This window comes from Pseudoalteromonas sp., assembly GCF_041629635.1.
GTDB lineage: Bacteria > Pseudomonadota > Gammaproteobacteria > Enterobacterales > Alteromonadaceae > Pseudoalteromonas.
Genome location: NZ_JBFKMX010000014.1, coordinates 1 through 49,416, shown reverse-complemented (window position 1 = coordinate 49,416; position 49,416 = coordinate 1). Strand labels below are relative to the sequence as shown.

Here is a 49,416-nt window from a genome sequence, read left to right as displayed (position 1 = left end):
CCAAATGAATTAAAAATTGACGACGTAAAAGTACATGGATGTGAAAGCAACGTATGGTTATATATCGATTTTGATGAAAGTGAAGAACGTTTAGTTGTCAGTGCCGATTCAGATACGCGTATTGTTAAAGGGCTTATATTTATTATTTGCTCAATGGTTAATGGACTGACAATTGATGAATTTAAACGAATAAATATTCAATCTGAGTTTGAATCTCTTGGGCTTATTCAACATTTAAGCCCAAGTAGAGGTAATGGAATTCTAGCAATTGCTCAAAAAATTTCTGATTTTGCAATACAAAATAGTTAGTGTTACCAAGTAAACTAAATATATTGTATGCAATTGTTATAATTTAAATGTATAGCTAACAATCAAAGTTTCTATACTTGATTGTTACGCTCACATTTCTCTAGGTATTTTTTCACACTTCTTGCAGCAGCAAAGAACGCAAAACTGCCAGTTACCATGGTAAGTGAGCCAAAGCCCGTCTGGCAATCCATATTCATATTACCGTCAGCGCCCGCTTTTGCATGGCAAACTGAGCCATCAGTGGATGGATACACAAGTTGTTCTTCTGAATAGATACAATCAACACTGAACTTTCGTTTTGGGTTATTTGAAAAGTTATATTGTTTACGCAATAAATAACGTACTTTTGCAAGCAAAGGATCTTGCTTGGTTTTAGCTACGTCCCCTATTCTGATTTGACTTGGGTCGATTTGACCACCTGCGCCACCAATAGTAATTATAGGTAATTTATTTCGCTTACAATGAGCAATGAGTGCCGCTTTTACTTTCACTTGATCAATACAATCAATTACATAATCGAAGTTTTGAATATGCTCTTTGATATTTTCAAGCGTCAGGAAATCATCAACAATACTTACCTTACAGTCTGGATTAATTTCACTAATTCTACTCGCCATTGCATCGACTTTTGCATCTCCAATTGTTGAAGATAGCGCATGAATTTGTCTATTTACATTGGTAACACAGATATCATCTAAATCAATTAACGTTATATTACCAATGCCAGTACGTGCTAAGCTTTCTGCAACCCAACTGCCAACACCACCGATACCAATAACGCAAAAATGTGCGTTTAAAAGTAGCGCTTGTTGTTTAACGCCATATAAACGTGCGATGCCGCCAAAGCGATTCTGATATGACTCTGTCATAAGTGTTCCATTTATCTTAATTAAAAACGTGCCATGGCTGTTGCCATTGTTGAATCAGGGAAATTACTTCAGGCTGTTGATATAACCCAGTTTTTGGCATATTTAAAAACGAATAATCAGTGCCTTTAAAATTAAACTTTAGTGCAAATGCATGAAGGTAACCGCGCTCACTTGCATCTGCTCCATAGCGTTCATCACCTAATATCGGCACTGCTAAACTTTTATGAACTACACGCAATTGATGCGTTTTACCTGTGATTGGTTGTAATAAATACAAACGTAGTCCAGGTGAAATTAAACATGAAACAAAACGCGTAATTGATGGGTTTTCTGTGGTTTTTTGTAACTTATAGCAACCGCGACGTGATTTAACTAAGTCTCCTTTTACCCAACCTTGTTTTTTTGTCGGTTTACCTTTGGCAATCGAAACATAGTATTTACTAATATTACCTTGCTGCTTTTGACTAAACATCTCACCAAATTCAGTGGCTGCTTTTTTATTTCGCGCCATTAAAACAAGGCCTGATGTCATTTTATCAAGGCGGTGAACGGGAAAAAGAGATTCGTTTACTTGCTGTTCAAAGCTTGCAAAAAACCCTACTCCCTCTTCACTATGAAAACTAACGTTATGCGGTTTTTCAACAACATAAAAATCTTCACAGCTGTAAATTATATTAAGTACCATTGCTTACTTAGCTAGAAACGCATTCACTTTTGCTAAATCTTCTGGCGTATCAACACCTGGTTGCGGTGCGATTACAGCTGTTTGTACTTTAATTTTTTTGCCATGATAAAGTACGCGTAATTGCTCAAGTGATTCAATTTGCTCAAGAGGAGACACCTCAAGTGAAATATATTCTTTTATAAACCCAGCACGGTAAGCATAAATACCAATGTGACGTTGATAAAAATCCCCTATTTCAGAAATTGCATCTTTACCAAGAAAACGATTTCGGTCATATGGAATGGTTGCACGTGAAAAGTAAATTGCGTTATTTTGATTATCTGCAACCACTTTAACTGCATTCGGGTTTAAGGCTTCTTCTACATCCGTAATTGCGACACTTAATGTCGCCATCGGTGCACTATCTGATGCTAATAGCCTCGCTACTTGTGAAATATTTTCAGGTGGAATTAATGGCTCATCACCTTGTACATTTACAACAATGGTATCTTCTGAAAGTGCTAATTTTTCGACTACTTCAGCTAAACGTTCTGTACCTGAATCATGGTCTTCTCGAGTCATCAAAGCCTCACCACCAAACTTGGTTACAACATCGAATATCGCTGGGTGATCTGTTGCCACAATAACGCGCTGAGCGCCTGAGGCTAGTGCTTTTTTATAAACGTGTTGTACCATAGGTTTACCTTGAATATCCGCAAGGGGTTTAGCAGGCAAACGACTCGATGCATAACGCGCGGGAATAACGACTACGAATTCCACTTTTCAACCTCTTCAAGTGTTAATTCACGCGCTTCTTCTTCTAATAACACCGGAATATCATCGCGTACTGGATAAGCAAGCTTTGCTTGAGTACTAATAAGTTCTAGATTTTCTTTATCAAACTTAAGATGACCTTTAGTTACTGGGCAGGCAATAATTTCAAGTAATTTAGTATCAAATGCCATGGTTATGGATCCCTTTGTCGTTTAATAACTGCCCAAGTTTGTTGAGCAATTGTTGTGTTGGTTGTGCTGATACTTTTAAGTAGTACCAATTTGATTTTGCAAATGCCTGACATTTTACAGCGTCTTTTTCAGTCATTAACAATGGACCTGTTAGCATTGCAAAGTCAGTATCTTGATAATTATGATGATCTTTAAATATATGATGACCGAGCACCTTAATATTCATTTCATCAACTGTTTTCTCAAAGCGCGATGGGTTACCAATGGCACTAATCAAGGTTAACGGCTCGTTGAAATCGGTAATTTCTTTTTGATCTTTCACTCGGTATACACCATCAACAACGAGGGTATACCCAATATTGCACGTATCACCGTTATATATTGTTAGGTCAACATGTTTTAGCCTGGAACATGGCTCTCTTAAAGGGCCCACAGGTAAAACTAATTTGTTACCAAAGCGTCTACTAGCATCAACAATACATAACTCAATAGCTCTTGGCATTTGGTAATGTTGTAAACCATCATCGGCAATAATGACATCTAATGAATACTTGTTGTTTAAAAATGCAATACTTTCATTTCTTTTTGGATAAACCACAACGGGTACTTTACACCTAAGGGCAATCAGTTTTGGTTCATCGCCACATTGCTCTGCGCTAACATTCTCATCAACTAACAAGGGTTTAGATTGAACTTCACCACCATAGCCTCGTGAAATTACCGCAACACGCAGGCCCAGCTTTTTTAAATGTTCAACAAGAAACACTGTGAAAGGTGTTTTACCCGTACCGCCAACTGCAATGTTGCCAACAACTATCACTTTGGGCTTATCACTTTGGTTTTGTAGTTTACGCTGAGTATAAAAACGGTATTTAGCAACCAAGTAAAACAGCGCGCTAAGAGGAAATAGCAACCATGTAATGCCGAATTTGCTGTACCAACTGCGTTCAACTAGCTTCATTAATCATTTGCCTGCATTTTTTGAAGCGCTAAATAAGCTCCTTGCTTCTCAAGTAACTCAGTATGCGAGCCCGACTCGATTATTTGGCCTTTATCCAAAACATAAATAACATCAGAATTCTCTATCGTTGATAAACGATGCGCAATAACAATCGAAGTGCGGCCTTTCATTAAGTCGTTTAACGCATGTTGAATTAATTTTTCTGACTCAGTATCAAGTGCTGATGTAGCTTCGTCTAAAATTAAAATTGGCGCATTTTTAAGAAGTGCACGTGCAATTGCAATGCGTTGACGTTGACCACCTGATAGCATTACGCCATCTTCGCCGACAATGGTTTGTAAACCTTCTGGTAAATCTTTAACAAATTCCCAAACATGTGATTGATCAACAATTTTTTGTAGTTTTTCCGAAGTGATCTCACCTTTAAAACCGTAAGTAATGTTGTTCTCAATCGTATCGTTGAATAACACAACTTGTTGCGACACGATGGCAAATTGTTCGCGCAACCAAGTTAAATCAAAGCTATTTAGCGATAGACCATCAAGTTTAATATCACCACTCGTATAGGTATCGTAAAAACGAGGTAATAAGTTAGAAAGTGTTGATTTACCAGAACCCGAGCGGCCAACTAATGCAACGGATTGCCCAGGTTTAATATCCATCGACAGTTCGTTTAGAATATTGCGCTCTGTATTTGGGTAGGCAAACGACAAATTCTCAATGGTGATATGACCATCACATTTTTCCAGCGTTTTTGAGCCTGTATCTATTTCGTTATCTAAATCTAAAATATCAAAAATACTTTTTGCTGCAGCGATACCGCGCTGCAATTCTACATTTACGTTTGATAGCTGTTTTAAAGGGCGCAACATCATCATCATTGCAGTTAACAAGCTAACAAACGCACCTGTAGAAATTGGTTCAACAAGGTTGAAGCCAATTGCGGCCAACACCATTGCTATTGCTGATGCTGCAATAATTTGAATACTGGCAACACTCAGTGCTTTTGTCGCATCCATCTTTACACGTTGTTGACGGTTACGGTTATTTACATCAGCAAAACGTTGCTGTTCAATTTCTTGACCACCAAATGAATGAATAACTTTATGCCCTTTTACCATTTGCTCAGACGCGCGGGTTACGCCACCCATTGCATCTTGAATGCGTTTTGCAATAACGCGAAACCGCTTAGAAACAACTGATACAATAACAGCTACAACCGGTACAACTAGAATAAATAACAATGATAATTGCCAGCTTGCCACTAACATATTAATTACCAAGAAAACAACAAATGCGCCTTCTCTTACTATGGTGATTAAGGCTTTTGTTATCGCTGTTTGTACTTGCTCTGCATCAAAAGTGATCTTTGAGATTAGCTCTCCAGTTGAATGCTGATCGTGAAATGACACCGGTAAATGAAGTAATTTAGCAAATAATTCTTTGCGAATGGCCATCACCACGTGTGAGCCCACATTTGCTAAGCAATAGCTTGAGACAAAGTTAAATAGCCCACGGAAAAGTACCAACAGAATAACGACTACTGGTGCCCATTTCATGACTTCTTGATTCTTAGCGGTTAACCCTTGTTCAATAAATGGATCCATCAAATATACAAAAAGACCATCCATTGCGGCATAGCCCAGCATACCTATTATGGCAAAAGTAGCAGCAAGTTTATGGGGCTTTACATAGGTTAATAAGCGTTTGTAATATTCTGATGAGGTCGACATGAGTGAAACTTAAGTTGATTTGTGCTTATTGTATAGCGCCTATTGGTAAAACCCAAGTCGAACCGAGTGTTAATCGACTAGAAACCAATAATTTTTTAGCTGTTTTTGCGAACTAACTGCGTAGTTTGTATCTGTTACACTTACTTTGATTGCACCATGGTATGTGGCTAACTGTTTTATATTATTTGAAGCATAACGCTCAACCACTTTTAGCGAAGGGAATTTCCAACGATTATATGCATTTACTGAATGTAACACCCAGGACGGATTAGTATGCTTTATAAACGCGTCAGTTGACGAGCTGTTACTTCCATGATGTGGTGAAATAAGCACATCAATATCAGCAATTCTTCTATCATTTAAAAGAGCCTGTTCTCTTTTCTTCTCTATATCCCCTGTTAACAACAACTTAAAATGTTTATAAGTAACTAAAACTACACAGGAATTATTATTGTCAGATTTAAACATTGAGTTTTTCGAAATTGATTCAAATGTGATATTACTTAACCAGTTAGCCTTAAAGCTACATGCTTTGCCATAGCCACTGATGGTAGATAATTTGCCATTTTCAATAATATGGGTTAAACCGCCACTGTGATCATTATCATCATGGCTTATCACTGTACGCATCAATCTAAGATTATTGATTCTTAATGTTGGCAAAATCACACTTTTTACATAACTATAATCACTGTATTTTGCGCCGACATCATATAAAACAGCTTGGTTATTGTAACTTAACAGCACTGCCAATCCATGACCTACATCTAATACCCTGATCACCAATTGCTCTTGGTTAAAACTTGCTTGTGATAAGTAAAACACCATTAATGGCAGTGTTAAATAAAGTGAATAACTGGTGTAAAGCAAAAGTAGACTACTTATCAGCAGCAAAACTGTTAGTTGCCAACTGATACTCGGCAAATTTAGCCAAGAGCCAATATCATTAAATTCATTAATGCTAGCCACAATCAGAGCAAGTAGTGGTTCAAGTAAGAGTATAAATAAATCTGTTTGCAATAGTGCTGATAGTAACGAAACCAATAAGATGCCCGGCATGAGCACAACAGAGAAAAAAGGAATGGCAATTAAATTTACAAACAAACTATAAATGCTAAAACCATTAAAAAAAAACACCGTAACTGGTATTAACGTTATTGTAATAGCAACTTGAACAACGAAAAATTTAGCTAAGTAAGACCTAATTTTAAATTTTTTGATTAAATCGAGCGAAAGAAGAATACTTAACACCGCAGCAAACGAAAAATAAAAACCAACAGTTAACGGCACAAATGGGTTAAAAATAAATACACAAAGTAACGCAAACATAAGCGCTCGATAGCCAATGTATGCTCGATTTATTTGCCAGCAGATGCAAAAAGCACAAAGCATTATAAAGGCACGTTGCGCTGAAGTGGCATAATTAGAAAAGTGTAAATATAAAGCACAAGATAGAATACCTACTAAAAGTGGTAATACCTTTAAACGATTAAATTTATTAAAAAGCAGACAGCAAACCCTAATAATCCAATAACTAAAAGCAAACACAATCGTCATATGTAACCCTGAAACGGCAAATAAGTGTGAAATGCCTAACTGTCTTGATATATGTTTAAAGTCTCTTGGCATTTTGCTGGTATCGCCAAATAAAACAGCTGAGTAAAGCCAAGAATATTCTGAGAAGTTTAAAAATCGCGCTCTTTGCTTGTTATCTTCGCGAGTTACTTTAAATAGACTGTTATTGCTAATGCTGCCTTTATATTTTATGCCGTGATAAAAATTATAAAGACGGCGATCAAAAATTCCCTCATTTACGACGGGCACAATGGGTTTTAATTTAGCACGTGTTGTAATTGTATCCCCTATTCTCACAGTGTTTTTATCGAAACTCTGTTTGGTTAAATAAAGTTGTAGTGTAAGTTTTTTGTATTTAGCTATTTTTTCTGTGCCTAAAACAGCTGGTTTGACACTCAGCCGATAGGTATATAAATAGTCATCAATACGCTCAACTTTACCTTTAATTAGCTGTTTTTGCTGTAATTCGATGTAACTCAAGTGAGTATCATATGCGCAGTGGTAGTAGATAATTGGATATGCCAAACCGAATAAAAGCGCACTTATAACAACAATCTTTGTCTTAAGATTAGATATTGTTAATACACCCACTAGTACAACCAGTGTAATTGTTAAAAAAAAGACTGGCGTATTGAGTAAAAATAGCGACAATATGCAGCCTAGAACAAAGCATGCAATGCTTTGCCAAAAAGGAAGATGTATACCGCGATGCCAAAAAAGACGATCCAAAAGTTGTTACCAGATCACAACAAGATTAAGCAAAACAAAACGCTTAGTATTTTTGGTGACGTATTACATGATGCAAATTTATGGCATTTAAATAGACGTTCTGCACGTGGTGCATTCGCTGTGGGCTTATTTTGGGCATTTATTCCGGTTCCTTTTCAAATGCTGCTTAGTGCTGCAATTGCAATTCCATTTCGCGTTAATTTGCCGCTCTCGGTTGCTTTAGTGTGGATCACTAACCCTTTAACTATGGCACCAATTTTTTATTTTAACTATTTAGTTGGTTATTTGGTGCTAGGTCAGCAAAAACAAGATTTTACTTTTGAAGCCAATTGGCAATGGTTTATCGACAGTTTATCCAGTATTGGACCTGCATTTATGGTAGGCAGTTTGGTATGTGCCGCTGCTGCATCTGCTATCGGGTATTTCGGTATTGATTACCTTTGGCGCTATTCAGTGCTAAAACAATGGAAAGCTCGTAATAATAAAAAATAAATTTTTAGTACTTTTAAAATCAAAAAAAACCTCACAAATTTGTGAGGTTTTTTTATGCTATTTGAAAAATCGTCTTCTTATTGCCACAAGCGGAAGAAGTAATAAGCCAATCAAGCCTGTAGAAGCGCCTTGACGCTCATAGGTTTCTTTTTCTTTTGGTGGACATGGTTCTGCTACACCATTTGGGTTATAAGTAAGTTTTACAGCAACAACAATACTTTCTTGTTTAACTTTACCAGTGCTATCTACTACCACATTACCTTGTGCATCACGTTTATCTACAGTTTTAGTAGCTGTTCCAAAAATAGTGCCATCATTGTTGATCCCCATTGCTTCTGCCACTACATACGGATATGTTGTTTCTCCATCACTGGCATAACAAGGCAGTAAATCATTTAGATTAGTAAATGATTCTGTATTAATGTTGTAAATAAAGCCTTCACGACGACGTCTTGCTGATGATGTTGTTTCAACTTCAGCTTGACCGACAATTAAACCATTGTCATTGATATCATTTGCTACTGCGGAACTACTTTTGAAGAAATCTTTTGGAAAACGAGTTTCTCCAGAGGATATATCATGATAGAAAAATTTACTGCGATCTGTACCTTCTATTCGTTCAATTGCATAACCAGTGATAATATTTGAGTTATTAATGGCTAAAGCACGACCACCAGGACGATAGTTTTCTTCATCAATAAATTCGATAACACTTCCATCTTTGTAATACACTGGATAAAGCGTAATGTTATCGCCATCACGATAACGCACTACAGAGTAACCCACCGCAATATCATTTGAATTAACAGCAAGCGCAGAGCTTACCCAAGCATCTTTTTGCTCATCTTCATCAGGAATAATACCTATACCTAAATCAATGGTATCTATAACATTAAAGTCATTATCAAGGACCCATTTCGTAGCGTGACGATTATATAGGGCAGAACTCGAGGATGTCACGTAGCTTTCATAGCAAATCTCAAGGGGAAGTTGCTTACCATCACAGCGTTCCTCTAACCTATCTAATGCATCAGATGCAATACTTACTGAAGATTCACCGACTACTTCATAGCCACTCGCAACCTTTTGAATGGCTGTTGCGATAGAAATCCCCCCGTACATTTGCTCAATTGGCATAAGATCTACACGTCCACCTTCAGCAGTAATTACAAATGCGCGGCGAGTAAAATCTCGTTGGTAATGGATTTCAGTTTGTGTCTGCCCGTCAGGGGTAAACTCTACTTTCGTATAAGGGGCAGAGCCCCAACCTACTTTGACGCCATCTTCGGAAATTGCAGTGTATATATTTTCAACAGATCGGGTTAAACCATCATAATCAGTATGCTCAACATCAAAAAATACATTTTCTGTTGTGGGATTATTAAATTCAATAGCAACATTATATTCTAAGCTTTGATTCGCCGAAATTTTCTGAAGTTGACTATCTGTGTAATATTCTTTCAGGAAATCTTGTAAAAACTGCTGTGCATCCCCATTAATCGTGCCATTTTGGATATCTTCTAAAGTAAAAGTGATCTCCTGATCTATGTTTTCAAAATCGCGCTTGCGTGCATCGTAATAATTTTTTATGCGCGAATCATCAAAATCCAGTTCAGCAATATCAATTGTAATATCAAACACTCCTTGGGCCATACCAATTGCTTGACCGGCTTCATTCATATCAGTTACAAATGCGTGCTTTGCGTAACTAAGGTTACCAAGTTCTTCTAAAACATATGGAGTAGCGCCTTGAACCTGAGGCGTGATTGCAGCAAAAACTGCCGCTGCAAGTAATTTATATTTCATTTTTATTCCTACTACTGATCCTGTAACTGTTCCAATTCTTCCCAACGCATAAAAGCGGTTTCAAGCTTCGACTCTGCTTGTTGTAATTGGTTCAAGGTTTTCTGAGTTTGCTCACTATCTTGCTTAAAAAAATCTGGAGAATTAACAACTTCCTGAAGTTCTTCAACTTCTTGTTCAAGCGATTCTAATAAAGCCGGTAGCTCTTCGAGTTCTCGTTTTAATTTGTATGATAACTTGCCTGATTTTTTTGCTAAAGGCTTATCGCTGATTTTTTTGTCGTTTTCTGTGTCATTTTGTTTTTGTTCAGTTGCATTTCTTTCAGCAAGTAACGCAGCATAATTTTGAAAGTCTTGATAACCACCAACAACTTCAACTACTTTACCGTCACCCAAAAAGCCCCAAACAGTGCTACATGTATTATCAATAAATTCACGGTCGTGACTCACAACCAATACAGTACCTTGATAATTCGCTAAAATTTCTTCGAGAAGCTCAAGCGTTTCAACATCAAGGTCATTGGTTGGTTCATCGAGCACTAATATGTTACTAGGCTTTAAGAACAGTTTGGCAAGTAAAAGACGGTTCTTCTCACCACCAGACAGAGATTTAACCGGCGAGCGAGCGCGTGCAGGTGGAAATAGGAAGTCTTGTAAATATCCAAGCACATGTCGGCTACGACCACCAATATTGACTTCTTGCTTACCGTCAGCAACGTTGTCTTGCACGCTTGCTTCTTCATCAAGTACGGCACGATATTGATCAAAGTAAGCAACTTCCAGGTTAACACCTTGTTTTACTTTGCCTGAATCTAGTGACAATTCACCAAATAAAATTTTAAGCAAGGTAGTTTTACCTACGCCATTTGGCCCTACTAAACCAATACGATCGCCTCTCATAACTAATGTTGAGAAGTCTTTCACAATTGGTTTGTTTGTAAATCCTTGGCTAATACCCTTAGCTTCAAATACTAGCTTGCCTGAACGCTGTGCACTTTCAATGTTAAAGTCTGCTTTTCCTTGACGTTCTACCCTTGCTTTTCGCTCAACACGGAGCTGTTTAAGTGCACGCACTCGACCTTCATTACGCGTTCGACGGGCTTTAATGCCCTGACGGATCCACGCTTCTTCTTCAGCGAGTTTTTTATCAAACAAAGCATTTTGGCTTTCTTCAACCTTTAATGCATGCTCTTTTTGTTCTAAGTACTTTTCATAATTGCCAGGGTAAGAAACTAGCTTACCGCGGTCTAAATCAAGAATACGTGTCGCCATAGAACGAATAAAGGCACGATCGTGAGAAATAAATACAATTGCGCCACTAAATTCTCTTAGAAACTTTTCTAACCATTCAATGCTGGCAACATCTAAGTGGTTGGTAGGCTCATCAAGTAATAATAAATCAGGTTCACCTACTAATGCTTTAGCAAGTGCCACTTTACGAAGCCAACCACCTGAAAGCGATGTTAAATCGCTATTAGGGTCAAGTTCTAGTTGACTTAATACTTGATTAATTTGCGTTTCAAAACGCCAGCCGTCGTTAGCTTCTAACTGCGAAGACAAACGTTCAAACTGTTTTAGCACTTTCTCGCTATTGTCATGACTTAACTTGGCACTTACTTCATGGTATTCAATCAGTAACGATGCAATATGAGGTAAACCATTGGCAACATAATCAAAAACAGTGCCGTTTGCACCTTTAGGTGGGTCTTGCTCAAGGCGCGCTATTTTCAATCCACTTAAACGGTTAATTTCTCCGTCATCAAGTTGAATTTGGCTATCAAGTACTTTAAGCAAACTTGATTTACCCGCACCATTTCGACCTACGATACATACTCGCTCACCACTTTCGATGAGCATGTCGGCGTTATTGAGTAAAGGATGAGTGCCGAACGCCAGCTGGGCACCTGTAATTCTTATTAAATCCATGCTTACTTATTATTTAAAATGTCTTCAAGAGTAAACGGCCAAAATAATTTAGTTCCTGTGTTAAATTGTGCAACAGGAATGTTTGTTTGGTATTCAGCCATCAGCGCTTCGCTTTCTACAATGTCAATCAAGTTAACATTTTCTTCAAGGCCTGCTTGTATTAATAAATCAAAGGCCTGCTCACATAAATGACAGCCATCAGTATGATAAAGCGTGATGTTAGGCATTACGAATTAACCATGCATTATGAATTTGTTTATTGCGTTTAAAGTCAGGAGAAAGTGTTTTTTCACTAATATTTTCAGCAATAAGACCTAAATCGAGTAAACCTTCTTCATTCATCGTAAAACTGCGCTTATTATTCGAAAATAACAAAGTACCATTTGGTGCAAGTATACGTTTTACCCAGGTGAACAATTTAATGTGATCGCGCTGAACATCAAATTCTTTTTTCATTCGTTTTGAATTTGAAAACGTTGGCGGATCCAAAAAGATAAAATCAAATTGACCTTTTGCTTGTTCAAGCCACGCTAAGCAATCCGCTTGTTCAAAGTGATAACGTGGACTGTTTAAATTATTTAAAGCAAAGTTTTCACGTCCCCACTTTAAGTAGGTATTGCTCATATCAACACTGGTAACTGACTTTGCGCCACCAACTGCAGCGTGTGTTGATGCGCTGCAGGTATATGCGAATAAATTTAGTACACGTAAGTCTTTGCAATTTTGTTGAATATAACGTCTTGCCAAACGGTGATCTAAAAATAAACCTGTATCTAAGTAATCGTGTAAATTAACTTTAAATTTCACACCATACTCTTCAACTGTCATATTATTTTTAGATTTATCGGTACGCTGTGCTTTTTGATACTGCGCGCTACCCTTTTGCTGTTTACGCTGCTTGACCACAATATTACTTGGTGCAATATCAAGCGTTTGTGCACTTAAATATATTACATCTTGTAAGCGTTTTTCCGCGGTTACTTCATCAATGGTTTTAGGCGGTGCATATTCATAAATAACTAAGTATTCGTTATACACATCAACTGCAACATTGTATTCAGGAATATCTGCATCATACAAACGGTAACAACTAACCCCCTCTTTTTTAAGCCATGATTTTAGGCCTTGTTTGTTTTTCTTAAGGCGGTTTGCAAAAGCCATTGAACCATCATAGTTAAGCTTTGTTTCGCGCGATTGTTCGGTGTTTTTCTCATCTAAATCATAAAGATTTAATACACAATCTAACGGACCGTTTTTAAGTTTGTATTGCTTTTTCTTTGCAAGTTTCAGAAGCGCTAATAGACTAATATCGGTAGCAAAAAGCGCTAAATGCCAATATTTAAAATGCTTTTTAAAGGCATCGCCTAAATGGCGATATAAATTTACCAGCTCAGCTTTTTCACCTAAACGTTCACCATAAGGTAGGTTTGATAAAACCACACCTGGCTGTTTTGCTACCGCCGTTAATTTATTAGCATCCGCTTGTTTTAGCTGAATAAATTTTGCAAACGGCAAATGTTCAATATTTTGGCGTGCTTTATCTAACACACGTCCATCAATGTCATTACCAATTAGGTAAAGCTTTTGGGTGGTTTGTTTATCTTTTAATTGTTGTTTCAATTCTTTAAATTTTAATGGGCGAAATCCAGGAAGTGATTGAAATGCAAACTCTTTTCGATAAAGACCCGGTGCAATATTCCACGCCATCATTGCCGCTTCAATTAAAAGCGTTGCAGAACCACAACAGGGATCAAACAGTGGGCGTGATGTATCTTCTAACCAACCAGAGCGGTTAACCAAAGCCGCTGCTAAGTGCTCTTTAATAGGGGCTTCACCTTGATATGGACGGTATCCGCGACGAGAAAGACCTGGTCCCGAGTAATCTATATAAAGGGCACATTTTTCTTTATTTAAACGCCCTACTACTCGCACATCAGGAGATGTTTTCGAAATATTTGGTCTTTGTTGATGACTGGCAAAAAAACTATCTACAATTGCGTCTTTCACTACTAAAGTTGAAAACTGCGTATTTTTTAATTCGCGATTTGTACCATTAAAGTCAATTGCAAGTGTTTGGCTAGGGCCAAAATATTCTTGCCAATCAAATTGTTTTGCAAAACCATACAGGTCATCTTTAGTATTAATCTGATCAGATTCACATAGCAACATCATTACACGGGTTGCGTAACGGCTAACAAGACACAATGTTTGAGCTTGTAAATTTGACGCATTAAAACGAATCGAACCAACCGTTTGTTTGGTTATTTCGGCGCCTATGTCTTGAATTTCAGTAGCGAGTAAGTTTTCAACACCAATCGACGTTAGTGCAATAAAAGATAGTGAATTGCTCAAAGCAAAAACCCTGTTAAAAAATCTGGCTGAAGTATAACAGTTTTAAAACAAGGGTGCGATAAAGCCTATGCGCGTTTTAACTGTGATTGATTGATTAAAATAGGGTTTACTCTATCGTTAAGCACTTTTATCGTCTCAAAGCGATTTAATGAAAAGTTTTCATCCAATTGCATATGATGCTCTAAACACATACAAAGTGCACTTTCACCATCGCATTCAATGATTAGAAATTGCCCTGATTGCTGATGTGAATTAAGCGTGATTATGGCTTCTGTACTTGGGATATGACCTTGGTAAGGTTTGAAAAACCAACTTTTGGCGAGTACTGGTTTTAGATGTAATTTTGCAGCGGTAGCATGAAGTGAAATTACAGCAACTTCACCTTCAGTCCAAAGGTTAAATGCAGCAAGATAATGGCAAATTTGCTCATACAATGCAGCATCTTCCAGGCTGAAACAACCGCCTACTATAGCTGATTGTGTTAACTGGCGAGATTTATATGGCATTACAAGCTCTTCCTGTGTCGATTCTACGAATAACACAAGGCGGTTACGGTTTTCACATGTAAACCATCGCCAATCTTTCCCTGCTTGTAACATAAAAAACCCCCAAAACATGACATTCTGAGGATTATAGAGCTATCGCTTTAAAAATAAACTATTTTTTAGATTATTTTCAATTGGATCAAAATGTTAAATAACCGATCCTTATAAGCCATCAATGATCTTTTTGATCATTGGTGGTCCTTGATAAATAAAACCGGTATAGACTTGTATTAAGTCAGCCCCTGCGGATAGCTTTTCTTTTGCCGATTCTGCTGAATCAATACCACCAACACCAATAATTGGCAACTCTCCATTAGTTAAGCGTTTAATTTCTTTAATAATTTCTGTCGACTTTTGACGCACTGGGTGACCTGATAGGCCACCTGCTTCATCGGCATGTTTCATACCCTGAACAGCTGTACGGTCAAGCGTTGTATTGGTTGCTATCACGCCATCAATTTTATTATTGATCAATGATTCTGAAACTTGCTGAACTTGAATATGATCCAGATCTGGCGCAATTTTTACAAGCATAGGTACTTCTTTGCCATGTTTAGCTGCCAAATCAAGCTGTTCGTTTTTAAGTGAGCTTAATAAATCATCTAGCGCTTCACCATATTGTAAATCACGTAATCCAGGGGTATTTGGTGAAGAGATATTTACAGTGATGTAAGATGCACTCGTAAATACTTTACGCATACAATGAATGTAGTCGTCTTTGCCTTGTTCGTTTGGTGTATCTTTGTTTTTACCAATATTGATACCTAAGATGCCATTGAAACGTGCGTTTTTAACATTTTCCAATAAGTAATCAACACCCTTGTTATTAAATCCCATACGGTTAATAACGGCATTGGCTTCAGGTAAACGGAAAATACGTGGTTTGTCATTACCCGCTTGAGGACGAGGTGTCACGGTACCGACTTCAATAAAGCCAAAACCCATTTGAGAAAAGGCATCAATGCATTCAGCGTTCTTATCAAGGCCTGCAGCAAGGCCTACTGGGTTTGGTAATTCTAATCCTAAAAAGGTAGTTGGTTTATTTGCAACCGATTGAGACCAGCACATCGATAACGGTGTATTGGCAAATCGCTTTAGGTTTGATAAAGCAAAGTCATGCGACCATTCAGCATCTTTACTAAACATAAAACGACGCGCTATATCATAAAACATAATTGTGTTGACCTCTTAATAAAAAAATACCCCGGAAAATTCCGGGGTATTGTATCTAAATTTTTGTTATTGCGCAGTATCGCAATTATGGCTTAATAGCATTAATTCACGTAATGCAACTGAGAACTTCGCAAAATCATGAGTTTGTGAGGTTTTAAACTCAGCAAGCATATGTTGCCAACGCTCTAGCAACACTTGATGTTCATCCATCCAGCCTTCAATAATAGTATCAACGTCACATTCTGTCGTCTTACAATTATTAAGAACCACGTGTGAAAGTGAACGTTGTTGCCAGTCAAGTTCTTCACGATAAGAAGCACGTGCCAGTGCTTGCCAATGGTTGGCAACTGGTTGCTGTGTAATTTGGTCAAGGAACCAGTGTAGACCCATGCCTGCACCCAACTTGAAGTATGTTTCAGATACTTGTGAAATTGGTTTGTTTGCAGCTTCTGCAACCTGAGCTAGGTCCATTACTGAGAACAAGCTAGACAGCTGAGCAATACGTTTTGCAAGAGCTTCTGGAACACCTTCTTTAGCAAGCATATTAATTTCTGAATTTAACTTTTCAGCTTCCTCAGTAACCATATAACTAGTGATGTTTTTGCTTAAATCAGCAAATGCTGGTGCAAAGAATTCGATCGTTTGTTCGATATTCAGTGACTTGTTACGATGACGTAAGAACCAACGCGTTGCACGGCGGACAGTGCGACGTAACTGATATAGCATTTCAGTTTGCACAATTGACGGGATTTTATTATCAAGTTCTGAAATCTCTTGCCATGCCTGACCAAGCTCAAATATCGCTTTGGCCATTGAATAGCAAAGTACAATTTCACTCACTGGTGCACCCGTTTCTTCGCTCATGCGCACAACAAAGTTAAGGCCCATATCGTTAACAATTTCATTAGCAAGTTTAGTTGCAATGATTTCAGCACGTAATGGGTGGTTGTCCATTGCGTCATTAAAGCGTTCACGCAGTGGCACAGGGAATGCCTCAACAAGTAAGTGACGGTAGAACGGATTGTCAGTGATTTCTTCAACCACTAACTGCTCTTTTAACACCATTTTTGCATAAGATACAAGCACTGAAAGCTCAGGACGTGTTAGGCCAACACCAGCAGCTTGTCGTTCTGCCAACTCTTCATCAGACGGTAAAAACTCAATATCACGATTTAACTTGCCTTCTTTTTCAAGCGCATGAATAAAACGGATCTGCTCTTTTAACGTTTGCGGACCTTTAAGCTGAGTTACTGAAATCGTATGTGTTTGACGGTAACAGTCTATAATTACCATACGGCCAACTTCATCTGTCATAGAATAAAGAAGCTCGTCGCGCTGTTTCTTAGTTAAATCACCTTCAGAAACGAGAACATTAAGTAAGATCTTAATGTTTACTTCGTTATCTGAACACGCAACACCACCTACGTTATCGATGAAATCGGTATTCATACGGCCACCGTTAGACGTAAACTCAATACGACCTAACTGAGTAGCACCTAAGTTACCACCTTCACCAAATATCTTAGCGTTAAGCTCTTCACCATTTACACGTAGCGCGTCGTTAGCACGATCACCTACATCTGCGTGTGACTCTTTCTTAGCTTTAACGTAAGTACCGATACCACCATTCCAAATTAAATCTACTGGCATCATTAAGATTGCACGTAGTAATTCATTAGGTGTCATAGTTGCCTTTTTCGTGCCTAACATTTTCTTAATTTCTGGTGTAAGCGTAATTGATTTCGCACTACGTGAGAAAATGCCACCACCTTGTGAAATTAAGTCTTTATTGTAATCTTCCCAAGATGAGCGCGGTAATTCAAACATACGCTTACGCTCAACAAAAGAAGATGCTGCATCTGGGTTAGGATCAATAAAAATGTGCATATGGTTAAATGCCGCTTGTAAGCGAATATGCTCTGATAGCAACATACCATTACCAAATACGTCACCTGCCATATCACCAATGGCTACACAGGTGAAATCAGTTGTTTGGCAATCAATACCAATTTCGCGGAAGTGACGTTTAACAGATTCCCAACCACCTTTAGCAGTGATACCCATTGCTTTGTGGTCGTAACCAATAGAGCCGCCTGATGCAAAAGCATCACCAAGCCAGAATCCGTATTCTTCAGAGATACCATTCGCAATATCAGAGAACGTCGCTGTGCCTTTATCAGCCGCAACAACTAGGTACGGGTCATCTTCATCATGACGAACTACATCAACTGGTGGCACAATTTCACCATGGCGAATGTTATCAGTGATATCTAATAGACCACGGATAAATAGCTTGTAACACTCTTGTCCTTCTTTAAAGAAAGCATCGCGATCAGATGGCAACTGTTTGCAAACAAAACCACCTTTTGAACCAACCGGTACAATTACTGTGTTTTTAACTTGCTGCGCTTTAACAAGGCCTAGAACTTCTGTACGGAAGTCTTCACGACGATCTGACCAACGTAGACCACCACGAGCAACTTTACCACCACGTAAGTGAACACCTTCCACGCGTGGCGAGTATACGAAAATCTCAAACGCAGGCAGTGGTAATGGCATTTCAGGAATTAGGCTTGGCTGAACCTTGAACGAAATGTATGACTTGTTAACACCATCTTTATCTTTTTGATAGAAGTTAGTACGAAGTGTTGCATTAATCATATCAACATATAAACGAATGATACGGTCATCATCTAAGTTAGCAACGTTATCTAATTCAGCAATGATATCATTAACGATTTTCTCATAACCTTTCTCAGTGAATTTAGATTTCGGCGAAAACTTCTTATCGAATAGTTTTACAAGTAACTGCGCAATATGTGGGTAGTTTTCAAACGTACTTTCAATGTAGCTTTGTGAGAAAGTAACGCCAATTTGACGCATATACTTAGCGTAAGCACGAATAATTGATGCTTCACGACCTTTTAAGCTTGCTGCTAGTACAAGCTTGTTGAAGCCATCGTCTTCAAGCTTATTGTTCCAAACATTAAGTAACGCAAGCTGGAATCGCTCTGATACTTTTTCAAAATCACCAAGACCATCTTTACTGATCAGCATGCTGAAATCCATGATCCAGTTGACTTGACCGTCTTCGGTCTTAACTGAATAAGGAGTTTCACCAATAACACGTAAACCAAAGTTTTCAATGATTGGCATTACATCTGATAAATGAATTGGTTCATTTTTGTGATAAAGACTTAAACGAACTTCATTGGTGTTTGCACTTTCTTGTGGACGATAGAAAAGCATCGCAAGCTTGTTATCGTCTGATAAGCTCTCTAGCTTTTCAATATCAACAACAGCAGCACTTGGTAATACCTGTTCACGGTATGCACTTGCAAATGCCTTAGCATATTTACGGGTTAATTCATTACCACGTGATTCGCCTGCTCTTTCAAGTAGTGCTGTGTGAAGTTTGTCTTCCCAAGTACGTGCTGCTTCAATAAGATTTCTTTCGATTTGTTTCACTGTGTATTCAACATTTTGGTCGCAGCCACGTACCGTATAATGCGTACGTGCTAGCATTGATTCTGAGAAAAACGTTGTAAAATCAACTTTTTCATTTGAGCCAAAAGCATTGGCTAAGATTTTTTGGGTCTCACGACGTAGTGCCGTGTTGTAGCGCTCTCTTGGTACATAAACCATACAAGAGAAGAAACGGCCATATGTATCCTGACGTACAAAAACACGAGACATGTCGCGCTCTTGCATATGGTGCACACCTAATGCGACTTCTAGCAATTCACGTTCACGTGCTTGTAATAGCTCATCGCGAGGGTAGGTTTCTAGAATATTTAATACTGCTTTGTAAGCATGCGTGCCTGGCGCAAAATCTGTCATATCAAGAACACGTTTGATTTTGCTCTTTAATACTGGCACATCTGCAGCACTGTTATTGTAGAAGCTTGAAGAGAATAAACCAATAAAGCGGTCTTCACCAATAACATTGCCTTTGTCGTCAAAACGTTTAATACCGATATAGTCAATGTATGCTGGTCTGTGAACGCGTGATAACGAATTTGTTTTAGTTAAGATTAATAAATTATCACTTTGTGCTTCTTTACGTGCAATTTCAGGTAGTTCAGATAAAAGACGTGCTTTTGACTCATCAGAGTTTTTCATCATACCTAAACTGGTACCAGCAACCCCTGTCAACCTATAGTCACCTTTAATCGGTGATAAGTCATACTGACGGTAACCCATTAAAGTGAAGTTATCTTTTGCAAGCCAATCTAAAAACTCAACAGTTTCTTTTACTTCACTCTTGTTTTTATAGCCTTTACGCTTTGGTAATTCTTTGCTGATAGAAACGAGCTTGTCTTTAATCGCTAACCAGTCTTCTACTGCTACAGAAACATCTGCTAAAACTGACTCTAACTCTTGTTTAATAGCTGCAATTACCGACTGATTTGACTGACGGTCGATTTCAATAAAGAACACTGTTTTGTTTGAGTCAGATTCTTGCTCTGTCTTCATACCTGATAATGCAGAAATTAAACCGTCTTTATCACGTTTAATTTTAAGAGGTGAATGAAGTAATAAATGCGAAACGATATTTTCGCGAGCCAAAGCCATACGGACCGAATCTACCAGAAACGGCATGTCTTTAGCGATAATTTCAACGATGGTGTGAGAGGATTGCCAACCATTATTAGCTAGCTCTGGATTAAATACGCGAATTAGCGCCGTATCATCTGTGTGTTTTTCTAAGCTATTCCATAAGCTAAGTGCTGCGCCATATAAATCACTGTCATTACGGCTCGCTAAATCTTCAGTAGACATATTACTGTATAGAGTTTTAGCAAACTTTTCGACAAGTGACACATTAGTGGCTTTCACTTTACTACGGATCAAAGATGATACGTTTTCCAGTAAAACTGAGGTTTGGCCTTCTTGTTGAGTCATTATGTGTTCCTTATCTATACCTACCTGTGAACGGTAACTATTTGCAGTCTAACTAACTGCAGTGGAGTCAGGTGAATTCTAACTCTTTTAGCATAGATTTAAATAGTATTTTTTGTAGCAAACCAGTACATATTTCAACCAGTTGGCTTACTATTCACTAAATATAGATAGAAATGGCCATTTCTGGCCATTTTAGTACACATTTATTCAGAAGTTTTTTTACGCCATAACAAGGTACCTAATGCTGGTAAGAGGAGTACAGCACCTAACATGTTGACCAAAAACATAAAGGTCAACAATATACCCATGTCCATTTGGAACTTAAGTGCTGAGAATACCCAAGTACTTACACCAACAGCAAGAGTAATACCTGTAAATAACACTGCACTACCACGTTCGATTAAAGCGCGGCGATATGCATCTGTAAGTGGCACGCCTTGACGCAGTAGTCCACTCATTGATGACAAGATATAAATACCATAGTCAACGCCTATACCTACACCTAATGCAATTACTGGTAAAGTACTCACAGTTAGACCTATCTCAAGTGATACCATTAATGCTTGTGCGAGTGTAGATACAACATAAAGTGGTAACACAACGGCAATCGTTGCACGTATCGAACGGAAACTTATTAAGCAGAGTATTATTACTGCACCGTAAACATAAATCATCATCGGTAATTGTGCTTCACTTACTGACTCATTTGTTGCCGCCATTACACCAACAGGGCCTGAAGCTAGTTTAAACTGAAGCGACTCTGTGCCCTCTTCTTTTGCAAACTGTTTAACTGCATCAATTACATGATTAATCGTTTTAGCTTTATGGTCTTCAATAAAGGCGACAATTGGCATAACCGAACAATCACTATTTAGTAGACCTGTACTTGTTTCAACACGGCTTGACGCTTGCACAAGTGACGCAGTATTGCGTGGTAATGTTTGCCATTTTAAATTACCTTCGTTGTAACCAGCATTTACTTGCTGCGCTATGCTACTCAGTGAAACAGCAGACTGAACCCCTTCAACATTTTGTAGTTTCCATTGGAAACGATCAATACGCTCCATAGTGTCGTGGAAAGTACATGCTTCTGGTTCAGCTTCTACGATGATTTTTAAAATATCTACTGAGATAGAGTATTTATCGGTAATCAAAAACGTATCTTGGTTGTAGCGAGCATCTTCATGAAGAGATGGTGCACCTGCATGTAAATCGCCAATCTGCATTTCATTTGATTTAATAAAGCCGAATACGAATAACACAACAGCGACAAACAAGATTACTTTACTTGTTTTTGGCTCTGTTGCCTTCACTAATAATTCACGAATGCCCGCAAATGCATCATGTGTCTCACCCTTACCATCGTCGACACGTTTCATTTTTGTGTAATCAAGATAAGACGCGATCACTGGCAGGAGTACTAGGTTTGTGAAAATGATAACTGCAACACCTAAACTTGCTGTAATAGCAAGCTCACGAATAATACCTATATCAATAGAAAGTAACGTGATAAAACCAACTGTATCAGAAAGTAATGCGATACCACCTGGCACTAACAGTGCGGCAAAGCTAGATTGTGCAGCAACTTTATTAGAAAGTCCCTGTGCAACTTTTTGTCCGATGCTGTTAATCATTTGAACACCATGGCTTACACCAATCGCAAATACTAAAAATGGTACAAGGATCGACATTGGGTCTAAACCAAAGCCAACAAGGTTTAATAAACCTAATTGCCAAATAACCGCGATTAATGAACATACAATTGGCAGGATGGTTAGCTTCATGCTTTTACAGAAAAGCCATACCATTACAGTCGTAATTAAAATTGCGATAAGGAAAAACAACACAACATCTTTCGCGCCATCAGCAACATCACCTGCCATTTTGGCAAAACCGATAATATGGATTGATACGTTGTCAGTTGTGAATTTAGTACGGATTTCACTTTCAAGCTTTTCAGCAAATACGAGTGTATCCAGCTTTTCTTGTGTTTTTGGGTCGGTTTCCATTAGCTGGGCCGTAACCATTGCACATGAATAGTCATTCGCAACCATGCGGCCAACAACTTTGGCCTTTTCGATGTTCTCTTTCACCGTCGCAAGGCCACGGGCATCAGCTTTAAAGTCCGCCGGAATAATTGGACCGCCAGCGAAACCATCCTCAACAACTTCAACAAAACGTGCACTCGGTGCGAAAATTGAGCTTACCAGTGGACGATTAACACCTGGAATAAAGAATAATTGATCATGTACATTTTTTAATTGGGTAAAAAACTCAGGATTAAAAATATCACCGCGTTCGTCACACACCGAAATTAAAATGCCGTTTGCCCCACCAAATTGCTTTTCGTGCTTAAGGTAGGTTTGCATGTATTCATGGTTAAGTGGAATGTTTTTATTAAACGATGCATCAAGCTTGATTTGTGTTGCTTGAAAACCTAAAAAAACGGTCGCTGCAATAAAAATAAAAAGTACTGCTAAGCGGTGTCTAAAAAGGCTCGTTTCTATTTTTGTTAAAATTGAATTCATAATTACTGCACGCTAATTTTATGTATTCCAGCCTCTGATGCGATGATCAACTCATTTTGCTCACTCGCACCTGCCAATAGTGACTTACCATCTTTTGTCACAGATTTTTTTATTTGGTTATTACTGTAAGTTAACCACACACCACCGTTTGCGAGTAAAACCGCTTTATTACCCACAATTTCAATATCATTAATTGATGCAGTAGTGTCAGTATCTAATTGTGTCCACTGTTCGCCGTCGTCACTTACAAATGCAGTGCCACGTAAGCCCGCGACTAAGTACTGGTTGTTCAGTTTATTAAAAGCAAAAAATGAACCAGCATAGATTTCGTCACGTCTTTCCCAAGTTTTTCCTAAATCAGTGCTTGTAGCCATAAGGCCTAGCTCACCCACTAGCCAAAGCGTATCACCGTCAACAAAAATACTATTAAAATGCGGTAAAATTGACTGAGTTTCGATTTGGTAACTTTCCGGATCGGATTCTTTTAATTCATTTAAGTAATTACGATCATCTTCAAATAAAAGTGAATCGTAAAATTCTCGTGTCCACGATTTACCACCATCCAGCGTGCGATAACTTAAACCATAAGCACCAATAGCCAAACCGTGGTTTTTATCAAAGAAAATAATATCTAATAATGGCTTATCAAGTTCTGGCAGATATTGCTGAATTTGCCAGTTTTGACCACCATCTTGTGTATATAAAATCGTAGCATCATGACCTACAGCCCAGCCATTTTGTGCATCAACAAAATGAACTGCTGTTAACAGACTTTGAACGGGTGAATTTGCCTGTTGCCACGTATTTGAATCATTACTGAAAACAATATTACCCCACTTACCAACAGCAAGAGCTGTTTCGCTGGTACGCGTAATATCTGTTAATAGATTTTGCGCCGCTAATTGAGCGGGAATTGCAGGTTGAGGTAATACTTGCGCGATAGCGCTAGTCGCCAAAAGTGAGCCGATTAAAAATAGATAATTTTTCATATATGTAGCGTTGTGAGAAAAACGGCCCTCGCGGGCCGTATTATTTATTAACGTCGACCAGAACGACGTAAGGCGTTAGAAGTAAACTCAGTGTCTTTAAACATCTCTTGGAAGTCATACATCTTCTCTTCGTTATCTAAGCCAATTGCTAGGTAACGACGTGAGTTAAGATCGTGATATACATCCAAAGTACTCCAATGAGTTGGTACTTCGTAATAGTTCACACCGTGTGCCATTGCCACACGATATAGTTGGTCACGGTTGTCGTAAAGATCCGCAACATGGATTTGCCAGCTATCTTCATCAATGAAGAACACACGTTTCTTATATATATGACGCGTACCTTCTTTAAGATTTGCTTCAACCACCCATACACGGTGCTTTTCATAACGTACGTGTTCTGGGTTAATATGACCAGGCTTTAGAATGTCTTCATATTTTAGCTCGTTGCTGTGAAGCTTATAGCTGTTATATGGGATATACATTTCTTTCTTACCAAGTAATTTCCAATCATAACGATTTGGTGAACCGTTAAACATATCGAAATCATCCGTTGTACGTAAGCTGTCAGATGCTGTACCCGGTGCATCATATGCAACATTTGGTGCACGACGTACACGACGCTGACCTGTGTTGTATGTCCAAGCTTGGCGCGGAGTTAATACTTGGTCCATAGTTTCATGAACTAGTAAAGCAGTACCTGCAAGACGAGCTGGCTCAGTAACTTCTTGTTTAAATTTAAACAAGATGTTTGATTTAAGTAATGATTCTGGTGTTGCGTCTTGTTCAGAGTACTTAACCAGTAATTTCTCGTCAAAACCAACTATGTTATACGAGCCATTTGCTGTTGGTGCTGCTTGACCGCCATAACGCTTAATTGATAGACCACGATAACGCAGAATATGGTTCCAAATTGCCTCCAAGCCAGTTTCTGGAATAGGGAATGGAATACCAATTGCAGTATTCTTAATGCCATTACCGTCTTCTACTAATTCTGCGGTTGTTGCGTACTTCTTAGTTGCGTCGTATATAAATTGCGGGTATGACGCACTACGACGTGTTTGGTAAATATTCATTTTGAAGCTTTCTGGATAAGCATCAAACATTGCGATTTGACCTGGTGATAAAAGATCTTTGTATTGGTCTAGATTCGATTTATCGATAGTAAAAAGAACTTTATCATCCGCAAATGGATCTGGGTGGTGGTCGCCAACATTATAATTGTCAGGCGCTTTTGTGATACCACCTTCCCAAGAAGGGATTGAACCATCTGCATTACCCGCTTTTTCAGCACCTAGTGGTGTTAAATCTTGACCTAAGCGAGCAACTTGTTCAGCTGAAATCTTAGCAACTGCTGATGATGCGCTAAACACACCAATTAAAGCAAGCGCTACTAGGGTAGGTTTTTTAATCATATTGTTACCCTTAAATTGAATACTTGATATTAAATGAAACATAATCACGATCTGCTAAGCCATTTGCGCTACCGCCACCCCAGAAACTATTATAACCAAAGTCAAACGACCACTGGTTTTGATAGTTAAAGTTAAGGTTAACAGAAGCAGACATACGGTCTTCAACAAATAGGAACATTGGATCCGGCGTTGTACCATTTACATCGTGTGCAAAAACAACACGCGGAGAGAAGTTAACACCAGAGAATAGGTTGTTATACTCACCTTTAGCAACTAAACGGTAACCCCAAGATGTTGCAGACGCAAATTGATTTGTTTCAGGGCCATTTGAAAGTAATAAATGAAGCGCCGTGTAATCATCTGCAGGACCTTGCATTATTCCGCTTCGTGCAGTACCAGGTGCATTAAGGCGTAATTCATCATATTCTGGTAAATCTTTAACGTGTACACCACCTACTTCACCAAGCACTGCCCAACTATCTGCGCCAAGTGATGGGCCAAACAAATGGGTTAAACTAAACTGAAGCTGTGCCGTATCACGTAAAATGTATCCTTGCGCAACTTCGCCAGGTGAGACAGTGTCCACTTGAGAAATACCAGTGAACATTTCTTGACGAACTGCATCAGGTACACCAGGGTTTGCAAGTTGTTCAGCCATACCCGCATATAATAATTCTACGTCATCAATTTGCAAAGGTTCGTCTTGACGATACGTAAATTCACCAGCAAACGCAGTAGCACCAATCGCTGTATTCCAGCTGAATGCATACATTTTTATATCCTCTGGATATTCGAATTGCGCTTCAGTGAAACCTTTTAAACTCGTAATGTTATCAGCAGTAATTGTGTTGTTTGCTATATACGCTAAGTCATGACCAATCGCTGCACCTGTAAAATCAGAAGCTTTACCTGAAATTAATGGACGACGACTGTGATAATTCACATAGTAGAAGCCAAATTCAGTTTCATTCAATTCTGGCGAAAACCAGCCAAGCTTCAAACCATATTGGCCTGAATCTTTTGGCTCTTTATTTGCTTTATCGCCATTGGCCTTGATTGCAACTTTAGTTGGGTGAGCAAGGTACATGCTTGCAAGTAATGATTGCGCTTCTGGGCTTGAAGGATCCATACCTTGCGCCGCTAAAACTTGCCCCCACTGTGCATACATATTGTTTAGTGAATTTGTTAAATACGCTAAATCTATGTCTGGGTTTGAAGTAAAGCCTAATTGGACATTATTAGCGTTACCATTAACCGCAGCGAAGTCATTTGTAGATAAATAAGTACCAGCAACTGGTAGGCGTGTTTCATGCCATTGATATTGATAGAACATTTCAGCTGAAACGTTTTCAGTAATACCTAATGAAGCCCAAAGCATCCCAACTGGAATAAATGCTTCTTTTACTTCAGCACCTGGTGCTTTTAAACGGTCAATATCAACGGGGTTGATATTAATACCGTGAGAGATTAATGCACTTTCACCCCAGTTTACAACTTGCTGTCCTAAACGAATTGAAAGAGGGTTATAGCCTTCATTTAAATCAAAATCAGCATAAACGAAAGCATCAAGTAAACGAAGGTCATTACATACTAACTCTTCTGATTCTTTATTTGCACATGGATCAACACCTTGCCCAGACGTTGGGTTTTTGTAGGCTAGCTCTTTATCGTTAAGTGCAAAGTCATAAAAGTACATAAAGCGGGTAAAGAAACCAAAGTTATCTTTGCGTATCTCTAGCTCATGGGTTCCTTTAAGTAATTGTGAAAACGCTTCACCGCTATCAAAGTTTAAATTACCAACATCACCATTATTTGAGTAAGTACCTGGTTGTGACCAGATATCACTAGAAGAGTAAATTGGGTTGAGCGCTGGATGATAACCAGTCCAATCAAAGCGAGGATGATTAGATTTACCGATTTGATTATCGAAATCACGGTCTTCTACACGATAACTTGTACCGTACGAGAAAGTTGAGTCAAATTGTATTTCAAAACCACCAACTTCAAACGATGCAGCTGAAGCGGTTTGGCTAGTAATAGCCATGCATGCTGCTGTAACACCTAAAGCTAGCTTGTTTTTGACAAAAAGAGGACTTTTTATCATATATATTCCCCCTATGGCGGGCTGTTTTGTTATCAAGTTATTGTTTTTAGTATGCTTGTAACGATAGAAAGCAATCTATAAAATTACAAGTAAAACATGAGATATATCGAAATCGTTAAAACGACCAATTATTCACTCTTGTTATTAGATATTCTACTTTCTAATCACATAGGTAAGACATCTTACCAGTTAAATAATCGAAATGAAAAGTGCTTATGCTAAAGAACTTAAAAAAGTTCAAGAAAAAGACGACAATAACACGCTAAAGCTTTGTTTTTATGATATTCTTTCTATAGAAATAAATTTATTTTCAACTGTTAAATGGATACGAAAACGTCCTTTTATGCCCAACGAAGAAATAAAATGACGTAATTTTGCTGCGTCAAAGCGGATTGTTTTACCGCAGTCACTCAAAATCTGAATTTGAGTGTAATGGCCCTTGTAATAGGCCATACACTCATCGTAATTGAGATTTATTGAAAAATAGTAAGTTTTACTCACCATTGAGGGCATTACTCACCTTTTCAAATAGATCTGGGCTTAAATCAGAAATTGCAGCTAAACGCTCTAATTGAGCTAATGCTTTTTCCTGTCGTGCAATTGAATGACGTTTAAAACTAAGTAATGGCGTAATTAAACGTGCTGCATTTTGTGGATTAATTTTATCAAGCTTAATCAACAAATCGGTTAGCAGTTTATATCCTGAGCCATCAACAGCATGGAAGGCTTTTGGATTAAACATACTGTAACTCATCAACAATGCACGAACACGATTAGGGTTTGTTATATCAACATCACCACTATCAAACATCTGTGAAATGGTACTAGTTACATACTCTGACTTTAACCGACCTATTTGAGCAAGCCATTTATCGAGTACAAGCACATCATGATGCCATTTGTCTTTAAATCGCGCTAAGTAGTTTGAGTGCGAAGCATGTAAACTATCGCACACTGCATTCAGTGCATTTAAACTGTTGGTCATATTCGCATTTTCAAACTCACTTTCAAGTTCATTTGAGAGCTGCTGCCAATCAGTTAGCGACAGATAACCAAGTAAACACCCCTTTAAAGCGCGTACGCCCACGCTATGAGCATCTAAACCGCCATTTTCAGAAAGGCTGTTATAACGAGTAATTAATGAATCTCTCATTAAATTTGCTAATGTGGATTTTACAGATGCCAATTGTGCACATATCTCATCAACAGGAACGGTGTCATACGTTGCAGCAATACTATCAAAACTAGGAAGTGTTATTAATTCACTTAGTAAAGAAAGATCAGACGCTTCTGATGCGAGTAAATATTCAAATAAATCGAAGACATCTTTTGGTAATTCTTTACCTTTATCAATCGCCTCTTTTAAACAGCCGATCATCAAACGTTGCATTGCATCCCATTTAGAAAAGTCACTTCGTGCGTGTTTTACTATCAAAATCAACTCATGTATTGATTGCTCAAATATGACCTTACAAGGTGCAGAAAAATTTTCTAAAAACACAACTGATGAATTGGATTCAATATTTTCAAAAACAAACTGTTGAGATTGTTCCTTAAGGCTTACCACATTACCAATCAACTCACTGTTAATTTGCAGCGGTTGTGAAACGCCTTCAGGAGAGATAAGTTCGATCGCAAGTGGAATATGGAGCGCTTGCTTTTCATTTTGATCTTGCGTTGGTGCTGTATTTTGTGAAACTGTTAATGTTAATGTCCTATTCGACTCATTGTAGTCTCGAATTACAGTTAACTCTGGCGTACCAGATTGGCTATACCACTTTGAAAATAAGCTTAAATCAATGTTTGAAGCATCTTGCATTGCACTCAAAAAATTATCACAAGTTGCTGCTTTACCATCATGACGTTCAAAATAAAGTTGCATGCCTTTTTGGAAATTAGTTTCGCCTAGTAAGGTATGCATCATACGGATCACTTCAGATCCTTTGTCATATACAGTAACCGTATAGAAATTATTCATTTCTATTACTTTATCCGGTCTTATCGGATGAGCCATTGGTCCAGCATCTTCACTAAACTGTGGACCACGCATCACTTTAACTGCATCGATTCGATTAAGCGCACGTGAACCAATGTCTGAACTAAATTCTTGATCACGGAAAACCGTTAACCCTTCTTTTAATGAAAGCTGGAACCAGTCTTGGCAAGTAACACGGTTTCCTGTCCAGTTATGGAAGTACTCGTGCCCTACAATACTTTCAATTGTGTGGTAATCTCTATCCGTAGCAGTTGCTTGATTTGCAAGAACACATTTAGAGTTAAAAATATTTAATCCTTTATTCTCCATTGCGCCCATATTGAAAAAATCAACAGCAACAATCATATAAATATCAAGATCATATTCCAGGTTAAAACGCTCTTCATCCCATTTCATGGCACGCTTAAGCGATGCCATTGCATGATCTGCTTTACTCAAGTTGCCTTTATCAACAAATAATTCCAGTAACACATTACGACCAGAGCGTGTGGTGAAATTATCTTGTAAAACATCAAAATCACCAGCCACCAACGCAAATAAATAGCTCGGTTTATTATACGGATCTTGCCAAGTATTAAAGTGCCTTCCGTCTGCAAGTTCGCCACTGTCTATTTTGTTACCGTTTGAAAGCAAATGGGTTAACGATTTATCTGCAATTACCTTAACGGTATATTTTGTTAAAACATCAGGTCTATCTTGAAAGTAGGTGATTTTGCGAAAACCCTCTGCTTCACATTGAGTGCAATAAGCACCATCAGATAAATACAAACCTTCCAGAGATGTATTGTTTTTTGGGTCTATTTCAGTTTCGATATGCAGTTCAAATTCAGCAGGTAAATTCTTTAATAAGATGCCCTGCTCGAATGTTTCAAATTCGGTAAAGGAATCGCCATTTACATTGATACAGTGCAGTATTTGATTAACACCATCTAACCATAGCTCACTCTTCGAAGAGCCTACGCACTTATACTGCGACTTTTGTAACACACGTGTTTGTGTAGGCTGTAAATCAAACTCTAAATACAGTGAATCAACTAAAAATTCAGGCGTTTTATAATCCTTACGAAACTTAGGTTGGTTAGTTGGAATATGTTGATCGCTCATAAAAATTACTCTACTAAATTATGCTTCATTAGACTGAACGTGCTTTGGTTCTAGCTTTAAAATTTTAATGCCGAAGTAGGCATAGATAACCGCTAACACTGGATTGATTAAATTGAAAAACGCATACATTGCATAATCTAATGGGTTAATTAAGAGCACACTTTGCATATATGCACCACATGTATTCCAAGGGATTAATGGGCTTGTAATAGTACCACCATCTTCCAAAGTTCTAGATAAATTTACATTAGCAAGACCACGTTTTTCATATTCTTCTTTAAACATACGACCTGGCATAACAATCGCCATATATTGATCTGCAGCTATTAAATTTGTTCCGATACACGTGGCAATTGTCGAAGCGATAAGCGACCCTGTGCTTTTCGCAATTTTTAAAATACCTGAAACGAAGACTTTTAACAGACCAACTTTTTCCATAACCGCGCCAAACATCAAGGCACAAATGATTAACCAAGTAGTATTAAGCATGCCTGACATACCGCCACCACTTAGAAGACTATCCATTTTTTCATCGCCTGTTGTTATGCTAAAACCATTAAAAAATGCTGCCCACACTAACTTAAAGGTACCGACCAATGAATTGACACCACTATCGATTTGGCTTGCGATCAAATCTTGTTGAAATAAAAGCGCCCAAATTGCACCTACAAAGGCACCAATTGCAACCGCAGGGAATGCTGGCATTTTTTTAATTGCGAGCGCCAACAGAACCACCAGTGGTACTAACATTGCGATGCCAATATTGAAGTTTTGTAACAAAATACCTGAGATTTCTTCAATGCGCCCTTCATTTGGGATCCCTTCCGCATTGAAGCCCATCACTAAGAAAATAATCAAAGCAATAATGAAGCTCGGTACGGTTGTCCAAAGCATATGATGAATATGCGCAAATAAATTACTGCCAGCAACTGCTGGGGCAAGGTTAGTTGTTTCTGAAAGTGGGCTTAATTTATCACCAAAATAAGCACCTGAAATAACAGCACCTGCCGTGACAACTTGGTCAAGCCCAAGCCCAGTAGAAACACCCAGTAATGCAACACCGATTGTGGCTGCTGTAGTCCATGAACTACCAATACTAAGCGCAACTATGGCACAAAGCACACAACTTGCAGCATAAAACCAATGTGGATTTATCAGTTGCAAACCATAATAAATTAATGACGGAACTGTGCCTGATAGCAACCAAGTACCAATAAGCGCACCAACCATTAATAAAATCAGTACGGCGCCTAAAGAAATGGTTATGCCTTTAACCATTGCTTCTTCAAGCTCAACCCATTTAAACCCATTCTTTAACCCAATTAAAACCGCAATTGCTGCAGCAAATAATAAAGCTATCTGGTTAGGACCATACGATGAATCATCACTGTATAAATAAACGGATGTGCCAAGCAGCAGCACTAAGACGCTTATTGGAATTAAAGCGTCTAAAAAGGTCGCTTGTTTTACTTGCTTCACAAAGATACCTCAAATTGTTGTCATTATTTATCAACTTTACATCACCCAAAGGGCAAAGTGCTGACGTTTATTATTTTTAGTTTTACATAAAAAAGCGCCGACTTTGTGAAAATCGGCGCTTGCTAAAATCATTGCTAATTAGTGTTTAGCGTAACGGCCATACTTAATAAAATCTGATGTAATATGTACCGCTTCCTCAAGTCCTGGATCAATTTCATCCAGTACATCAGGTGCATCATCTAAAGACGCAATCGGGTCTAGGCCTAATCGTTTTAAGCGTTCATTTGCACGCGCTAACGCTTTGACTTTATCTTCTTCACGTTGTTTTTCACGCTTGGCTTTCACTAACGTAACTGAATCTCGATCTTTCTCTTTTTGATAAACTGCTATGTCATCATTAAGATAGATAAACTCAGGTTCAACAGCGATACGATCTTTGTGTTTATCCGTTAAAAACGTAATTGCTGGTGATAAATCGTCAAGTTTTGAATAATTCGCCTTACGAATATGATCCCAAGGCAATGCATTATCTTCCTGACTTTCACCCCACTCTGCAGGGTCAATAGGACTTGGGAATTTAATATCCGGAATCACCCCTTTATGCTGTGTACTGCCACCATTAATGCGATAAAATTTAGCAATTGTGTACTGAACACTACCTAGTGGGTTTTCAAATAGATCAAACGCTTTTGTTAGGCTTCTGTGCTGTTGAACTGTACCTTTACCGAAGGTTTGTTCACCAATAATTACAGCGCGCCCGTAATCTTGCATCGCTGCTGCAAAAATTTCAGAAGCAGATGCACTATAACGGTCCACGAGTACCGTTAAAGGGCCATCGTAATACGTTACCCCATCACGGTCTTTTTGTTTTTCAACTTTACCATTGATGTTATGAATTTGAACTACAGGGCCTTTATCAAAGAACAAACCTGATAATTGTGTTGCTTCATACAATGAACCACCACCGTTACCACGTAAATCGATAACAATACCATCGACTTGTTGCTCTTGTAACTTGGCAAGTTCTTTCTTCACATCTTTAGAGAGGTTATTGTAAAAGCCTGGGATCTCAATCACCCCGATTTTTGTATCAAGCTCTGAATAAACTGGCTTAAATACACTAGATTTAGCAGCTTTATCTTCTAAACGAATTTTATCACGTACAATCACGACTTCGTGTGGCGTACCGTGCGAATCAGAGCCTTTTAAATACTGTAGACGAACCTTAGTACCTTTCGGACCTTTAATTAGGTCTACCACGTCATCTAAACGCCATCCAATTACATCAACAAATTGGTCTTGCCCTTGTGCAACCGCAATAATGCGATCATCTGACTTAAGCTTTTCAGTTTTCGATGCCGGACCGCCAGGCACTAATGAACGAATTACAGTGTAATCTTCATCAACACCTAGAACAGCGCCAATGCCTTCCAATTCAAGCTGCATATCTTGCTTAAATTGCTCTGCACGGCGTGGCGATAAATAAGAGGTATGAGCTTCAATGCTTCTTGCGAACGAGTTCATCGCAATTTGATACGCATCTTCACTATTCGTTTGCGAAATACGTTTAAGTGTATAACGGTAACGTTTTTTTAGAATTTCTTGAATATCTGGCCATTCTTTGCCCGTCAGTTTTAAACGAAGCGCATCGTATTTAACACGTTGGCGCCAAATTTCGTGTAATTCATTCATAGTTGTTGGAACAGCTGCATCTTCGCGATCGAAGTAGTAATTATCCTCTTTGTCGAACGACATTTCGTTATCAAGTAAAGAAAGAGAATACTCAAAACGTTCAAAGCGGCGACGCATATTCAGGTTAAAGATATCAAACGCAAACGACATATCGCCTTTTATTAATGCATTATCAATCTCATACCTGAAATGTTCAAATTTTGCCAAATCTGATTGCAGGAACAAGCTTTTGTTACTGTCGATTGACTCTAAATAGCGGTCATAGATTTGGCTAGATAAGTCATCATCTAATCGAATAAGTTTGTAGTGTGAGCGAGTAAATAAGTTTGTTATTCGCTTGGTTGCAGCAATATGCTGTATTTCCTGTTTTAACTCAGGTAAATTTTCAATGCTAATTGTATCGGCAGAAGCAAATAAATTTGCTGAAAATAGCGCTGCCGCCAGTGGAATAAGCTTAAACTTCTCACTCATACACTGTCTCCTTATACGATAAATAGACTCTCTGCTTTAGTTTTAACCTGCATGCCAGTAACTAGCACCACATGAATGTCTTCCTTGTTCACTTCAGTGATTGTACCTTTTACTAAAGCTTGGCCAAGTTTTACTTTAACTTCAGCGTTCACTTTAATATCACCTGAAGGTAGCGCTTCTACTTTGTTTGAGCGGCGTACAGGTTTGTCTTTATTAGTGTTGCTAGAAGTAAATTTAGTTCCTTTTGCAGCATTTTTATCAGCAAAAGTCCCTTTCTTTTTGTAAGATTTCTTTTCACCCGCATTGCGAGGATCTGCTTTCTTACGTTTTGCAAGTTTTGCACGGCTTTCTTCTAGCGCCTTGTTAGCATGCTCTACGTGCTCTTCTTCTACTTTTTCAGCATCGTTACCATCAAGGTCAATACGAAACTCGTGTTTTGTAACCGATTCAAGGTAGCGCCAGTTTGAAGTGTATTTACGAAGTGCTTGACGCACTTGTGTTTTACTTACACGTTCATCGCTGTCGATACGCTCAGCAATATCTTTAAAGATACCAACCTTTAACGGCTTAATACCGTCCTTTTCTTTAAAGCAGGCTGGAAACTCTGTGTAAAGGTAATTTAATACCTCTTTAATGTCTTTTAGCTTGTTAGTAGAGTCCATGTGTTTAACCTTAAGTTTAAATCTCTTCGTCTAAATTGTTTTCTAATTGGTTTGCCACATAATGTAACACCCAATCGATTAATTCTTCATGCTCGGCATCTAGAATCGCAGTATCACCACGTAAGTGTTCCCAAATGCCTTCAATAATTCTGTCTATTGTCTCAGCGTCTGCTTCATCTGGAAGCGCTTGCCAAGCAATATGAATAAGTTCATTAAGATTTTCAGCAACAGCTTCTTCTTGCCCTTCCCAATCACCTACTTGATCAATACCAAAAAGGTAATCCTGAACACTCAACCAATCTTTCATATTAAAGATACTCTTTAAGTGAAGACATAATAAGTTCCAAACCCGCTTGGTCATCTTCATCGAAGCGATTCAAGCTTGGGCTATCAATGTCTAATACACCTATGTATTGACCATCTTTAATAAGTGGAATTACGATTTCAGAATTCGAAGCAGCGTCACAAGCAATGTGGCCTTCAAAATCGTGAACATTTTCGATACGTAATGTTTGTTGTTTTTCAAATGCAGTACCGCAAACACCTTTTCCAATCGGAATACGCACACATGCTGGATTACCTTGGAAAGGACCTAGTACAAGCGTGTCGTTTTCTAATAAATAAAAACCAACCCAGTTGATGTCTTCAAGTGCAATGTTTAATAACGCACTTACGTTTGCAAGGTTAGCTATCAGGTTAGATTCATCTTCAATCAAAGCCACTACTTGATTATTTAAACTTTGATATAAGCTTTCTTTATTCATTATTTGGAAAAGTTAACAATTCAATATTCACAAAGCTTAAAGGTACTCTTTCAGAACAACAAATGAAACCTTTTTAAGCTAAAAAAAGTGAATATCGCGAAATATTCACTTTTTTGTTTACTATTTATTCGCCTGAAAAACTAGATTCGTTTTTTTTGTGTCATTATAAAAATACCCGCAGCTAATATTGCCATTGCAGTATTAACAATAAACACTTGTCCCGATGCCACATTAAACATAAAACTAAATAGTGCACCACCAAATAACGCGGCTGTAATTACAGCAGTATTATTGGTTTGACTACGTTTTATTAGAAATAAATATAAAGGCACAACACAAATTGCCATTGTTAAACCAACAATATGCGCATTTGCTACTGCACTTAACAGAATTGAAAAGAAAAGTTTGCTATTACCACCTTCCAGTGTAATGACATAATAAGCACCGATTAAACACCCAATAACGAAGGGTGAGAAAAGTGAATAAGCAATGCCTTTAAGAATTGTTTTTTTATCCATAACCGAATCACTATGTTTAAACACAGCTTTAGCATCGCAAATAAGGATAAAATAGATAGTAGACTTAAGTATAGGAAGAAGGTGGCGGAGAGATAGGGATTTGAACCCTAGATAGGCTATTAACCTATGCCGGTTTTCAAGACCGGTGCTTTCAACCACTCAGCCATCTCTCCGCAAATAAAGAAAGTGGCGGAGAGATAGGGATTTGAACCCTAGATAGGCTATTAACCTATGCCGGTTTTCAAGACCGGTGCTTTCAACCACTCAGCCATCTCTCCGCAGCGGGGCGAATAGTAGGGGATTCGATTTCACTTGTGAAGCTTTTTTTTTAATATTTTGTTCAACCGCACAATAATCAGCCAAAAAGTACAATAAGAGCACAACCAAGGGTCTTTAAATTATTTTGATTAATTTTTTGAACTAAATAGTAGCAATATACGTTCTAATAAAGGTAATAGAATTGCTACCTATGATGTTAATTGATATGCTGTTTGGCAGTTCTGAAACCTAACAGGAATGCGTTTCAATTTAAGGAGTTATTTATGAGCTTTAACCATACGTACTCGTCGCCGAAATCGGCGCAGTCAGTACTTGAAACTAACAAGGTATTACGTAATACCTACATGCTACTCGGTATGACTTTACTCTTTAGTGCAGTTACAGCGGGTATTTCAATGGCGATGCAATTACCTTATATGATGGGTTTGGTATTTAGCATAGGTGGTCTAATTACCTTGTTTGTTGTTAATAAGAAAGCTGACAGTGCATCTGGGTTACCATGGGTTTTTGTGTTTACGGGCCTTATGGGCGCAGCACTTGGTCCAATACTAAACCACTACGCGGCAATGCCTAACGGCCCTATGCTTATCATGCAAGCACTGGGTTCTACTGCATTAGTGTTTTTTGGCTTATCTGCATACGCAATGACGACTAAGAAAGATTTTTCTTTCTTAGGTGGCTTCCTATTTGTGGGTTTAATTGTTGTTGTTCTAGTTAGCCTAGTAAACTTATTTGTAGGTAGTTCAGTTGTATTTATGGCAATGAACGCAGCCATCGTATTCATTATGTCTGGCTTAATTTTATTCGATACTAGTCGAATTATTAATGGCGGTGAAACAAATTACATTCGTGCAACGGTGAGCTTATACTTAAATGTATACAACCTTTTCACATCTATCTTGCATCTTCTAGGTGCAAATAATGACTAAACTGTAAAAATTTAATAAAATAAGCCCCGTTTATCGGGGCTTTTTTTTGGATTGATTTTGGCATCTATCATTATTAGTTATCATGCAAACGTCACCTCACATGATAGTTTGCAACATCTTATTCGCTTGATTAATAGTGCAATAACACTTGGGCATACCATTAAAGGCGTATTTCTTTATCAAGATGCTGTTTTTCACGCGAGCGAACATTTTTCACTACCGAGTGATGAGTTACAAATTATGGATGTTTGGCATTCGATTGCTAAGTTAGGCATCAAACTTTCCCTATGTGTTACAGCGGCTGAAAAACGTGGTTTAGCGATTTCAAATACACACCCTTTTGAAGTTGCCGGTCTTGCTGAATTTGCAATGGATGTTGCTCAAACAGATAAATGGGTACAAATTAAATGAAGTCATTTTTAGTTATTTGTAATGAGTCGCCTTTTGTCGATGCCAGATTAAAAGAAAGCCTTGATATGGCATTAATCTTTGCAGCCATTGATCAAGAAGTTAGCTTGCTTCTGCAAGGCAATGCCCTATTCGCTTTACTTGCTGGACAATCCATTGACAATTTAAATATTAAGAATTACCTCAAAGCTTTTGGTACATTAGCACTTTATGACATTGATCATATTTATGTATGCGCACAATCACTAAAGGAACTTGGCATTAATAAATCACAATTTGCTTTTGATGTCGTTGCATTAGATGAAAATGATAAACGTGCCCTACTTTCAAAACAACACCAAGTGGTGACACTGTGATCCTTCATATTTTTTGCAAACCTCTATCAGATTATGTTCAACAACAGCTGATCATCGCTCAAGATGATAGCATTTTGCTTATATCAGATGCGTGTTACAGTGCGTCACATTTTGCATCTCAATACAATAATTGTGACGTTTATGCCCTTGAAACTGACATAAAAGCGCGCGGCATTGAACATCCAACAGTAAAACTTATTTCTGACGAACAATGGGTAACACTTGTTGTTCAAAGTGAACAACACATAACTTGGTAAAAACAATGAGTTATTTAATTGATGGTAAAACCATTGAAACCGATAAAGAAGGTTATTTAAAAGTCCAAGCTGATTGGAGTGAACAACTCGCAGAACAAATTGCACAACATGAAAATATTGAACTCAGCGAAAATCACTGGGAAGTTGTCAACTTTGTGCGAAACTTCTATTTAGAATTTAACACCAGTCCTGCAATACGCATGTTAGTTAAAGCAATGGCAAAACAGCTAGGCGATGACAAAGGTAACAGTAAATACTTGTATAAGTTATTTCCAAAAGGCCCTGCCAAACAAGCAACAAAGATTGCTGGTTTACCTAAACCTGCCCGTTGTATATAACCAAGAATACCAATTGCATTAATTAGCTGTTCATTTATTGCAACAGAGAAATGGCTCAGAAACAAGGCTTATATTTCAACATGTAGTTGTTCTACTTTAGAATTTTAAAATACACTTGATGGGTCACCTAACTCGCTAGAATGATCAAATAAATAATAAAATTGGTATCAACAATTTTTAGATATAAAAAAAGCCAGCATTTTGCTGGCTTTCTTATTCGTACTTAAATTATACGATATCTAGTAACTCAACATCAAAAATAAGTGTTGAGAATGGTGCGATTGATGCACCTGCACCACGCTCACCGTATGCAAGGTCGTGTGGTACATATAAACGCCATTTTGAACCAACAGGCATCATTTGTAATGCTTCAGTCCAACCTTTGATAACACCGCCAACTGGGAATTCAGCTGGTTGACCACGGTCGTAGCTGCTATCAAAAACGTCACCATTGATTAGCGTACCATGGTAATGTGTACGAACAGTTGAATCTGCAGTCGGTTTCTCACCTTCACCAGCAGTTAACACTTCGTATTGAAGGCCTGAAGCTGTAACAGTTACTTCAGCACGCTTTGCATTTTCAGCAAGGAAAGATTCGCCCTCAGCTGCAAGTACTTTCGCTTCTTCTTCACGACGCTTTGTGATTTCAGCATTAATTTCTTCAAATGCTGCTTGAATAGCTGGGATCTCTACTTGGAAATCAGCACCAGTGTAAGCATCTTTCATGCCTTCGAAAACTGAGTTTAAGTTTAAACCTTCGAATGGGTTTGATTTTAATTGCTCACCCATTTGTAGGCCGATACCGTAGCTTGCTTTTTCTGCATTTGAATTAAATGTGTCTGACATAATCTCTATACTTTAATTAAGTTATAAAAGTGCCAGTCTAACATAGTTAGGCACCACTTGTTACCGCAATTACTGACTTTTGCTCTGTATTGTCTCAAGCTTACTTTGTGCAAGTAGCGCCATAATTGAAATAACGGCATTTGCTAACAATAATGACCATACTGCGGACAACTCATAAGAAAATACCGTTGGCAATAATGCCGAAGCACAGCCAATCATAATTGAAAAAAATAAGCGCTGATTAGCTTTGAAATATTTACGTGTCGTTTGCGCTACCAGTAAATTAAAAATGAAAAGACCAAGGTAGCTTTGCCAAATCAAAACCAATGAATCAACTTTAACAGTGAAGTAGTCAGTAAGCAGTAAAATACCTTGTTGAAGTACTAGGCTATAAACAGCGGCAAAAAAGAAAATAAAAAGTGCTGTCTTCGCTTTATTATTCATAATCAAACTCCAAAACGAAAAAAACCGCCATAAAGGCGGTTTTGGGAATGAGGTGGCGGAGAGATAGGGATTTGAACCCTAGATAGGCTATTAACCTATGCCGGTTTTCAAGACCGGTGCTTTCAACCACTCAGCCATCTCTCCGTTGTTGGGGCGCATATTAATGAGTTCGCATCACGTTGTAAAGTAAAAAATTACTATTTAATAGTATTCTTTTGGCTGACGTGCAATTAACGAACAAATTAAGCTAAAAATAACCGTTATCGCCGTTAAAACAGCTATTTTTAAAACTAAGTCTGCATTTTTTAATAAGCTAACAGCTTCAAAATTAAAAAATAATACTGGTGTCACTGCAATAGAAAACACTACCAGTGAGATTTTCATCGCCCGCCAAAACGAAAAGCGTTTTAAATAGGCCATGTACCAGGTTAAAAGCGAAAATACGCTCAGTTTAATAAAGACAATATGACTAATATCATGCGACTGCGATGCAGTAATATAAACTGCTATCGCAGACACAATGCCCCAAATAAGCCAAATTGACCAACTTTCTTTTTCGCGCAAAAACAAGTTATTCATAACTGCGCCTTTTTATTATTTTATGGTTTAAATTGGTTGTTAATAGACCACTTTAACAAAAAATAGACAAATTTGAAATAGCCTATTTTAGCTTTAAGTCAAGAAATAAAAGCAAACTAAAGCAACAATTGTGGCAACAAGTATATTAAGCACCATACCTTGTTTCGCCATATCTTTTATTGATACTTCACCACTGGCGAATACTATCGAGTTTGGTGCCGTTGCCACAGGCAAACAAAAAGCGCATGAACAACTTATCACCACAGGGATCATTAATAATTCAATCGGTAAATTAAGCGCTATTGCAGCGCTAGCTATAATTGGCATCATTAGCGTTGCCGTTGCTGTATTTGATGTAATCTCAGTTAAAAATGACACACCAATGGCAAGTGCAAGTAAACTGACTAACACTGGTAATGAACCTAGCGCTACAAAAAACTGCCCTAGCAATTCACTTAAACCACTTGATACAAATGCCTTAGCAATACAAATACCGCCAGCAAAAAGTAACAACATACCCCAAGGAATATCTTTTGCATCTTGCCACTCAAGCAAACGACCAGCTTTGCCATTAGGTGATATTGCCATTGCTATTACACCTAATAATGCAATGGATGAATCCCCTACTGTTTTGATATCAAGTAAACCAGACCATCCACCAAAGGGTTCTTTTCTGAAAATCCAAAGTAACGCAACAATGGCAAAAATAAACAACACACGCTTTTCAGCACTTTGCCATTCATCGCATTTAGGTAAATGGATAGCAGCCGACAGTTTGATGCCTCTTGCTAACCACAGCGCCATTAACGGGATTGCTATTACAATAATTGGCACCGTTACTTTCATCCAGCGGATAAAACCGTACTCTTCCCCTGCAAACTCTTCATAAACAGAGGCAAAGATCACATTTGGCGGCGTACCAATTAATGTACCAACACCGCCAAGAGAGGCTGAATAAGCAAGACCAAGTAATAATGCAATTTTAAAGCGGCTGTTATCAGTTGACGCACAAATCGCTAGTACAACCGGTAATAATGCAACAACCGTAGCCGTATTCGAAATCCACATCGATAAAATACTACTGGTTGCCATAATGGCGAAAATAATGCGAAGCGCGCTATCGCCTCCAATGACCTTTAAAATTGTAAAGGCAATACGTCTATGTACCCCTGATTTTTCAATACCAACGGCGAGCATAAACGCCCCCATCAAAAGCACAATCACATGTGAACCGAGCGATGCGGCAGCCTGCTGATGCGTTAACACCCCAACAAAAGGGAAAATCCCAATAGGGATAAGTGAGGTAAGGGGTATAGGTAATGCTTCCGTTATCCAAAAATAGGCCGTAACAAGGGTAAGCGCAACAGTTAAAGCAATCACTTGTGGCTGTTGCCAAAAATAAACACATGCAAGGTAAGCTATTACACTAGAAAACAAACCAATTAAGATATTTTTATTATTATTCGTCATATTAATTAGCTATTTATTATTTTCTGACAGTTATGCCATCTTTGATCGCACTTAACATCATCCCAGCTTGGGTAATTTTTTTGATGAAAAACAGCCATACGTGCACCATGATGCTGATACTTTTCAATTGGCAAACTATCCATCACTTGATACAGGCCCGGCTTTTCATTGCAAAGCAACACTGTATCGCAGCCAGCATCGAGGGCTTTAGCTACACGAGTGTGATAATCCCCTACTTGAACAGCCCCTTGCATACCCATATCATCAGATATCACAGGTCCATTAAAACCTAATTGTTTTCTAAGCACAGTTTTAAGCCAAAAATTAGAAAAACACGCAGGGTTTTTATCAACTTCTGAATAAATGACGTGTGCAGGCATTACCGCATCTGCCAATGATTCTGCAACTAATCGTTTAAAGGGTACTAAATCATACTCATTAATATCGGCAAAACTGCGGTCATCCACTGGCATTGCAATATGTGAGTCAGGACCTACTGAGCCATGACCCGGAAAATGTTTAATGACAGATTTCATACCAGCACTGTGCAAGCCTTTTATGAGGGCTTTTGCACCAGCAACCACGCTTTCAGGTTCTGATGAAAAAGCTCTATTGCCAATCACCTGTGAAATGCCATTTACATCAACACAGGGGGCATATGAAAAATCAACTTTGCACGCTAATAGCTCCGCCGCTAAAGTCCAACCAATATCATGTAGTTTTTCATTCGCATTTTCAAGTTGAAACGCATCAGACATACTAGGGAGTTGACTAAACCCATCACGAAAGCGCTGTACTCGGCCACCTTCATGATCAACAGACACCAACAGCTTCGGATTAATCGCTCTTATACTATTAGTCAGCGCCAGAAGCTGATCTCGGTCTTCGTAATTTCGTGAAAATAAAATAACCCCATTAATAAGCGGATGATTTAATACTTCACACTCTTCTTGGCTAAGAAACTTATCATCAATTCCAGTTGTGATCGGACCTAACATTATTCACCTACAAATATGTAAAAAAGTCAGAAGCATCAATATTGCGCGATTTCTTTATATCGTTTACTTTGCTACCAAGATATAAAAAGCCAACAAGTTCATCATCGGTTGAAAGATTAAGGGCTTGTTTCACATATTCGTCTTGCGCATAACTTCCAGTACGCCAAACACCTGCTAATCCTTGCGCAAAAGCGGCTTGTTGCATCGCCATCACGGCACATCCGGCAGATTGCACTTGTTCAATACGCGGTACTTTTGCATGTGGCTTGTATTTCGCAATACAAATGATGATTAAAGGTGCACGTAGCGGTAACTCTTTGGCACGTTCTAGTGTTTTTTCATCGGCATTATTGTTAAGCGCTGCTTGGTAATAAATTTCGCCTAATTTTTCACGAGCATCGCCTTCAACCAGGATAAATTGCCATGGTTTTAAAGCAGCATGATCTGGTACGCGTAACGCCGCTTGTTTAATAATTTCGAGTTGTTCAGGTGTTGGCCCAGGTGTAGTAAGTTTGCTGTCTGATTGACGTTCTAATAAGAGTTCTAATGCGTTCATTAAGCTGACATGTTAGTTTTTTGCCAAGCTTAACAAACTACAGTGAAAAGAAAAGAGCTTAACGCTCTTCTCAATTAGGTGTTTTATACCCAAGTCACCTGAAGATGCTTTATTTCAGCAAGAAATAAAAAGCATTTAGACAAGGCATTGATTGCAGGGAATGGTGTTCCCTTTTCAAAATCAATAAAGACAATGTGCTCCTGCATTGTCACCTTACCCTACATCCTTGTAGGCCAACACGGTATACATGCTTTTTAACCTTGCCCTTTAGGAGCTTCACAGCACATTCAATCCTACGTTGTGTTAATTTGAAAGGTACCTACATTCCTTCATTAACACGCCTTGACTTGAAAGCGCTGTGATAGCTCTGAAACATGCATCTTCAGGTGGCTTGGGTATAATTATAAATAAGTTCTGAGCCAAAATGACCAAGTAATTTTATTTAACGTGATTTTGTGTGAAAAAGCTTTGTGAAAGCCAATAATCTATACTGAACAACCTGCCGCCACCTGTAAAAAACAAACTAAGCAACATTGCAAAATATATAAAGCCAAATTCAATGCCATTATTTAGAATTACCGGTTTACCAGTTTCATAGAGATATTCCGTGTAGCCATTTTCTTCTAGAATTTCACGCATTTTATTTAAACGTTCGGATGCTTGCTTAGAGTTTTCTAAACTAGCCTTTGCGCCAGGTACATTTAGCCAATCAAGTACTTTTGCGGCACTTGTTTCACTATTTGTTGGTGTAACAGAAAACCAGCCATTTTCTAAATGTACCGTTGTTATTGCTACAAACATGGTAAACGCTAACGGGATTGAAACAATACGGGTAAAAAGACCAAGAAATAGTAACCATCCACCTAGAAATTCAGTCCAAGCTGCTAAAAATGCAAGTAATGATGGAAATGGTAAACCTAGCCCCCACTCTGCATTGCCAAACCAAGAAACAATACTTGGTAATGCTGAAATAGCTTGTAGGAATGTTTCTGGGTTTTCGCTTAAGCCAAGTTTACTGTAACCAGCAATAATCATTATTGGCGCAAGTATTAAGCGAAATAGTAATGGTGGTAAACCAGATAAATTTTGGCTTTTAGAAAGGAATGTTTGATAAAAATTAAGTAGCGTCATACCGACCTCTAAGTTTTAGGAATACATTAAAGACCGGTAAAACACTGTTAATTATTCACTATATTTTGCGTGCTACCTGTAAGGCTTCAAAAATGGCACGTTTTGCATCAATTGCAGAAGCCAATTTTGCACCACCGATCACATCAATTTTAGATGCATACTTGCCATTTTCTAGCTCTTTATCAAAGGTATCTGTATTGGAAACCTGACCGATACACGTAATTACAGAGTCACAAGGAATTGTTTGTTTTTCACCACCAATTTCAATTACTAAGCCGTCTTTATTTAGCTCAATGTAATTACAACCACTGATTTGCTTAACATTTTGCTGTTTAGCAACAGCGCGATGGATCCACCCCGTAGTTTTACCAAGATCACTACCAAAACGGCCTGGGCTACGTTTTAACATGGTGATGTTATGTGGGATTTCATGCGGTGTTTGTTCAACATTAATTGCCCACTGCTGCTTAAATTCATCAACCGACTTATTTGCTTTTTCAGCTAAAAACGCCACCATATCAAAACCGATGCCACCGGCACCTAAAATAACGACGTCCTTACCAATTTCAACTTCACCACGAATAACTTCATCATAAGCAAGTAATGTGCGACCATCTTTTAACTCAAATGACGCTTCTCGAGGGCGAACCCCTGTTGCAAAAACAACATTATCATATTGCTCAAACATGCTATTTTCGAATGATGTTTGAAGCTGGACATTCACATTTAACTTAGCGAGCTCTGATTTAAAGTAATCAAGCGTGTAATTAAAGTCTTCTTTACCTGGTACACGCATTGCTAAATTAAACTGACCACCCAACCCTTTAGAGCGCTCAATAAGCGTTACCTTATGGCCTTTTTCAGCTAAATAACAACTTGCTGCCATACCTGCCGGTCCACCACCTACAACCAATACATTTTTAGGCTTAGTTGTTGGCTCTAATGAATAGTCTAATTCAAAACCTGCACGTGGATTAACTAAACAAGTGGCTCGCTTACCTTTAAAAACGTTATCTAAGCACCCTTGATTACAGGCAATACACACGTTAATGTTGTCGCTTTTATTTTCAACATATTTATTAAAAAAGTCAGGATCAGCAAGTAATGGTCTCGCCATAGAAATTAAATCTGCTGAATTATTGTTTAAAATTGAATTGGCAAGTGCTGGTGTATTGATACGGTTTACCGCAACACATGGCACTGAAACATGTTGTTTAAGTAATTCGGTTGCCTCAACAAAAGCCCCTTGTGGTACCATGCTTGCAATTGTTGGTACACGCGCTTCATGCCAACCAATACCTGTGTTAAAAATATCAACACCCGCTTTTTCTAACACTTTTGCTTGTTCAATCACTTCTTCTTGATTCGAACCATCTTCCACTAAATCCATCACAGAGATGCGGAAAACAATAATAAACTTATCACTTACTTCACGACGCACGGCTTCAACTATTTCTTTTGCCAGGCGCATGCGATTTTCGTTTGAACCACCATATTCATCAGTACGTTTATTAGTGCGAGGCGCCATAAACTCGTTAATTAAATAACCTTCCGAGCCCATTATTTCAACACCATCATAACCTGCACGCTCTGCAAGCCTGGCTGATTTTGCAAATGATTTTATGGTGCTTTTTATATTGCTAAGGGACATTTCCTTCGGCTTGTAAGGATTGATTGGTGCCTTAATTGCACTTGGCGCCTGATTAAATGGATGATATGCATAGCGCCCTGCATGAAGCAGCTGCAAACAAATCTTGCCGCCGTGCTCATGTACCGCTTTAGTCACAGGGCGATGTTTAAGAACATCTAAAAATGTATTAAATGATGATGAGATTGGGGTTAATTTCCCAACCAAGTTTGGGCTAAAGCCCCCGGTAATAATAAGGCCTACGCCTCCTTTTGCGCGCGCTTCGTAAAACGCTTTTAAGCGCTTAACATTCCACAAACCTTCTTCAAGGCCAGTGTGCATTGAACCCATTACAAGGCGATTTCGCAGTGAATTGTTTTTCAGTTTTAATTCTTGTTCTAACATACTTGCTACTTACTCTACTGGTCATACCTCAAGCACTTTAACTGGTTTAACCAGTTAACTCAAGCTTGTCCAAAGTGATCTCTCAATATACTCACTAACTATAATGTTTTAACTAAACTTTTTTGCTAAACACTTCGTTACGTTTTTCATTTAAGTTTGACTAAAAAGTAAGTTAAGATGGTAATAGATGATAAATCTATAGATAGGATAAGATTTTGGTTAAAAAGGCTATCGTAGGCTTTTGGAATTTTCTTAATTTTTCAAGACGCCTCGTATTAAATATTATATTTTTCTTTATTTTAATTGCACTTTTTGTGTCAATTCTAAGTTCAGGGGATGAAATTATCGTTGAGCAAGATTCTGCTCTAGTGCTTTCAATTGCAGGCAATATCGTTGAGGAAAAAACATATATTGACCCAGTTGAAGCAGCGTTAAACGATTCGATGGGTTCAAGCGATGAGCCACCTGAAGTGCTACTTGATGATATTTTAATGACAATTAAGTACGCAGCAAAAGATAAGAAAATTAAGCTGTTGTTACTTGATCTGCAAAAAATGCAAGGCGCACACCTTAACAAGTTGAAAGCAATTGCTGCCCAGCTTGATAAGTTTAAAGAAAGCGGCAAAAAAGTGTATGCCTACGGTGATTACTACACTCAGGCACAATACTACATCGCTAGTAAGGCCGATGAAATTTTAATGCACCCATACGGCGCTGTTGATATTTCGGGTTATGCCACCTACCCACTTTATTTCAAAGAAGCTATCGATAAGCTAAATATCTCGCAGCATATTTTCCGTGTAGGTACGTTTAAGTCAGCTGTAGAACCGCTAATTCGAAGCAACATGTCAGATGCTGCAAAAGAAGCAAATAAAGCATGGTTAGACGCACTTTGGCAGGAATATAAAACAGACGTTGCAGCTCACCGAGGTTTTGAAGTAACTAATTTTGCTGAAGACATGGCAACATACAAAGAAAAGTTTGCCAACGTGAATGGTCATTCAGGTCAGTATGCGCTGCAATATAAATGGGTTGATTCACTTGCAAGCAAAGAAGAATTACGTCAAAAACTCATTGCAGAAGTTGGTAAAAACGAATCAGGTAAGTCATTTAAACAAATTTCGTTTAGTCATTACCTCAAAACGTTAAAACCACCATTCCCTATGGAAAACCCAATTACCGATAAAGTTGCTGTAATTGTAGCAAAAGGCAATATCGTAGATGGTGAGCGTAAAGCAGGTGAAATTGGTGGTGACTCTACTGCTGAACTTCTTCGCCGTGCTCGCTTAAACGACAAAGTAAAAGCGGTAGTACTTCGTATTGATTCAGGCGGTGGCAGTATGTTTGCTTCTGAAATTATTCGTGCCGAAGTGCTTGCACTTAAAGATGCAGGTAAGCCTGTTATTGCTTCTATGAGTTCAGTTGCAGCATCAGGTGGTTACTGGATTGCAGCGAATGCAAACGAAATTTGGGCAGCACCAAGCACCATCACAGGTTCTATTGGCGTATTTGGTACGTTAATGACATTTGAAAATACCCTTGCAAAATTAGGTATTTACTCTGACGGTGTTGCTACAACGGATATGGCTTCATTTTCTATGTTACGGCCGCTAGAGCCTAAGCTTGGTGAAGTTATTCAAATGTCAGTTGAAAGTGCTTATGACCGTTTCTTAACCGTAGTTGCAGAAGCCCGTGGCATGAAAAAAGAAGACGTAGATAATGTTGCACAAGGCCGTGTTTGGATTGGTACTAAAGCTAAAGAGCTTGGCCTAGTTGATGCACTTGGTACTAAACAAGATGCAATTGAACGTGCTGCAGAGCTTGCTAGCCTTTCAATGTATGACGTTATTACCATTGAGCATAAACTTACCGAGCAAGAAATGCTAATGCAAAAAATCTTTGGCGAATCACAAGCTGCAACATTTATTACCGCTTATTTTGCCAAAGACGATTACGCGCCTGTTAAAAACAGCATTATGCAAACTGCACAAGGCATTAAACAGCAAGTATCTAGCTTAGAGCAATTTAACGATCCAAATGGAGTGTATGCTAAGTGTCTAGTGTGTACAGT

At 38.3% G+C, this 49,416-nt stretch carries 42 protein-coding genes and 3 tRNA genes; 8 read left to right on the top strand and 37 right to left on the bottom strand.

Translation table 11 applies throughout. The features are described from left to right. On the top strand, nt 1–309 hold a 309-nt coding region (locus ABYD77_RS03875), incomplete at its 5' end, for a SufE family protein (RefSeq protein WP_372767175.1). Between the two features lie 71 nt (nt 310–380). On the opposite strand, the gene tcdA is transcribed toward ABYD77_RS03875, so the two are convergent. The 7 genes from tcdA to ABYD77_RS03840 form a co-directional block, all read right to left on the bottom strand. After that, entirely contained in the window at nt 381–1,178 is a 798-nt protein-coding gene (tcdA, locus tag ABYD77_RS03870; RefSeq protein WP_372767173.1) for a tRNA cyclic N6-threonylcarbamoyladenosine(37) synthase TcdA, read from the bottom strand. A 16-nt stretch (nt 1,179–1,194) separates the two neighbouring features. After that, nucleotides 1,195–1,863 carry a pseudouridine synthase gene (locus tag ABYD77_RS03865; RefSeq protein WP_372767171.1) on the bottom strand — a complete coding sequence of 223 codons (669 nt, stop codon included), beginning with the start codon at nt 1,861–1,863 and terminating at the stop codon, nt 1,195–1,197. A gap of 3 nt (nt 1,864–1,866) precedes the next feature. Next, on the bottom strand, nt 1,867–2,622 hold the full coding sequence (gene kdsB, locus ABYD77_RS03860) for a 3-deoxy-manno-octulosonate cytidylyltransferase (RefSeq protein ID WP_372767169.1): 756 nt from the start codon (nt 2,620–2,622) through the stop codon (nt 1,867–1,869). Continuing rightward, nucleotides 2,610–2,807 (bottom strand): Trm112 family protein, encoded by a 198-nt coding sequence (locus ABYD77_RS03855; RefSeq protein ID WP_372767167.1) that lies wholly within the window; start codon nt 2,805–2,807, stop codon nt 2,610–2,612. The genes kdsB and ABYD77_RS03855 overlap by 13 nt, the downstream gene beginning before the upstream one ends. Continuing rightward, nucleotides 2,797–3,768, bottom strand: coding sequence for a tetraacyldisaccharide 4'-kinase (gene lpxK / locus ABYD77_RS03850; RefSeq protein WP_372767165.1), 972 nt, complete (start codon nt 3,766–3,768; stop codon nt 2,797–2,799). Before lpxK ends, ABYD77_RS03855 begins: the two co-directional genes overlap by 11 nt. Next, nucleotides 3,768–5,501: a lipid A export permease/ATP-binding protein MsbA gene (gene msbA / locus ABYD77_RS03845; protein ID WP_372767163.1), complete on the bottom strand. Its 1,734-nt coding sequence runs from the start codon at nt 5,499–5,501 to the stop codon at nt 3,768–3,770. Before msbA ends, lpxK begins: the two co-directional genes overlap by 1 nt. Before the next feature lie 69 nt (nt 5,502–5,570). Next, nucleotides 5,571–7,805, bottom strand: coding sequence for a DNA internalization-related competence protein ComEC/Rec2 (locus tag ABYD77_RS03840; RefSeq protein ID WP_372767161.1), 2,235 nt, complete (start codon nt 7,803–7,805; stop codon nt 5,571–5,573). Between ABYD77_RS03840 and ABYD77_RS03835 the strand changes: the two genes are divergently transcribed. Then, nucleotides 7,785–8,297, top strand: a complete 513-nt coding sequence (locus ABYD77_RS03835) for a DUF2062 domain-containing protein (RefSeq protein ID WP_372767159.1) — start codon at nt 7,785–7,787, stop codon at nt 8,295–8,297. The two genes, ABYD77_RS03840 and ABYD77_RS03835, sit on opposite strands and share 21 nt — an antisense overlap. Nucleotides 8,298–8,354: 57 nt before the next feature. Here the strand turns inward: ABYD77_RS03835 and ABYD77_RS03830 are convergent, their stop codons facing one another. The 21 genes from ABYD77_RS03830 to ABYD77_RS03730 form a co-directional block, all read right to left on the bottom strand. After that, entirely contained in the window at nt 8,355–10,103 is a 1,749-nt protein-coding gene (locus ABYD77_RS03830) for a DUF3466 family protein (RefSeq protein ID WP_372767157.1), read from the bottom strand. Between the two features lie 11 nt (nt 10,104–10,114). Next, a complete protein-coding gene (locus tag ABYD77_RS03825; RefSeq protein WP_372767155.1) occupies nt 10,115–12,025 on the bottom strand; it encodes an ABC transporter ATP-binding protein in 1,911 nt (636 codons plus the stop codon). Nucleotides 12,026–12,027: 2 nt separating this feature from the next. Further along, nucleotides 12,028–12,252 carry a glutaredoxin family protein gene (locus ABYD77_RS03820; protein ID WP_372767153.1) on the bottom strand — a complete coding sequence of 75 codons (225 nt, stop codon included), beginning with the start codon at nt 12,250–12,252 and terminating at the stop codon, nt 12,028–12,030. Further along, on the bottom strand, nt 12,245–14,377 hold the full coding sequence (gene rlmKL / locus ABYD77_RS03815; RefSeq protein WP_372767151.1) for a bifunctional 23S rRNA (guanine(2069)-N(7))-methyltransferase RlmK/23S rRNA (guanine(2445)-N(2))-methyltransferase RlmL: 2,133 nt from the start codon (nt 14,375–14,377) through the stop codon (nt 12,245–12,247). The genes ABYD77_RS03820 and rlmKL overlap by 8 nt, the downstream gene beginning before the upstream one ends. Nucleotides 14,378–14,442: 65 nt before the next feature. After that, nucleotides 14,443–14,976 (bottom strand): cell division protein ZapC domain-containing protein, encoded by a 534-nt coding sequence (locus ABYD77_RS03810; protein WP_372767149.1) that lies wholly within the window; start codon nt 14,974–14,976, stop codon nt 14,443–14,445. Between the two features lie 108 nt (nt 14,977–15,084). Then, nucleotides 15,085–16,095, bottom strand: coding sequence for a quinone-dependent dihydroorotate dehydrogenase (gene pyrD / locus ABYD77_RS03805; RefSeq protein WP_372767147.1), 1,011 nt, complete (start codon nt 16,093–16,095; stop codon nt 15,085–15,087). A gap of 66 nt (nt 16,096–16,161) precedes the next feature. Further along, nucleotides 16,162–21,000, bottom strand: a complete 4,839-nt coding sequence (locus ABYD77_RS03800) for an NAD-glutamate dehydrogenase (protein ID WP_372767145.1) — start codon at nt 20,998–21,000, stop codon at nt 16,162–16,164. Between the two features lie 203 nt (nt 21,001–21,203). Beyond that, nucleotides 21,204–23,528: an RND family transporter gene (locus tag ABYD77_RS03795; protein ID WP_372767143.1), complete on the bottom strand. Its 2,325-nt coding sequence runs from the start codon at nt 23,526–23,528 to the stop codon at nt 21,204–21,206. 2 nt (nt 23,529–23,530) lie between these two features. Beyond that, the gene (locus ABYD77_RS03790) at nt 23,531–24,517 is read right to left on the bottom strand and encodes a WD40/YVTN/BNR-like repeat-containing protein (protein WP_372767141.1); all 987 of its coding nucleotides are present in this window, start codon (nt 24,515–24,517) and stop codon (nt 23,531–23,533) included. 47 nt (nt 24,518–24,564) lie between these two features. Continuing rightward, nucleotides 24,565–25,932, bottom strand: a complete 1,368-nt coding sequence (locus ABYD77_RS03785) for a DUF1329 domain-containing protein (RefSeq protein ID WP_372767139.1) — start codon at nt 25,930–25,932, stop codon at nt 24,565–24,567. 10 nt (nt 25,933–25,942) lie between these two features. Continuing rightward, a complete protein-coding gene (locus tag ABYD77_RS03780; RefSeq protein WP_372767137.1) occupies nt 25,943–28,036 on the bottom strand; it encodes a DUF1302 domain-containing protein in 2,094 nt (697 codons plus the stop codon). Nucleotides 28,037–28,312: 276 nt separating this feature from the next. Next, nucleotides 28,313–28,540 (bottom strand): DUF2835 domain-containing protein, encoded by a 228-nt coding sequence (locus ABYD77_RS03775; RefSeq protein ID WP_372767135.1) that lies wholly within the window; start codon nt 28,538–28,540, stop codon nt 28,313–28,315. Further along, nucleotides 28,530–31,136 carry an aminopeptidase N gene (gene pepN, locus ABYD77_RS03770; protein WP_372767133.1) on the bottom strand — a complete coding sequence of 869 codons (2,607 nt, stop codon included), beginning with the start codon at nt 31,134–31,136 and terminating at the stop codon, nt 28,530–28,532. Before pepN ends, ABYD77_RS03775 begins: the two co-directional genes overlap by 11 nt. Nucleotides 31,137–31,154: 18 nt before the next feature. Next, on the bottom strand, nt 31,155–32,615 hold the full coding sequence (nhaC, locus tag ABYD77_RS03765) for a Na+/H+ antiporter NhaC (protein ID WP_372767131.1): 1,461 nt from the start codon (nt 32,613–32,615) through the stop codon (nt 31,155–31,157). Nucleotides 32,616–32,753: 138 nt separating this feature from the next. Then, entirely contained in the window at nt 32,754–34,778 is a 2,025-nt protein-coding gene (gene prc, locus ABYD77_RS03760; RefSeq protein ID WP_372767129.1) for a carboxy terminal-processing peptidase, read from the bottom strand. 11 nt (nt 34,779–34,789) lie between these two features. Beyond that, nucleotides 34,790–35,440: an RNA chaperone ProQ gene (proQ, locus tag ABYD77_RS03755; protein WP_372767127.1), complete on the bottom strand. Its 651-nt coding sequence runs from the start codon at nt 35,438–35,440 to the stop codon at nt 34,790–34,792. Nucleotides 35,441–35,456: 16 nt separating this feature from the next. Beyond that, nucleotides 35,457–35,747 carry a hypothetical protein gene (locus ABYD77_RS03750; protein ID WP_372767125.1) on the bottom strand — a complete coding sequence of 97 codons (291 nt, stop codon included), beginning with the start codon at nt 35,745–35,747 and terminating at the stop codon, nt 35,457–35,459. Nucleotide 35,748: 1 nt separating this feature from the next. Then, nucleotides 35,749–36,204 carry a GAF domain-containing protein gene (locus ABYD77_RS03745; protein WP_274762593.1) on the bottom strand — a complete coding sequence of 152 codons (456 nt, stop codon included), beginning with the start codon at nt 36,202–36,204 and terminating at the stop codon, nt 35,749–35,751. Between the two features lie 140 nt (nt 36,205–36,344). Beyond that, nucleotides 36,345–36,722, bottom strand: a complete 378-nt coding sequence (locus ABYD77_RS03740) for a hypothetical protein (protein ID WP_372767123.1) — start codon at nt 36,720–36,722, stop codon at nt 36,345–36,347. Nucleotides 36,723–36,804: 82 nt separating this feature from the next. After that, nucleotides 36,805–36,895: transfer RNA gene (locus ABYD77_RS03735), tRNA-Ser, on the bottom strand. A 14-nt stretch (nt 36,896–36,909) separates the two neighbouring features. Then, nucleotides 36,910–37,000 (bottom strand) — tRNA-Ser (locus tag ABYD77_RS03730). A gap of 264 nt (nt 37,001–37,264) precedes the next feature. On the opposite strand from ABYD77_RS03730, the gene ABYD77_RS03725 reads away from it, so the two are divergent. Genes ABYD77_RS03725 through ABYD77_RS03705 form a run of 5 tightly spaced genes read left to right on the top strand, consistent with a single transcriptional unit; the run spans nt 37,265 to nt 39,289 of the window. Continuing rightward, nucleotides 37,265–37,930, top strand: coding sequence for a Bax inhibitor-1/YccA family protein (locus ABYD77_RS03725; RefSeq protein WP_372767121.1), 666 nt, complete (start codon nt 37,265–37,267; stop codon nt 37,928–37,930). Between the two features lie 57 nt (nt 37,931–37,987). Continuing rightward, nucleotides 37,988–38,341 (top strand): DsrE family protein, encoded by a 354-nt coding sequence (locus ABYD77_RS03720; RefSeq protein WP_372767119.1) that lies wholly within the window; start codon nt 37,988–37,990, stop codon nt 38,339–38,341. Continuing rightward, the gene (gene tusC / locus ABYD77_RS03715) at nt 38,338–38,694 is read left to right on the top strand and encodes a sulfurtransferase complex subunit TusC (RefSeq protein ID WP_372767117.1); all 357 of its coding nucleotides are present in this window, start codon (nt 38,338–38,340) and stop codon (nt 38,692–38,694) included. Before ABYD77_RS03720 ends, tusC begins: the two co-directional genes overlap by 4 nt. Then, a complete protein-coding gene (gene tusB, locus ABYD77_RS03710; protein ID WP_372767115.1) occupies nt 38,691–38,951 on the top strand; it encodes a sulfurtransferase complex subunit TusB in 261 nt (86 codons plus the stop codon). The genes tusC and tusB overlap by 4 nt, the downstream gene beginning before the upstream one ends. Before the next feature lie 5 nt (nt 38,952–38,956). Beyond that, nucleotides 38,957–39,289, top strand: a complete 333-nt coding sequence (locus ABYD77_RS03705) for a TusE/DsrC/DsvC family sulfur relay protein (protein ID WP_372767113.1) — start codon at nt 38,957–38,959, stop codon at nt 39,287–39,289. A gap of 228 nt (nt 39,290–39,517) precedes the next feature. On the opposite strand, the gene ABYD77_RS03700 is transcribed toward ABYD77_RS03705, so the two are convergent. The 9 genes from ABYD77_RS03700 to ABYD77_RS03660 all read right to left on the bottom strand — a co-directional run bounded on the left by ABYD77_RS03700 (nt 39,518) and on the right by ABYD77_RS03660 (nt 47,345). Beyond that, nucleotides 39,518–40,135: an FKBP-type peptidyl-prolyl cis-trans isomerase gene (locus ABYD77_RS03700; RefSeq protein WP_372767111.1), complete on the bottom strand. Its 618-nt coding sequence runs from the start codon at nt 40,133–40,135 to the stop codon at nt 39,518–39,520. A gap of 69 nt (nt 40,136–40,204) precedes the next feature. Then, nucleotides 40,205–40,579, bottom strand: coding sequence for a hypothetical protein (locus ABYD77_RS03695; RefSeq protein ID WP_372767109.1), 375 nt, complete (start codon nt 40,577–40,579; stop codon nt 40,205–40,207). Nucleotides 40,580–40,632: 53 nt separating this feature from the next. Continuing rightward, nucleotides 40,633–40,723 (bottom strand) — tRNA-Ser (locus tag ABYD77_RS03690). Between the two features lie 57 nt (nt 40,724–40,780). Continuing rightward, on the bottom strand, nt 40,781–41,158 hold the full coding sequence (locus ABYD77_RS03685) for a hypothetical protein (protein WP_372767107.1): 378 nt from the start codon (nt 41,156–41,158) through the stop codon (nt 40,781–40,783). A 93-nt stretch (nt 41,159–41,251) separates the two neighbouring features. Further along, nucleotides 41,252–42,628 carry a DASS family sodium-coupled anion symporter gene (locus ABYD77_RS03680; RefSeq protein WP_372767105.1) on the bottom strand — a complete coding sequence of 459 codons (1,377 nt, stop codon included), beginning with the start codon at nt 42,626–42,628 and terminating at the stop codon, nt 41,252–41,254. 5 nt (nt 42,629–42,633) lie between these two features. After that, on the bottom strand, nt 42,634–43,626 hold the full coding sequence (gene nagZ / locus ABYD77_RS03675) for a beta-N-acetylhexosaminidase (protein WP_372767103.1): 993 nt from the start codon (nt 43,624–43,626) through the stop codon (nt 42,634–42,636). A 7-nt stretch (nt 43,627–43,633) separates the two neighbouring features. Further along, entirely contained in the window at nt 43,634–44,182 is a 549-nt protein-coding gene (locus ABYD77_RS03670) for an NAD(P)H nitroreductase (protein ID WP_372767101.1), read from the bottom strand. A gap of 438 nt (nt 44,183–44,620) precedes the next feature. Beyond that, nucleotides 44,621–45,313: a DoxX family protein gene (locus ABYD77_RS03665; protein ID WP_372767099.1), complete on the bottom strand. Its 693-nt coding sequence runs from the start codon at nt 45,311–45,313 to the stop codon at nt 44,621–44,623. A gap of 58 nt (nt 45,314–45,371) precedes the next feature. After that, entirely contained in the window at nt 45,372–47,345 is a 1,974-nt protein-coding gene (locus ABYD77_RS03660; protein ID WP_372767097.1) for an FAD-dependent oxidoreductase, read from the bottom strand. Nucleotides 47,346–47,560: 215 nt separating this feature from the next. Between ABYD77_RS03660 and sppA the strand changes: the two genes are divergently transcribed. Next, nucleotides 47,561–49,416 (top strand): signal peptide peptidase SppA (gene sppA, locus ABYD77_RS03655; protein WP_372767095.1); only part of this gene is annotated, 1,856 nt, incomplete at its 3' end.

Coding starts and splice junctions, on each gene's coding strand:
- tcdA (WP_372767173.1), bottom strand. CDS start 1,178: ATGACAGAGTCATATCAGAATCGCTTTGGCGGCATCGCACGTTTATAT.
- ABYD77_RS03865 (WP_372767171.1), bottom strand. CDS start 1,863: ATGGTACTTAATATAATTTACAGCTGTGAAGATTTTTATGTTGTTGAA.
- ABYD77_RS03855 (WP_372767167.1), bottom strand. CDS start 2,807: ATGGCATTTGATACTAAATTACTTGAAATTATTGCCTGCCCAGTAACT.
- lpxK (WP_372767165.1), bottom strand. CDS start 3,768: ATGAAGCTAGTTGAACGCAGTTGGTACAGCAAATTCGGCATTACATGG.
- msbA (WP_372767163.1), bottom strand. CDS start 5,501: ATGTCGACCTCATCAGAATATTACAAACGCTTATTAACCTATGTAAAG.
- ABYD77_RS03835 (WP_372767159.1), top strand. CDS start 7,785: ATGCCAAAAAAGACGATCCAAAAGTTGTTACCAGATCACAACAAGATT.
- ABYD77_RS03830 (WP_372767157.1), bottom strand. CDS start 10,103: ATGAAATATAAATTACTTGCAGCGGCAGTTTTTGCTGCAATCACGCCT.
- ABYD77_RS03825 (WP_372767155.1), bottom strand. CDS start 12,025: ATGGATTTAATAAGAATTACAGGTGCCCAGCTGGCGTTCGGCACTCAT.
- ABYD77_RS03820 (WP_372767153.1), bottom strand. CDS start 12,252: ATGCCTAACATCACGCTTTATCATACTGATGGCTGTCATTTATGTGAG.
- ABYD77_RS03810 (WP_372767149.1), bottom strand. CDS start 14,976: ATGTTACAAGCAGGGAAAGATTGGCGATGGTTTACATGTGAAAACCGT.
- pyrD (WP_372767147.1), bottom strand. CDS start 16,095: ATGTTTTATGATATAGCGCGTCGTTTTATGTTTAGTAAAGATGCTGAA.
- ABYD77_RS03800 (WP_372767145.1), bottom strand. CDS start 21,000: ATGACTCAACAAGAAGGCCAAACCTCAGTTTTACTGGAAAACGTATCA.
- ABYD77_RS03795 (WP_372767143.1), bottom strand. CDS start 23,528: ATGAATTCAATTTTAACAAAAATAGAAACGAGCCTTTTTAGACACCGC.
- ABYD77_RS03790 (WP_372767141.1), bottom strand. CDS start 24,517: ATGAAAAATTATCTATTTTTAATCGGCTCACTTTTGGCGACTAGCGCT.
- ABYD77_RS03785 (WP_372767139.1), bottom strand. CDS start 25,932: ATGATTAAAAAACCTACCCTAGTAGCGCTTGCTTTAATTGGTGTGTTT.
- ABYD77_RS03780 (WP_372767137.1), bottom strand. CDS start 28,036: ATGATAAAAAGTCCTCTTTTTGTCAAAAACAAGCTAGCTTTAGGTGTT.
- ABYD77_RS03775 (WP_372767135.1), bottom strand. CDS start 28,540: ATGGTGAGTAAAACTTACTATTTTTCAATAAATCTCAATTACGATGAG.
- pepN (WP_372767133.1), bottom strand. CDS start 31,136: ATGAGCGATCAACATATTCCAACTAACCAACCTAAGTTTCGTAAGGAT.
- prc (WP_372767129.1), bottom strand. CDS start 34,778: ATGAGTGAGAAGTTTAAGCTTATTCCACTGGCGGCAGCGCTATTTTCA.
- proQ (WP_372767127.1), bottom strand. CDS start 35,440: ATGGACTCTACTAACAAGCTAAAAGACATTAAAGAGGTATTAAATTAC.
- ABYD77_RS03750 (WP_372767125.1), bottom strand. CDS start 35,747: ATGAAAGATTGGTTGAGTGTTCAGGATTACCTTTTTGGTATTGATCAA.
- ABYD77_RS03745 (WP_274762593.1), bottom strand. CDS start 36,204: ATGAATAAAGAAAGCTTATATCAAAGTTTAAATAATCAAGTAGTGGCT.
- ABYD77_RS03740 (WP_372767123.1), bottom strand. CDS start 36,722: ATGGATAAAAAAACAATTCTTAAAGGCATTGCTTATTCACTTTTCTCA.
- ABYD77_RS03725 (WP_372767121.1), top strand. CDS start 37,265: ATGAGCTTTAACCATACGTACTCGTCGCCGAAATCGGCGCAGTCAGTA.
- tusC (WP_372767117.1), top strand. CDS start 38,338: ATGAAGTCATTTTTAGTTATTTGTAATGAGTCGCCTTTTGTCGATGCC.
- ABYD77_RS03705 (WP_372767113.1), top strand. CDS start 38,957: ATGAGTTATTTAATTGATGGTAAAACCATTGAAACCGATAAAGAAGGT.
- ABYD77_RS03700 (WP_372767111.1), bottom strand. CDS start 40,135: ATGTCAGACACATTTAATTCAAATGCAGAAAAAGCAAGCTACGGTATC.
- ABYD77_RS03695 (WP_372767109.1), bottom strand. CDS start 40,579: ATGAATAATAAAGCGAAGACAGCACTTTTTATTTTCTTTTTTGCCGCT.
- ABYD77_RS03685 (WP_372767107.1), bottom strand. CDS start 41,158: ATGAATAACTTGTTTTTGCGCGAAAAAGAAAGTTGGTCAATTTGGCTT.
- ABYD77_RS03680 (WP_372767105.1), bottom strand. CDS start 42,628: ATGACGAATAATAATAAAAATATCTTAATTGGTTTGTTTTCTAGTGTA.
- nagZ (WP_372767103.1), bottom strand. CDS start 43,626: ATGTTAGGTCCGATCACAACTGGAATTGATGATAAGTTTCTTAGCCAA.
- ABYD77_RS03670 (WP_372767101.1), bottom strand. CDS start 44,182: ATGAACGCATTAGAACTCTTATTAGAACGTCAATCAGACAGCAAACTT.
- ABYD77_RS03665 (WP_372767099.1), bottom strand. CDS start 45,313: ATGACGCTACTTAATTTTTATCAAACATTCCTTTCTAAAAGCCAAAAT.
- ABYD77_RS03660 (WP_372767097.1), bottom strand. CDS start 47,345: ATGTTAGAACAAGAATTAAAACTGAAAAACAATTCACTGCGAAATCGC.